Consider the following 55,569-nt stretch of genomic DNA (forward strand, 5'->3'; position numbering starts at 1 on the left):
CCAGACATCCCCTCGCGGGTTTGCCCTTGCCGTCGGCTAGTAGTTCTATTGGTCCAAGAGGACACTACAGGTACTCCTACAGGGGACTTTCACCCCATCAGTTCATGCCCATGCCGGGCGTACACGAGCGCATGCAGCCGACCACAAAAAGCGCCGCTCCTTTCGTCGCTCTGCTTTTTGCGTCGGCTGATGCTTGACGTTAGAGCCACGTAGATACATAACCTCGGTGAACGAATATGAAGCTCACAGAGATTGAGCGTGAAGCTCTGCACCTGTCCGAGGAAGAGAGAGCAGCACTTGCTCAAAAACTTCTGCTAAGTCTTGACTCTCCGTCTGAAAGTGAAGTTTCCGAGGACTGGCTAGCGGAAGCAAACCGGAGGGCACGCGAGTTGGATGAAGGTCTTGTAGAGCCGGTCTCTTCGGAAGAGGTCAGGCGAAAAGCGATGTCCCTCCTGAGATGAGCTATTTCTTTCATCCCGCTGCTGAAGCAGAGTATTTGGAATCTATCGCCTATTATGAGTCAAAACGCCCAGGGCTTGGGGCTACGTATCTGGGTGAGTTCGAAAGAGCAATGGAGGCGATCTGTGAATCTCCGCACAGAAACCCTGTCGAAAGACGCCCTGACGTAAGGCGCATGAGAATGAAACGATTTCCGTTTACAGTTCTGTACCGAGAGAAGGCGAATATCGTACAGGTACTGGCAGTAGCGCACAACCGGCGTCGCCCCCAGTACTGGTTAGGTCGGCTCTAACACACGGGTAAACCCCGAAGCCGGCCACACAGCGGCCGGCTCGGGTTACCCGAAACGTTAGCCAATAAGAAAAAAGCACGACACCACGCGGACCGCATATGAAAGTCGAACTAAAGCCTCAGGCAATAAAGGATCTACGTGGCCTTCAAAAACAAGAAGCCGCGAGAATTGCCAAGAAGCTCGGCGAACTGGAAAACGGGCTGAGCGCAAATATCAAGCGACTCACCGATTTCACACCTGAGTATCGGCTCCGCGTTGGTAACTACGGGGTGCTTTTTGAAGTTGAAGGAGCTACGGTTGTTGTGTATCGCGTGATGCATAGAAAGCACGTTTACGCCAAGAGGTGATCTATGAATCTGCATCCTCAGTTTATAGGGCAGGAAGGTTCTGAAGAGTACGTCGTTCTTCCCATTGAAGAGTTTCGTGCCATCGCCGAAGCTCTCGAAGACTATCAGGATTTGCAGGATCTCCGCAGCGCCAAGGAATCAGAGGGTACAGCGGCTTCGGCTTCGTTGACTGACGTCGTAAATCAACTGTAACTCGGTAAGGGCTAACAAGCGCATACAGCCGACCTCAAAGAGAGCCGCTCGTTCCTCGCTCAGCTTTTTGTGTCGGCTGATGCGTGACGTTGAACTGAATCAATAAACAGTGCCATCGCGCTGGGCATCGAAAGCCGGCACGCTCACCGCAGCACCCAAAAGCAACATCACCGACTAGACTGTCTGCATGGACAGCGACAGGCTCTGCGCCGAGATCCGGCGGGAATTCCCGCCCGACGACCCCGAACCGCAATTCGAGGTCGCCGACATCGTGCGCCTGTACGGTGACGCCTACCGCGCCGAGTACCACCCGAGCTTCGAGCAAGGCCGCGCGCTGCATGCCATCCGGATAAGGATACTGTCATAATGGACGTTTCGGAGATCAAGGATTTCATCGTAAGCGTCCAGCGAAGTGCATCGATGCGCACGGGAAGCCTCCCGGCACCCTATCGCCGTGTTCAATGCAAAGCGAGGGCATGGCATGGCGCGCACGAGCAGACGCACGCTTGAGCAATGGCGCGAGTTGATCCAAGGCTGGCCCGGCAGCGGCCTGACGCAAGCCGAATACTGTGATCGCCACGGCATCTCGGTCAGTAGCTTTCATCGCTGGCGCGAGCGCCTGCGCCAGGAGCCAAACGCGGTTGAGGCGCGGTTGGCGGGCGGCGGCTCGCAACCGCCGCGCCTGCTGCCGGTGCAACTGTCGCAGAGCACTGCGATCCCCCATCGCGAGCCGGCCGCCGCGCTCACGCTGGTCTTCCCCAATGGCCTGCGCCTGGAGATCGGCGCCGACGTCGCGGCACACACCCTGGGCGCCGTCATCGACCTGGTGCAGACGCGCGCCTCGGCATGATCAGCCTCGACGCCCACACCAAGGTCTACCTCGCCGCCGGCGCGACGGATCTGCGCAAGCAGATCGACGGACTCGCCGCGCTGGTGGTCGACGTCCTGCACGAGGACCCCTTCTCCAGCCAGGTGTTTTGCTTCTGCAACCGCGGGCGCGACAAACTCAAGATCCTGTTCGATCACACCAACGGCTTCTGGCTGTGGTACCGGCGCCTGGAACGGCAGCGCTTCGGGTGGCCGCCGGCGGGCACCCCCGGCCCGGTCGCGCTCTCGCTGCGTGAATTGCACTGGCTGCTCGACGGGCTCGATCCGCAGCGCGCGCAGGCCCACAAGCAGGCCCATTTCGACCTGATTTGAGCGTGATAAGTTGCCGTTTTATCAGCGGAATCTGGTACAATAGCGCGCATGCAAGCGGCCGCTGACAGCCTCCCGAATGACCCCGTCCAACTGCAGGGGATCATTCAGCAACTGCGCGATCAACTCGCCGAATCGGAGCAGCAGCGCAGCGACCAAGCCGCCCGCCTTGAGCAGCAGGCCAAGCGCATCGAGCAGCTGCTCGAAACCATCGAGCTGCTGCGGCGCAAGCGCTTCGGCCCCAGTGCCGATCGCGTCCCGGACAACCCGCTCGCGCTCTTCGATGAGACCGAACTCGAAGCGCTGATCGGTGAGCTCGAGGAGGCCCTCGAGCAGGAGACCAAACCGGTACCAAGCGCGGACGATCAGCCGGCCAAGCCCAAGCGCAAACCGGTGCGCCGCCCGCTGCCGAGCCATCTGCCCCGCGTGGAGCGCATCCTTGATCTGCCCGAGGCCGTTAAGGCGGCCATGGGCGAGGACTGGCGCTTCATCGGCTACGAGGTCTCCGAGCAGTTGGCGGTCATCCCACGCCAGTATTACGTCATCGAGTCCAAACGGGCCAAATACGTCCCGGTCCACGATGAGGTGCCCGGCGCCGAGATCGGCGTGAAGCTCGCCCCGCGCCCCGCGCCGCTCATCCCCAAGTCGCTCGCGCACAGCTCACTGCTGGCGCTGATCGTCACCAATAAGTTCGTCGATGCGCTGCCGCTGTATCGCCAGGAGCAGCTGTTCGCGCGCGAGGGCATCGATCTGAGCCGCCAGACCATGGCGGGACTGCTGATCCAGCTGAATGCCCCGCTCGCGCCGGTGGCCGCCGCGCTCAAGGCGCTGCTCACCCAAGGGCCGGTGGTGCAGATCGACGAGACCCCGGTGCAGGTCATGGGCGAGGCGGGGCGCGCGAAGACCCAACAGTCGTTCATGTGGGCCTTCTGCGGCGGGCCGCTCAACAAACCGGTGCGCTGGTTCGAGTACGCCCCGAGCCGCGCCGCCGAGGTGCCGCACCGGGTGTTGTTCCCGCCCGGCGCCGACGAGCCCGCGCCGTTCTACCTGCAATCCGATGGCGACGGTGCCTACCACGTGCTGGCCAACAGTGACGCGATCATCGATCACACCGGCTGTTGGGCGCACGTGCGCAGGAAGTTCGTCGAGGCGGCCAATGGGCGCCATGCCAGTGCCGCGCAGCAGATGGTCGCACTCATCGGCGAGCTCTATGCCGTGGAGCGGCGCCTGCGCACCGCCGAGGCCGAGACCCGCCAGCGCGAGCGGCATACGCACAGCCGTCCCATCCTGATGCGCATCCGCCGCTGGCTCGATCAGGCCGAGGGGCGTGCGGCGCCCAAGAGCCTGCTCGGGCAGGCGATCGCCTATGCGCTCGGGCAGTGGCCGATCCTGATCACCTTCCTCGAGGACGGCCATCTGGAGCTCGACAATAACCGCACCGAGAACGCGATCCGCCCGTTTGGCTTGGCGCGCAAGAACTTCTTGTTCGCCGGCAGCCCGAAGGGCGCCGAGACCAGTGCGCTGCTGTTCAGCTTGGTGGAGACGGCCAAGGCTTGCGGTCTTGAGCCCTGGGCCTACTTGAACCACCTCTTCGAGCACCTACCCGCGGCCAAGACCCCGGAGGCGGTGGCCGCGTTGCTGCCGCACAACCTCAAAATGGACGACCTGAAACAGGAAGGGTCAATCCGGTAGTTGCCCAGACGGTTACGATTTCATCGATTCGCTGCGTGATCAGGTGCAGGCGGCGGCGCTCCGCGTGGATGACCTGCGTGCTCAGCTGCAGGCGGTGCATTCCACCGAAGATGAGGTCGACCGAGCAGGCCGAGCGGCCCTGGGTGGAGGTTGAAGATGAAGATCATCATAACGCTTGCCTTTCTCGTTGCGTCTCTCGCTGGCGGTGCCCATGCGGCGAACGTCGTCGATAAATTCGGTCAGCGGATCCCGGAACAGTTGGACACGCCCGTGACGCAGGCAAGGAAGCAGCGGCTCCCGTACCTGGATGATCTCTACAACATCGATCAGTCAATTGCGACCTTAGAGCAGGTAGTTAACGAAAAAGACGAATACTTTCGAGCCTGGTTCAATCTGGGCCTCGCTTACTGGCAGGCATCGGCTGACAGTGGAAGTCGGTATAGCCAAGCGAAGGATGCCTTCGACAAGGCTATTGCGATACGTGACGCCGAAAAGATTCCCGATATCTCGGTCTTCAACTCGGCCGGTTGGGTGAGCATGCGTGCTGGCGATCATCGTTCGGCCGAGCACTATTTCTTGCGCGGTCTGGAAGACATCGAACAAGGCAGCGACTACACGAAGAAGGCCCTTTACTCCAACCTGGGACGCGTCTACTTTTACACGCAACGATTCGACGAGGCGATCGAGTTCTCTCGGATTGCTGTCGATCGGTTCGGGAACGACGACTCCGCCGCAGAAACGCTGACGTTGGTGCGAAAGACCAGGGATCTGGCGACCATACGCGAGGCATCCCTCCCGCCGTGGGGTGTCGTTTTTGGGGCTGACACGACGCAGAAACTGGCACTTTATGAGACCAATACCTTCTCTAAGAACCATGGCATCGAGGATGTGCGGATCTATCTTCGCGCTGGCAGCTATCGTAGCGTTGCCGAAGCAGACAGCGAGTCTCAAGCACAGGAACTGTTGAAGACCGCCAAGAAGCACCGCGCCGACGCCTACATGGTAAGGATGCTCGATTGGTGTTCGAAGGCGACTGAGAGGAGTGACATTCTGGTGGAGTGCATACAAGCCCATGAGAACTAGCGCTCACTCGGCGGTACGTCTTAGCGAGAAACCTTGGCCGGGTTCGTAGCGCATAGAAACGGAGCCAGGCCCGATTGATTTGCCAACAATCGGATGCAGCCGACCGGCCAAAGTGCTGCAGCGCTTTGACTGTTCCGCTGATCCACAGGTTATCGTGCGAGTGAGTTGGGACAAGGTGCCCCGGTGGCTGGAGTGAGTTTGTGCAATGACTATCGATTACGAGACCGACTTCTATGCCTGGTCGGATGAGCAGGCGAGGCTATTGCGTAGTGGGCGATATGGACAGCTCGACATCGACCATCTCGCGGAGGAGGTCGAGGATTTGGGGAAGCGAGAACGGCGCGCACTGCAGAGTCGGCTTGGCGTCCTGATCGGTCATCTGCTGAAATGGCGCTATCAGGCAGACTGTCCGCATCGCAAATCATGGCGAGCTACGATCAATACGCAGCGCCGTGCGATCCGCCGGCTCCTCGGAGAAAACCCGAGTCTTTCAGCCCAGCTCGATGCATTGATTGAGGAGGCCTACCCAGATGCTGTGGACTTGGCGGTTGGCGAGACGCCGCTGGATTATGATGCCTTTCCTGATGCCTGTCCCTGGGGCGCTGAGCGAATCCTGGGCGATCACTGGCCCGGCGAAGGCCCAGGCGGCTGAGCGTGGCTTGGCTGACGGGCATCAGCCCCCGGTCACTGGCGGAAAGAACGCGAGCTCGTCACCGTCTTTGACTGTCGTCTCCGGGCGGGCCGTGTCCTGGTTGACGGCGGCGAGGATGGGCCGGTCCTCGGCAAAGGCATCGGCCCAGGTGGAGCCACGTTGGGCGAGGTGGGTGCGCACCGCGGCGACGGTCGTGCCGGGGTTTGCGGAGTTCGCATTCGCGGGGAGCTCGCGGAGATCGAGCTCCTCCGCGTCGGAACCCACCGACTCGCGCAGGCTCGCGAAATAGCGCAGCTTGATCATCGGGGCGGTCTCCGCGTCATGGTCTCGATCTGCCCGATGTGATTCTCGCGAGCAGTCCGGCGTTGCGTCGGTATGCAGCCGCAACCCGCAACGCGGCAGCGGCCCGCGATTCTGAGCTCAACGGACTGTCCGCCGGAACTGCCATCGCCTCAACCGAGCAGCTCGCTGAGCGGGATGAAGTCGACCCGGTCGCCTTCCCGGATCGGCTCTCCCTCTGGGATGATCGCGAGGCCGTTGGCCCAGGTCAGCGAGCTGAGCGCGGCGGATGAGGTGCTGCGGAAGACCTCGACGAGCGTCTGACCGTCGGCATCGATGCTCAGCCGCGCGCGCTGATAGTCGCGGCGTTTGACCGGCTTGCTGAGGCTGAAGCCGGCGCGCGCCGGGAGCGCTTGCGGCAGGCCGGCATCGCGCATACCCTGCAGGCGCTGGATGAAGGGGCGGGCGAAGAGCCCGAAGGTCACGAACAGCGAGACTGGGTTGCCGGGGCTGCCGATGAACGGCGTCTCGCCGATGCGCCCGAACGCGAACGGCTTGCCCGGTCGCATCGCGACGCGCCAGAGGTCGAGGCTGCCGAGGCGCTCGACGGCCGGGCGGATATGATCCTCCTCGCCGACCGAGACGCCGCCGCTCGCGAGGACCAGGTCGGACTGTCCGGCGGCGTCGCGCAATGCCGCGACTGTGGCCTCGCGGTCGTCGGCGACGATGCCGAGGTCGATGACCTCGCAGCCGAGCGCCTGCAGCAGTGCGCGGAACAGGAAGCGGTTGGAGTTGTAGATCTGGCCTGGGCCGAGCGCCGTCCCCGGCATCACCAGCTCGTCGCCGGTCGCGAGGATCGCGACCTTGAGGCGCCGGTGGACGCGCAGCTCGGCGGCGCCGACACCGGCGGCCATCCCGAGATGCTGCGGCCCGAGCCGGGTGCCGGCGGCGAGGACCTCGGTGCCGGCCGTGAGCTCCTCGCCGCGCCGGCGGATGTTCGCGCCCGGTGTGATCTCGGCGCTGACGCGCACGGCGTCATCCTCCGGCTCGCAGACCTCCTGGACGACCACGGTATCGGCGCCCTCCGGCACCGGTGCGCCGGTGAAGATGCGCGCGGCGGTTCCGGGCGCGAGCGGCGTGCCGCACTGGCCGGCCGGGATGCGCTGGCTGACCGGCAAGCGGCCGCCGTGGGCGGCGAGATCGTCGGCGCGCAGCGCATAGCCGTCCATCGCGCTATTGTCCCAATACGGTAGGTCGACGCCGCTCACGACGGGCTCGGCGAGGACGCGCCCGAGGCAGTCGGCGGTCGGCAGCGCTTCGGTTTCGTCGACGGGTCGCGCGTATCCGAGCAAGCGCTCAAGCGCCTGCTCGACGGTCAACGGTTTGTCCTGAGCAGCGGGTGTGCTCCCGCCGGCCGGCTCGGGCTCGCAGGAATTCGACGGCTCTGCCATCGGTGCTTACTGCTCGTTGAAGCGCGCGATCAGCTGCGCGAAGTTGCAGGGGCGGGTGCGGCTGTCGAGCTGCGGCCCCAGGATCTGATCCCAGGCCGTGCGGCAGGCGCCGGTCGAGCCGGGGAGGCAGAAGAGCAGGGTGCCGTTGGCGATGCCGGCGATCGCGCGCGACTGCACCGTCGACGCGCCGATCTCCTGAAACGAGATCTGCCGGAACAGCTCGCCGAAGCCCTCGATGGTCTTGTCGAACAGCGGCGCGATGGCCTCCGGGGTGCTGTCGCGGCCGGTGATCCCGGTGCCGCCGGTGCTGAGCACGACGCGGACATCGGGGTCGGCGATCCAGCGCGAGAACAACGCGCGCAGCTGGTAGACGTCATCCTTGCAGATGACCTGCTCGACCAGCGTATGGCCGGCGGATTCGAGCTTGTCGCGCAGCAGGCTGCCTGAGGTGTCGTTGACCTCGGTGCGGCTGTCCGAGACCGTGGTCACCGCGATCGGCAGCGGCATGAATGGGGCGTCGTCAGGGGTTCGGCTCATCAGGTTCAGATCCGATTCAATCGTCGGTTCCCAATGATATGGTCAGTCTTGGACCTCGCTGCAACCCTTGAAGAGAGGGCGAGAGCAGTCTTTAGGCGATTTCTGTCAAGGCTCATACCGCCTTGCTGGTCTTTTCGCTCGCCTTCTTCGTCGCGCCGCCGGTCACATAGCCCGGCTATGCTCCCGGCGACGCTCCTCGAAGGCAAACGACAATCCTGCGCAATTCGGTACGAGCTTTTCCGGCAATCGCCTTAGCGGTCTGGTGAGGGTTCGGCGATCCAGTTTCGGCAGGCTGATTTTGGGCACACGGAATTGCCGATCCGTATCGACCCCGTCCAGTCGAGGTTGCGGAAGGGCATTCCTGAAGATCGGGTGTCGCAGCAGCGTTGTGTGGATCTACACCCAGCGCGGGATCAGGATCAAGCCCCAGATCACGGCGGCGAAGGTGATGCTCATGAAGACCGCGGCAGAGGCGATATCCTTGGCGCGAGCCGACAACTCATTGCGCTCGAGGCCGACGCGATCGACATTGGCCTCGATCGCCGAGTTGAGCAGCTCAACGACCGGGACCAGCAGCAGGCTGCCGACCAGCAGCGCCCGCTCGACCGGGGAGGTGCCCAACCAGAGGCCGAGGGGGATCAGCGGGATGAGCGCGAGAACCTCCTGGCGAAACGCCTCCTCGAGCTCATAACAGGCCTTGAAGCCCTTCATCGAGTAGCCGAACGCATAGATGATGCGGCGCCATCCCTTGACGTTGTAGTTGGCCATGACGGTCCTTGTTCCTCTGTGCTGAGTCGGTTGTGCGCGAATCCGGGCGGCCGGATGATCGGGGCGAGCGAATCCGGGCGAGCGAATCCGGGCGAGCGAATCCGGGCGAGCGAATCCGGGCGAGCGAATCCGGGCGAGCGAATCCGGGCGAGCTAATCTGGGCGAACTAATCGGGGCGGAGGGGGCTCGACAGACTCGCTCAGGCCCCCTGGCTTGTCGGTTGGCTTGCCGGTTGGCTTGCTGGTTTCCAGGCAACGTCGAGCTGGCGCGCTGCCCGGACGTCATCGAGCCGCCGCAACGGCAGCGTATAGGGCGCCCCTTTGACCTTCTCCGGCGTCTCCTCGGCCTCTTTGCGAATCTGCGTCATCGCCTCGACGAAGCCGTCGAGCGCCTCCTTGGGCTCGGTCTCGGTCGGCTCGATCAGCAGGCACTCGGGCACGAGCAGCGGGAAATAGGTGGTCGGCGCGTGGTAGCCGAAGTCGAGCAGACGCTTAGCGAAGTCCATCGCGTTGACGCCGTAGGTCTTCGCCTCCTGCTTCAGCGTGATGATGAACTCATGGCTGGCACGCCGCTCCGGATAGGCGGCTTGGAAGCCGGCCTCCTGCAGCCGCTTGAGCAGGTAGTTCGCGTTCAGGGTCGCGAACTCCGAGACCCGGCGCATCCCTTCGGCGCCGAGCATCCGGGCATAGATGTAGGCGCGCAGCAGGATGCCCATGTTGCCGCCGAACGCGGTCATCCGGCCGATGGTCTCGGGGCGGTCGTCCTCGTCCAGCCAGCGGTAGCTGTCGCCGTCCTGCTCGACCAACGGGATCGGCAGGTAGGGTTCGAGACGCTTCGAGACGCCGACCGGTCCGGCCCCGGGCCCGCCGCCGCCGTGTGGCGTCGAGAAGGTCTTGTGCAGGTTCATGTGGATGACGTCGAAGCCCATGTCACCCGGACGGACCTTGCCGAGGATCGCGTTCAGGTTGGCGCCGTCGTAGTAGAGCAGGCCGCCGGCCTCGTGTACGGTCTCAGCGATCGCCTGGATGTTGCGGTCGAAGACGCCCACCGTGCTCGGGTTGGTGAGCATGATGCCGGCGGTCTGCGGTCCGACCGCGTCGCGCAGCGCCGCGATATCGACGTCGCCATTGCTGCCGGTCGGGGCCTCGCGGACCTTGAACCCGGCCATGATCGCCGACGCCGGGTTGGTGCCGTGTGCAGCATCCGGGACCAGGATCTCGCGGCGCTCGTGGTCGCCGCGCGCATCGTGGTAGGCGCGGATCATCATCACGCCGGCCAGCTCGCCCTGGGCGCCAGCGGCCGGCGCCAGCGAGACCGCGTGCATCCCGGTGACGATCTTCAGCATGTCCTGAAGCTCGTACAGGCAGGCCATGATGCCTTGGCTGTGGCTCTCCGGTGCTGCCGGATGGCGCGCCAGGAAGCCCGGCAGCGAGGCCAGGCTGTTACAGGCGCGCGGGTTGTACTTCATCGTGCACGAGCCGAGCGGATAGAAGTTGGTGTCGATCGAGAAGTTCTGCTGCGACAGGCGGGTGTAGTGACGCACCGCCTGCAGCTCCGAGACCTCGGGCAGTGCGGCGCGCTGCTTGCGGCGCAGTGCTGTTGGGAGGTCGCTGCTGTCGGCGGTCGTGAGCGGCGCCTGCGCGGTCGCGCGGCGGCCGGGACGAGATTGTTCGTGGATCAGCATGGCGGGGTCCTGTGCGGCGGGGAGGGTGGCTGAGAGAGGGCTGTCTCAGGCGGCGTCTGCGATCGCCAGTGCGCGCGCCATCGCCTCGCGGTAGGCGGCGATATCGGCATCGGTGCGCAGCTCGGTCGCGCAGACCAGCAGTGCCGGATCGAGCTCGGGATACTCGCGGCCGAGGTCGAAGCCGCCGAGGATGTCGTTGGCGGCCAGATCGCTGAGGATATTCGCGGCGGGCGCCGGCAGTCGCAGCGCCCGCTCATGGAAGGCCGGGGCATCGAACAGGGGCTCGACGCCGTTGATCTCGCACAGCGAGTCGGCCAACCGGCTGGTATTAGCGTGACAGGCGGCGGCGACGCGCTCCAGCCCTTCGGCGCCGAGGATCGACATGTGGATGGTCGCGGCCGTGACCAACAGCCCCTGATTGGTGCAGATGTTCGATGTCGCCTTGGAACGCCGGATATGCTGCTCGCGCGCCTGCAGCGTCAGCGTGTAGCCGACCTTGCCGTCGGCGTCCAAGGTCTTGCCGGCGATACGTCCCGGCAGCTGACGGATCTGGGCCTGTGTACAGCACAGGAAGCCGAGATAGGGGCCGCCTGAGGCGAGCGGCATCCCGAGCGGCTGGCCTTCGCCACAGGCGATGTCTGCGCCTTCGCTACCCCAGTCGCCAGGCGGCGACAGCAACGCGAGCGCAACCGGATTGACCACGCCGATCACCAGCGCGTCTCGGGCATGCGCCCAGTCGGTCAAGGCGTCGACGTCCTCGAGCACGCCGAAGAAGTTGGGCTGCGGGATCACTAGGGCCGCGAACGGCTCATCGCCGGCGGCCTCGCAATCGGCGACTCGGGTCTGGCCGGTGCGGTGGTCGAAGTCGACCTCGACCAGCTCGATGCCCTGATGCCTGACGATGCTGCGCACGGTCCGCCGATAGAACGGGTGCACGCTGCGCGGCATCAGCACGCGCGCGTTCTTGACCTTGCGGTTCGCACGTACCGCCATCAGCACCGCCTCGGCCAGCGCCGAGGCGCCGTCGTAGAGCGATGCGTTGGAGACATCGAGCCCGGTCAGCGCGGTCATCATCGACTGAAACTCATAGAGCACCTGCAATGTGCCCTGACTGGCCTCGGCCTGGTAGGGCGTGTAGGCGCTATAGAATTCCCCGCGCGTGGTGATCTGCCACACGGCGGCCGGGATATGGTGATCATAGGCGCCGGCCCCGATGAAGCAGAGCGCTTGCCCGTCCTCCCGGGCGCGTGCTTGGAGGAGCTGCGCGACCTCCATCTCGCTGAGTCCGTCCGGGATGCCCTCGAGCCCTTTGGCCCGGAGCTCGGTTGGGATCTCGTCGAAGAGATCATCGATGCGCTCGACACCGATGGCGTCGAGCATGCCGGCGATGTCGTCGTCGGTGTGCGGGATGAAGGGCATGGTATTGGGTCCGTGCTGTTGCAGGTTGCCCGCAGCGACGGGCAGAAAAGCCTCAGGGCGGCGCGATCGGCGCCGCTTGAGCTGAGATTGATTGGCGCGGCGGCTTAGTGGCTGTCCATTTTCTACTTCCCGATGATCGCCCAGCGCTGGCCCGTAAATCGGGAAGAAGTTGATGGACAGCTTCTTAGCCTTCGTCGGCGAGCACCTGCTCGTAGGCGCCGGCATCGAGTAGGTTGTCGAGCTCGGAGGGGTCGGACAGCTTGAGCTGGTAGATCCAACCCTCGCCGTAGGCGTCCTCGTTGATGGTCTCAGGCGCACCGTCGAGCGCCTCGTTGGCGGCGGTCACCTCGCCCCCGACAGGGCTGTAGATGTCGGAGGCGGCCTTGACCGATTCCACCACCGCGCAGGCATCCTTGGCCGCGAGCTGCTTGCCGACCTCCGGGAGCTCGACGAACACCAGGTCTCCTAGCGCGTCCTGGGCATGGTCGGTGATGCCGACGGTGACGGTTCCGTCGCCGTTGTCCTTCACCCATTCGTGCGATTCGGTGTATTTGAGCTCGGTTGGGATGGTCATCGAAGGCCTCCTGAGTTGACGCGTTCAGTCGACGCACTGGTCGTTTGCGATGCGGCTCGGAGCCATCGCAGCTCGAGCCAGTTGGGTGTGGGTTGTGACAGCGATGCCGTGAAAGGGTGCTGACGAGCGGTGCGGGGTGCCGGCGCGGTGGGCGCGTCAAAGCGTGATCTGCGCTGCCCCATTGCGCACGAAAGGTGGCTTGACCACGCGCGCCGGCACCGCCTTGCCGCGGATCTCGACCGCGCAGTCATCGCCGACCGCGGGCTCGATGCGCGCGAGCGCGATGCTGCGCTGCAGCGTCGGCGAGAATCCACCGGAGGTCACCTCGCCCATGGCTCGTCCCTCGACGACGACCGGCTGGTGGCTCCTGAGGACGCCGCGGCCGGTCAGCAACAGGCCGACGAAACGCTGCAGGTCGCCGCGCTCGCGCTGGGCCTCGAGCGCGGCGCGACCGATGAAATCGCGCTCCTTCGGATCGAACGCGACCGTCCAGCCGAGACCGGACTCGAGTGGCCCGATCTCCTCTGTCATGTCTTGGCCGTAGAGGTTCATTCCGGCCTCCAGACGCAGGGTGTCGCGCGCGCCAAGCCCGCAGGGGGTGACGCCGGCGTCAAGCAGGGCAGTCCAGAAGGTGGCAGCCTGCCCGGCCGGCAGCATGATCTCGAAGCCGTCCTCGCCGGTGTAGCCGGTCCGACCGACGAACCAATGATCGTCCTCGGCGGCGAAGAACGGCTTCAGCGCCATCGCAGGCTCGCGCAGCGCGGGCGGAAGCAACGGCTCGGCCTTCGTCCGCGCATCGGGGCCCTGTACGGCGAGCATCGCCAGGTCCTGCCGGGGGGGCAGTGAGACCTCGAAGCCCTGCGCCTGCTCCTGCATCCAGGCGATGTCCTTCTCGGCGGTGGCGGCATTGACGACGGCGCGATACCGCTCCGGACCGCGGTAGTAGCAGATGAGGTCGTCGATGACCCCGCCCTCGGGGTTCAGCATGCAGCTGTAGAGGGCCTTGCCGGGTTGTTTGAGCTTGGCGACGTCGTTGGCGAGCAGTCGGCGCAGAAAGGGGAGAGCATCGGCGCCCTCGATATCGACCGGACGCATGTGGGAGACATCGAAGACACCGCTGTGCTCGCGCACGGCATGGTGCTCGTCGATCTGCGATCCATAATGCAGCGGCATGTCCCAGCCGCCGAAGGGGACGATCCGAGCGCCTAAACGCTCATGCTCGGCAAAGAGGGGTGTTCTGGAACCCATGCGGCACTCCGGTTGGCGGCCGCTGTAATGCTTTGACGGCGCGCGTTAAGACAAACAGGCAAGCGCGTCAGCCGTTGCTGATCGCGCCGCCCCTCTGTCCTGAACCTGAGAGTTTGCGTCGAGGGCCAAGCTGCTCCGCGGCTCGCGGAGGGGATTGGTCTTACGAGCGCTGCCCCGTCGGTGGACCGCTGTTGCGGCCGCTCTCCAGAGTCGGTGTCGGTCCCGCAGTCCTTTTGCCTGAGCGATTCCGGGCGGTGTTGCGCCTTCGGCGCTGGTCCTGAAGACCAGTCTCTCCCACGGGACTCTAACCTGAAGACATTACTATAACTGCACTAAGGCCCAGTTCCAAGGTCGTTTCGTCAAACGTCTCTTCCATTCGCGAGCACTGAAATCCACTCGGAAGCCTCCTGTTGCGCACAACGCATCTGTGGAAGGCGGAGATCTACCTTCCAGGCAATGAAGGTGGCGTTGAAGGCCCTGTCGCTGCCTTCGGGGCCATAATATCGCCACCCGCCCTGGTTCCCGGACAGACTGAGCCCATCGGTGCTGACTGTTCCGGCGCTTTCTGTCCGGCGATCAGGCGGAATGGCTATACTCAACGCCCCGAAACGGCGTCTTGTTTGCGTTCCTTGGGCTACGCTTGGGCTACGCTTGGGTTACGCTTAGTTTACTCTTGGGCTGTCTTGCTGGCCGGTATCCGGCGAAAGCTGAGACCGCCGCATTCGGCACAGGCCGGAATCCGCCCGGCGCGGGTGAAGCGGGTCTCGGCCCCGCAGCGATCGCAGACGAGTGTGCCGGGACCGGTGATCTGGCCGGCCTGATAGAGTGACGCCTGGCGGGCTCGCTCCGACCACTGCTCCAACTGCAGGCGGGTCTGATCGGCGACGCTGGTGAAGGCATCGAGGATGCGCTGCTCGATCAATTCCAGGTCGAATCGCCACCAGGCGCGTAGGTCCTCGCCGGTCTCGGCGAGATAGTGGGCAGCGTCTTCGATGTCGCGCTCGACGTAGTCGGCGATCTTATGGGCTTCCTCGCGGGTCAATTCACCGAGCTCGACCATGTGGTCGCGGGCCTTATCGATCATCGCGCGCAGTTTGGGGGTCGCCTCCTCGGCATCGTTCACCGCATCGCGTGCGTGCTCGAGCATCTGTTCGTAGGCTTGGACCAGTCGGTCCTCGGACGCGGGTTTCTGTTCTCTCTTCATGCTCGGTCTTCCTGGCTGTTGGGTCTCGGTAGCAACCCGAGGCCCCTCGATCTGGCCCGCTGACCCGTATCGGGCGGTTCAGCACTGAGGCGGCGGCCGCGAGCCTGTCTCCACTCTAGATTCTGGCCCATGCGCCCAAAAGCGCAAGCGCGCGCCGCGGTGCGGTTCGCGGCCAGATACGGGCTTGCGTTATCCTGAGCGCCTGTCGCTCCAGCCCCTTTATCGCTTCACCCACCTGAGCAGCCCGTTCACCATGCAGACCGAGTACGAGCCGCACGCCATCGAGACCGCGGCGCAGCGCCACTGGGACGAGACCCAGGCCTTCAAGGCCGTCGAGGACCCGTCCCGCGAGAAGTTCTATTGCCTGTCGATGTTCCCGTACCCGTCCGGGCGCTTGCACATGGGCCATGTGCGCAACTACACGATCGGCGATGTGATCGCGCGTCACCAGCGCATGCTCGGCAAGAACGTGCTGCAGCCGATGGGCTGGGATGCGTTCGGGCTGCCGGCCGAGAACGCCGCGATCAAGCATGGGATTCCGCCGTCGCGCTGGACGCGCGAGAACATCGCGGCGATGAAGGGGCAGCTGAAGCGCCTCGGCTTCGGCTACGACTGGGAGCGCGAGCTGGCGACCTGCGATCCGGACTACTACCGCTGGGAGCAGTGGCTGTTCACCCGGCTGATGGAGAAGGGGCTGGCCTATCAGGCCACCGCGACGGTGAACTGGGACCCGGTCGATCAGACCGTGCTCGCCAACGAGCAGGTGATCGACGGCCGCGGCTGGCGCTCCGGGGCCTTGGTCGAGAAGCGCGAGATCGAGCAGTGGTCGATCCGGATCACCGATTATGCGCAGGAGCTGCTCGATGCGATCGACCAGCTCGACGGCTGGCCGGAGCGGGTGCGGGCGATGCAGCGCAACTGGATCGGCCGCTCCGAGGGTGTGCTGATGCGCTTCGGCCTCGTCGGCGCCGAGGAATCGCTCGAGGTCTTCACCACCCGGCCCGACACCCTGATGGGGGTGACCTATGTCGCCGTCGCCGCCGAGCATCCGCTGGCGCAGCGGGCCGCAGCCGATGATCCCGAGCTCGCCGCCTTCATCGACGACTGCCGGCAAGGCGGTACCTCCGAGGCCGAGCTCGAGACCATGGAGAAGAAGGGCTATGCGCTCGGCATCGATGCCGCGCACCCGGTCACCGGCGAGCCGGTGCCGATCTATGCGGCCAACTTCGTGCTCATGGGCTATGGCACCGGAGCGGTGATGGCGGTGCCGGCGCACGATCAGCGCGACTGGGAATTCGCCGAGCGCCACGGCATCCCGAAGCGGCAGGTGATCGTCAGCGCCGATGACAGCCCCTGCGGGATCGACGAGCAGGCGTTCACCGAGAAGGGCGTGCTGCGCGACTCCGGCCCCTTCGATGGGCTGACCTCGGAGCAGGCGTTCGAGGCGATCGCCGACTGGCTGGCCGAGCGCGGGGTTGGCGAGCGCCAGGTCAACTTCCGATTGCGCGACTGGGGCGTCTCGCGCCAGCGCTACTGGGGCTGCCCGATCCCGGTCGTGCGCGCGGCCGATGGCACCGTGCGCCCAGAGACCGAGCTGCCGGTGCGCCTGCCCGAGGAGGTGGTCGTCGACGGCTCCGGCTCGCCATTGAAGCAGATGCCGGAGTTCTCCGCGCTGGCGAACGGCGAGACCCGCGAGACCGACACCTTCGATACCTTCGTCGAGTCGAGCTGGTACTACGCCCGCTACTGCTCGCCGGACTGCGAGACGGCGATGCTCGATGAGCGCGCCAAGTACTGGCTGCCGGTCGATCAGTACGTCGGCGGCATCGAGCACGCGGTCCTGCATCTACTCTACGCGCGCTTCTTCCACAAATTGCTGCGCGACGAAGGGTTGGTCGACTGCGATGAGCCGTTCGCGAGCCTGCTGACCCAGGGCATGGTGGTCGCCGAGACCTGGTACCGCGAGGACACCGAGGGCCGCCGCGAGTGGTTCAATCCGGCCGACGTCGAGGTCAGCCGCGACGACAAGGGCAAGGTCGTCGGCGCGGTGCTGCGCGGCGACGGCGAGCCGGTGCGCTTCGGCGGCATCGAGAAGATGTCGAAGTCGAAGAACAACGGCGTCGACCCGGAGGCGATGATCGCGCGCTACGGGGCCGACACCGTGCGCCTCTACATGATGTTCACCGCGCCGCCGGATCAATCGCTCGAGTGGAACGATGAGGGCGTCGAGGGTGCCTATCGGTTCCTCAAACGGCTCTGGAACCTGGCCGTCACGCATGCCGAGGCGCTGCGCGCGTCCGGGGCGTCTGCGGGTTCTGGTGAGGGGCTCGGCGAGGGTCAGGCCGAGGGGCCGAGTGAAGGGCTGGGCGAAGGTCTGGGCGAAGCCGAGGCCGAGGCCGAGGCTCGGCGCGAGGTCCATGCCGCGTTGAAGAAGGCGCTGTTCGATTATGAGCGGCAGCAGTTCAATACCGTGGTCTCGGCCTGCATGACCATCGTCAACACGGTCTCGCGCCTTGGCGATGAGCCGCCGGCGCAGACGGTGCGCCGCGAGGGCCTGAGCATCGCATTGCGGCTGCTGGCGCCGATCGCACCCCATGTGACCCATCACCTGTGGCGCGCGCTCGGGCTCGGCGAGGATATCCTGGCCGCGCCTTGGCCGGCCGTCGATGAGTCGGCGCTGACGCAGGAGCAGATCACCTACGTCGTCCAGGTGAACGGCAAGGTGCGCGGCAAGATCGCCGTTCCGGCCGACGCCGAGCGTGATGCGGTCGAGGCCGCGGCGCTCGCCAACGAGAACGCACAGCGCTTCATCGGCGAGGCGAGCGTGCGCAAGGTGATCGTGGTGGCGAACAAACTGGTGAACATCGTCGCAAAATGAGCGCTTGCGGCGAGACCTCATCGGGACAGTGCTGGCAGCCGCTGATGCATCGGGTACTGATCGGCCTGTTGCTGGGCACACTCGCTGGCTGCGGATTCCAGTTGCGCGGGGCGGTTTCGGTCCCAGAGGGACTGGAACCGATCCATCTGCAGGCGGGTGGCCTGATCAGGCAGGCGCTCGATGACCGGCTCGAGGCGAGCGGGGTGCAGCTCACGGCCAGCCCACAGGATGCCGGATTGGTCCTGCGCATCCTCGATCAGTCGCGCAGCTCGCGTGTCGTCGCGGTCGATCGTGCCGGTAAGGCGCTCGCTTTCGCGCTGGAATACCGAATCCGCTTCGATGCGGTCGACGCGACCGGCGAGCGCCTGATTGCCCCGCGCGCGCTGAAGCTCGAGCGAACCTTCGACGACAATCCTAACGTGGCCGTGCTCGGTAAGCAGCTGGAGTCCGAGATCATCTATCGAGACCTGGCGGCCGATGCCGCTGATCAGGTGCTGCTGAGTCTCCGCGCCGGCCTTGCCGCATTGGGTTCCTAGCAGTGCCGCTCCCGCCGCAGCAGCTTCCGCAGCGACTGACGCGCGAGCTGGCTCCGGTCTATTTGATCGCCGGCAGCGAGCCGCTTCAGCTCAATGAGGCCGCCGATGCCGTGCGTTCGGCCGCTCGGAAGCGGGGGTTCAATGAGCGCGAGGTGCTCGAGACGGGCCCCGACTTCGATTGGGGCTCGCTCGCTGGTGCGATGGGGTCACTGTCGTTGTTCGCCGAGCGTCGGCTGATCGAGCTGCGTGTCGGGACTCCGAAATCCGGTACCAAAGGGGACGGCGTTGGTCGCGAAGGCGCGGATGCGATCCGCCGGTGTTGCGAGCAGCCGAGCGATGACGTGCTGTTGCTCATCCTTGGGCCCAATCTCGATTGGAAGGGCCTGAAGGCGAAGTGGGTGCAACGGATCGAGCAGATTGGCGTGGTCGTGCAGGTGCGTGAGCTGCAGGGGCGCCAGCTGAGCCAATGGCTTGCCGAACGTTTGCGGCGGGCAGGTTTTACACCGACGGCCGAGGCCGTTGCGCTCTTGAGCGAGCGGGTCGAAGGCAATCTCCTGGCCGCTGACCAAGAGATCAGCAAGCTCCGGCTGGCCCTCGAGCCTGGACCGCTGGATGCGGATGGCCTGATGGCGGCCGTCTCCGACAGTGCGCGCTATGGGGTGTTCGACCTCGCTGACGCAGCTGTTGCCGGCGACCGGGCGCGCGTGGCCCGGGTGCTCGCCGGGCTGCGGGCAGAGGGCACGGCTGAGCCGCTGGTGTTGTGGGCCTTGGCGCGGGAGGTCCGCAAGCTCGCCGCGGTCGCCTTTGCCCGCGCCAGGCAGCAACCCCTGGGGCCAATACTGAAGGCACACCAGGTCTGGGAGTCGCGACGACAAACGACGCTCGCCGCAGCCGATCGGATTGGTCTTGCAGCCCTTTGGGATCTGGTGATGCGCTGCGCTGACGCCGATGAGGCGATCAAAGGGCGCGTCGACGCCAACCCATGGCAGTTGCTCGAGGGGATTGCCGAGGGGCTGGCCGCGCCCGGGTCGGCGCGCCCGCGCATCGATCGGATCGCCTGAAATGGGCACAGAATTGGCGCTGATCAGCGCAATGAAGATTGCTAGACTACTGGGTTTTGCGCGTCGCTGCGCACCTCATTCGTCTCTTGAAGAACCATGAAAACCGAGACCAAGATCACAAACGTGGCCGCGTACGTCGCAGAGGTTGGGCGCCGGGCGCGTTTTGCCTCCCGAGCCATGGCGCGGGCTGAGACGCGTGCGAAGAATCGTGCTTTGGCCGAGATCGCGGCCGATCTCGACGCTCAACGCGAAACGCTGGCGGCGGCGAACGCCGCCGACCTCGAGGCCGGGGCGGCGAAGGGGCTCGATGCCGCGCTGCTCGATCGGCTCGAGCTGACACCGGCGCGTATCGACGCGATGATCGCCGGGTTGGAACAGATTGCCGCCCTATCGGACCCAGTCGGTGCGACCAGCCAGCTCGATTATCGCCCGTCCGGGATTCAGGTTGGGCGCATGCGGGTGCCGCTCGGGGTGGTCGGCATCATCTACGAGTCGCGCCCGAACGTGACCGCCGACGCGGCGGCCCTCTGCCTCAAGGCCGGTAACGCGACCGTGCTCCGCGGCGGCTCCGAGGCGTTCCAGTCCAATCAGACGATCGCGGCGAGCATCCATCGCGGGCTGCAGGCGGCGGGCCTTCCGGCCGATGGCGTCCAGGTGTTGGCGACCACGGACCGGGCTGCGGTCGGCGCAATGATCAGCCATCCTGAACATCTCGACGTGATCATCCCCCGGGGCGGTAAGGGGTTGATCGAGCGCATCAGCCGCGACGCCCGGGTGCCGGTGATCAAGCATCTGGACGGTGTCTGCCACGTCTATATCGACGATAAGGCCGATCCAGACAAGGCGGTAGCGATTGCGGTCAATGCCAAGACGCAGCGCTACGGGACCTGCAACACGATGGAGACCCTATTGGTGGCGGAGTCCGTTGCCCGGCCGCTGTTGTCACGGATCGGTGCCGCCTTGGGCGCTAAGGGCGTCGAGATCCGCGGCTGCGAGCGCACGCGCGAGATCCTGGCCGATGCGCGTCCGGCAACTGATGCCGATTGGGGGACCGAATACCTGGCTCCGATCCTGTCGGTTCGGGTCGTCTCCGGGATGGATACTGCGATCGATCATATCGAGGCGCACGGCTCGCGCCATACCGACAGCATCGTCACCGAGGATTACAGCCGCGCGCGGCGGTTCCTGCGCGAGGTCGATTCGAGCTCAGTGATGGTCAATGCGTCGACTCGGTTCGCCGATGGCTTCGAGTACGGCCTCGGTGCCGAGATCGGGATCAGCACCGACAAGTTTCATGCGCGGGGTCCGGTTGGACTCGAGGGCTTGACATCGCAGAAGTTCATCGTGCTCGGTGAGGGTCAGATTCGGGAATAGGGCGCTCGCGGAAACAGACCTAGACGGGGGCCATCTCGGGAGGAAGCCATGATCGGCCTATTCGGCGGTACCTTCGATCCGGTCCACTCGGGACATCTGCGGGCTGCGCTCGATGTCGTGCAGCAGCTGCGCCTGACCGAGTTGCGTCTGCTGCCCCTGGCCGCGGCGGTGCATCGGCGTCAGCCAATCGCCTCAGCGAGCCAGCGCATGGCGATGCTGGAGGCGGCGATTCGCGACGAGCCCTGCCTGATCGCCGATGATCGTGAGCTCAAGCGCGGCGGCCCCTCGTATACGGTCGATACCCTGGAGTCGTTCCGCGACGAGCTGGGCGCGGAGCCGCCCATCTGTCTGCTCGTCGGCGCCGATGCGTTTGCCGCCTTCGGTGATTGGCATCGCCCGCTCGATATCCTCGCTCTGGCACACCTGGTCGTGATGCAGCGCCCGGGTGCGGTGACCGCTCGCGACCCCTGGACTCGAGACCAGGTGAGCCAGCGCCGCGTCCGCGAGCCCGACGGCTTGCGTTCCGAGCCCTCTGGCCGGATCTATTTCGCAACGGTCACGCAGCTCGATATCTCGGCGACGCGGATTCGCCGGTTGATTATCAACGGCGAGAGTCCCCGCTATCTGCTGCCGGACTCGGTGTTGCAGCTTGCGTTACAGGGCGGCTGCTACACTCAAAGCAACGCGGACGGCGCTTGACCGCGGGAACGCCGTCACTGGCCCTCTTGTCGTTGGCAGACGTTGCCGGCGCGCGGTGCCCGCTTCCCGCCCGAACAGGAGTGCTGATGCAGCTCGAGCAATTGAAAGACCTCGTGGTCGAGGTCCTAGAGGATATGAAGGCGCGCGAGATTACTGTTATGGATGTGCGCGGCAAGACCTCGGTGACCGACTACATGATCGTCGCCTCAGGGACCTCGGACCGTCACGTCAAGGCGATCGCTGAGACCGTCGCCTACAAGGCCAAGGAAGCCGGCGAACCGCCGTTGGGCGTGGAAGGCGTCGAGGTCGGCGAGTGGGCATTGGTCGATCTCAACGGGGTGGTCGTGCATCTGATGCTGCCGAAGGTTCGCGACTTCTATAGTCTCGAGCGCCTCTGGAACGCGCCGTCGCTGGTGGCACGCTCGGCGGCCGGCGCGCCGGCCTGATCCGCTCAGTCGCGGCTGCAATCCGCGGGTATCGAGCCAAATTCCGAGCACGGCATGGGGACAGGCGCGCAGATCGTTTTGATCGCGGCGATGGCGCATGACCGAGTGATCGGCCGGGCGAATACCCTGCCGTGGCGTCTGCCCGCCGATCTGGCGCATTTCAAACGCCATACCCTGGACAAGCCCATCATCATGGGGCGGCGCACCTGGGAATCGCTGCCCGGCCTGCTGCCGCGCCGGCGCCATATCGTGGTCTCCACCGATCCCGGCTTCGCGCCGCCGCAGGCCGAGGTCGCACGCTCGCCGCAGGCCGCCGTGGACCTCGCCGCGCCGGCCGCGGAGATCATGATCGTAGGGGGCGCCAGCATCTATCAGGCCCTGCTGCCGCGGGCCGATCGCATGCTCTTGACCCTGATCGACGCAGAGATCGATGGTGATGCTTGCTTCCCGGCCTGGGCGCCCTCGCAGTGGCGGGAGATCGCGCGGGAGCGCCGTCCGCGGGATGCCGCGAATCCTTACGACCTCGAGTTCGTGACCCTGGAACGCCGTGCGGGCGATAAGGTGGATGACGGCAGTGAAGACACCATCGAGGCGGTCGAGGACTGGCTCTATTGGACGAGTCGAGGTTACGAGTTCTGAGATTCGCCTCAGCCGGGTAACTGATAACCGGCGCAATCGAGCTCGATCAGCTCCATCGACTTCTTCCGGCGCACCCGCAGCGCCGTGAGCCGGCCACCCCAGACGCAGCCGCTGTCCAACGCCCAGGTGTTCTCGCGATTGAGGAAGCCGATCGTGGACCAGTGGCCGAACAGGATGCGCGCGTTCGCGGTGCGCCGACCCGGCACCTCGAACCAGGGCAGGGCGCCGGGTGAGGGCTGATCGAGCCCGCCCTTCTCGTGCAATAGCAGACGACCCTCGGCATCACACCAGCGCAGCCGGGTGAAGCAGTTGGTGATGAAGCGCAGCCGGTCGATGCCAGAGAGGTCGTCGCGCCATTGATCCGGCTCATCGCCGTACATCTCACTGAGGAAACCGGCGGCGTCCGGGCCTTGCAAGACGGCCTCGACCTCGCGGGCGCAGGCGCGGGCCTGATCCAGATCCCATTGCGGCGGCAGCCCGGCGTGGATCAGCGTGAAGCCTTTCTTCTCGCTGTGGTGCAACAGCGGGCGGTGGCGGAGCCAATCGATCAGCTCATCGCGATCCGGGGCCTCCAGGATCGGGTCGAGCGTGTCCTTCTTGCCGCGCCGCTCGCCGATCAGCGCGGACGCCATCAGATGCAGGTCGTGGTTGCCGAGCACGACGACCGCACGGTCGTCCAGGGCCTTGACCCAGCGCAGCGCGGCGAGCGAGTCGGGGCCGCGGTTGACGAGGTCGCCGACGCACCAGAGGCGGTCGCTGACGGGGTCGAAGCCGGCCTTGTCGAGCAGTCGCCGCAGCTCGTCGTAGCAGCCCTGGATATCGCCAACAGCGTAGGTCGCCATGGTCGCAAGCTCGATCAGTGGTGACCAGGGGTCAGTGCAGACCGCTGCGGTCGCCGAGCGAGAACGGCTGGATCACCGCATCGAAGCGGGTGCCGTCGTCGGCGATCATGTCGTAGCTTCCATGCATGCTCCCGAGCGGTGTCTCGATCTGGGTGCCGCTGGTGTACTCGAAACTCTCGCCCGGTTGCAGGTGCGGCTGCTCGCCGACGACGCCGGCGCCGCGCACCTCCTGGGTCTTGCCGTTCGCGTCGGTCACGATCCAATGCCGGTTGAGGAGCTTCGCCGATTCGCTGCCGGCGTTGCGGATGGTGATGGTGTAGGCAAAGGTGAAGCGCTTGGCATCCGGGTCGGATTGCTCCGGCAGATAGCGGGTTTGGGCGCTGACGTGGATCTGGTAGCGAGGGTCGTTCTCGGCGTGTTCCATGGTTCTCGATCTTGAAGGTCGTTGAGCCGAAGGAAAAGGGTGATGCGGTTGCCGGCGAGTGCTTGCAGCGACGAGCGCACTTGTCGACCAGGCCTGCATCGTCGTGGGGCAGCTAGGCAAAACCGGTGACGCCGCGCTCGGAGGCGCGAATGAAGGCGGTGATCTGGTCGGTTTCCTCTCCCGGATATTGATGGCTCGCCGCGGCGAGACCCTCTGCAAGGCGGCGGCCCGAGCGGAAGATCAGCCGATAGACGGCCTTGATCCGAGCTCGCTGCTCGGCCGAAAAGCCATTGCGCTTGAGCCCGACGAGATTCAGGCCGATGATGACCGCCCGCTGGCCGTTGGCGATCACATAGGGCGGCACATCCTTGGAGACGCCGGTCAGGCCGCCGATCATCGTGTAGGCCCCGATGCGGGCGAACTGATGCACGGCAACCTGGCCGGAGATGAAGCAGCGATGGGCGACCTCGACATGGCCGGCGAGGGTGGCGGTGTTGGCGAGGATGTTGTCGTCGCCGACAACGCTGTCATGACCGGCGTGACTGTAGGCCATGAAGTAGTTGCGGCTGCCGATGCGCGTGCCGGCCTCGCTCTTGATGCCGCGGCTGATGTTGACATACTCGCGGAAGCAGTTGTCGCTGCCGATGGTCAATGGCTTGGCGCGCTCGGGCGTGAAACCGAGGTCCTGGGGCGCGCTGCCGAGGGTCGCTCCATGGCAGACCCGGTTGCGCGGCCCGAGCCGGGTGCCGCTGTAGAGGCGCACGCCGCTCTCGATCACGCAGTCGGGACCGACGATCGCGCCGGCCTCGATCAGCGTCCAGGGACCGACACTGGCGCTGGGGTCGACCTGGGCGCCGTCCTCGATGATCGCGCTTGGATGAACGGACATCGCTTCAGCCGAAATCCTGTGAGACCCGCTCCCGATGCCGTCGCAATCAGTGGCGGAAATGGCGCATCCCGGTGAAGACCATCGCGATGTCGTGCTCGTCGGCGGCGGCGATGACCTCGTCGTCGCGCATCGAGCCGCCGGGCTGGATCACGGCCCGAATGCCGGCCGCGGCGGCCTGATCGAGCCCGTCTCGGAACGGGAAGAAGGCATCCGAGGCGAGCACCGCGCCGGCGACCTCGAGTCCGGCCTGCTCGGCCTTGATGCCGGCGATCCGAGCTGAGTTGACCCGGCTCATCTGACCGGCCCCGACGCCGATGGTCATCCGCTCGCGGGCATAGACGATCGCGTTGGACTTGACGAACTTGGCCACGCGCCAGCCGAACAGCAGGTCCTCGAGCTCGGCATCGCTCGGGCTACGCTTGGAGACGGTCTTCAGCTCGGCGAAGAGGTCGCCATCGGCCTGCTGGACCAGCAGGCCACCGCGTACCCGCTTGAAGTCGAGGTAGCCATGGCGCTCGTCGCTCCAGCTGCCGCTCTGTAGCAGGCGGACGTTCTTCTTGGCCGCGACGGCCTCGCGCGCCTCGGCGCTGACCTCGGGGGCGATGATGACCTCGACGAATTGACGCGCGACGATGGCCGCCGCGGTGGCGCCGTCCAAGGGCCGGTTGAAGGCGATGATGCCGCCGAACGCGGATTCCGGATCGGTTGCGAAGGCGCGCTCGTAGGCCGCGAGCAGGCTCTCGCCGACAGCGACGCCGCAGGGGTTGGCGTGCTTGACGATCACGCAGGCCGGCGCATCGGCGAACTGCTTGACGCACTCGAGCGCGGCGTCGGTGTCGGCGATGTTGTTGTAGCTGAGCGCCTTGCCCTGCAGCTGCTCGGCGCGGGCGACGCTGGCCTCGCAGCGTCCGCGGCCGACATAGAAGGCGGCCTCCTGGTGCGGGTTCTCGCCGTAACGCATCGCCTGGCGCTTGCTGAACTGCATGTTGTACGTGCGCGGCAGGCCCTCGGCCTTGCCCTCGGGGTGCTCGACGATGGCACCGAGATGGTTGGCGATGGCGCCGTCATAGCGGGCCGTGTGCTCGAAGGCGCGTACCGCGAGATCGAAGCGCGTGCGGTCATCGACGGCGCCGTCGTTTGCCCCTATGGCCTCGCGCACGCGCGCGTAATCGGCCGGATCGCAGACCACGGTGACGTCGCGATGGTTCTTGGCCGCGGCGCGCAGCAGGGTCGGGCCGCCGATGTCGATGTGCTCGATCGCGGTCGGCAGGTCGCAGTCGGGCTGGGCGACGGTCTCCTCGAACGGATAGAGATTGACGACGACGAGATCGATCGGATGGATCTCGTTCTCGCGCATCACCTGATCGTCCTCGCCGCGGCGGCCGAGGATGCCGCCGTGGATGCGCGGATGCAGCGTCTTGACGCGCCCGTCCATCATCTCCGGGAAGCCGGTGTACTCGGCGACCTCGGTCACCGGGATATCCTGCTCGACGAGCAGGCGCGCGGTGCCGCCGGTGGAGAGGATCTCGATGCCGCGCTTGCTCAGGGCCTGGGCGAAGCCAGCGAGGCCGGTCTTGTCGGAGACGCTGATCAGCGCCCGTCGGATTGGTTTCATCTCTGTTCTCCTCGCGCGCTTCACTACCGGCCCGCTGCTTGTCGCGGCGGGGACAGGGCGCCGCGAATACTATGAGTCGGCTTTGAGTTTCTTGCGCAGGGTGCCGCGGCTGATCCCCAAGATCGCGGCCGCGGCCGACTGATTGCCATTGGTGTGCTCGAGCACGGCCTCGATCATCGGCCGCTCGACCTCGCTCATGACCAGTCGGTAGAGGCCGGTGATCTCGTGGTCGCCCATGCTGCTCAGATAGAAGCGAAGCGCATTGCGCACGCATTCGCGCAGTGGCTCGGTGCGGTGTGACTCCGGCACCGCAAAGCCTTTCCCATCATCCATTACCTGTGTCCTCGCGCGTTCTTGTTTAGGCTGCGAGCATGCGGTCTGATGCCGCTTCGGCCAGTCGTTGGAGGTGCTCGCGCAGCAGCGCCAGTTGCTCATCGGCGGTTGTGGCCGCCATCAGGCGTTGACGCTGGGGTGCGGCCCCCACCTTTCCGCCGAGGCCCTGGAGGTACCACCCGATGTGCTTCCGCGCGATGCGCACTCCGCGCGGCTCGCCGTAGAAGGCGTAGAGCCGGTCGAGATGGTCCTCGATGATCGCGCCAACTGTCTCCGGCGCGGGCGTCCGTGCGGAGGCCTTTGCTCTGTGCGAGGCGCCTTCGGCCTGCTCGCCCGTCAGGTGAGCCTCTGCACGTACGGCGGTGGCGATGGCATTGAAGATCCAGGGTCGCCCCAAGGCGGCACGTCCAACCATAATAGCATCGGCTCCGGTGTGCTTCAGCACGCGAAAGGCTGCGGCCGGTCCATCGATGTCGCCGTTGGCGACCAGGGGGATGCGCATTTGCGCCCGGATGGCCGTGAGGCTCTGATGCTCGGCCTCGCCGCGGTAGCCGCAGGCACGCGTGCGCCCATGGACCGTCAGCAGCGCGACGCCGCTCTCCTGCGCGATGCGGGCGATCCGTGCGAGATTTCGGGTCTCGGGTGACCAGCCGGTGCGGGTCTTGAGCGTGACCGGCACCGGGACGGCTTGGACCACCGCCTCGAGGATACGGCCGACCAGGGCCTCGTCGCGCAGCAACGCTGAGCCCGCTGTGACCTGGCAGACCTTCTTGGCCGGGCAGCCGAGATTGATGTCGATGAGTTCAGCCCCGCAGTCGACGTTATATTGGGCTGCGTCGGCCATCTGGGCTGGATCGGCGCCTGCGATCTGGACCGCGATCGGCCCCGGCTCGCCGGCATGGTCACGACGCTCGCGACTCTTGCGCGTCTCGCGCAGCGCCGGATTGGCCGAGACCATCTCGGAGACGGTCAGACCGGCGCCGAGCTCACGGCATAGCGTCCGGAATGGACGATCGGTGGCGCCTGCCATCGGCGCCAGGATCAGGCGGTTAGGAAGGGTCACCGGGCCGAGCTGAAGGGGCTCGAGCAGATGGGAAGCTGGGTGGTCAGCGGTATCCTGAACGGACATCATGGAGTGATCTGGGCTAGGCGTTCGATCGGAGAATTATGAATGGCCCAGAGTGTACGCGGATCGGGGCTCGGCGGTTGCCCTTCCGCTCTTCGGTTCGCTTGCTTGGTCCGGCTCCGCTGCCGTGCCCGCCGGCGGGGCTGAAGGGGGGCGTCGCTTGGGCTGCTGGGGCTCGCGCACTGCAGCGGAAATCCCGAGGCCGATTGTCGCTGGCCGCAATGGTCGTGAGGTAGGAGCCCGCTTGCGGGCGATCTTCGTCGCCGCGAGCGCGGCCTGGTCGCCCGCAAGCGGGCTCCTACAGCGCTAAGGCGATTGCCGGAAAAGCTCGTACCGAATTGCGCAGGATTTTCGTTTGCCTTCGAGGAGCGTCGCCGGGAGCATAGCCGGGCTATGTGACCGGCGGCGCGACGAAGAAGGCGAGCGAAAAGACCAGCAAGGCGGTATGAGCTTTGACAGAAATCGCCTAAGAGCCTGGTGGCAGGAAAAGGGTCTCGGTATTCCTGACGCGATGCACTAGTCGCTTGGGCGGCGCCGCCCGGTCAGCAGCACCCAGTCTTCGCGCTCGACCGGCGGGTCCATCATGAAATCCGGCCAGTAGGCGGCGCTGACCGCCTCGCTCTGGCGGGTCAGGATGCCCGAGAGCGCGAGTAGGCCGTCCGGCTTGCACAGCCGTGCGAGCGTCGGCGCCAGCGTCATCAGCGGCTCGGCCAGGATATTGGCGAGCACCAGATCGCTCGCCTCGCGGGGCAGCTCCTCAGGCCGACCAACACAGAGCCGCTCGCCGACGGCGTTGACCTCGGCGTTCTCGCGCGTCGCCTCCAGCGCCTGCGGGTCATGGTCGATCGCGATCGCGCGCGCGGCGCCGAGCTTCAGGGCCGTGATCGCGAGGATACCCGAGCCGCAGCCGAAATCGAGCAGCGTCTTGCCGCGCAGCGGGGTCCGATCGAGCCACTCGAGGCAGAGCGCTGTCGTGGCATGGTGGCCGGTGCCGAAGGCCAGCCCAGGGTCCAGGTCGATGACCACCGCATCCGGCTCCGGGACGGCCTGCCCGCGTGGGCAGATCCAGAGCCGCTGTCCAAACCGTTGGGGATGCAGGTCCTCGAGCCAGACCCGTTCCCAGGGGCGGTCGTCGAGTCGGTGCAGACTTGGCGTTGCAAGGCATTGGGGCGCCAGGGTCTCGGCCGCGTGCTCCGCCTGCATCGTGCCCGCGGGGTCGTCTTCAAACAGGGCCTTGATGCGCAGCTGCCGCCACAGCGGGGTTGCCCCGGGCGCTGGCTCGAGCACCGCCTCGAGGCCGGCCCTGCTGTCGATCTCACCTGCGAGGCTGTCCCCGCCGTCATCCATCGTCACGGCCAGCGCGCCGGCATTCTCGAGCGCTGCCTCGAGCAGAGGCGCAGCGTCACGGTCGGTCAGTAGCTCGAGCTCGATCCAGGCCATGGGCGTCCGTTCGATGCGGGTCAGAGACCCAGCTTCTTCTCCAGGTAGTGGATATTGATTCCGCCCTGTTGGAAGGCCGTATCGTTCAGCAGCGTCCGATGGAGCGGGATATTGGTGTTGATGCCCTCGATGATCGTCTCGCGCAGTGCGTTGTTCATCCGCGCCAGGGCAGCTGAGCGATCCTCGCCATGGGCGACCAGCTTGCCGATCATCGAGTCGTAATAGGGCGGCACCACGTAGCCGGCATAGATATGGGTATCGAGCCGCACCCCCGGTCCGCCCGGCGCATGAAACTCCTCGATGCGCCCAGGGCTGGGCATGAAGGTCTCCGGGTGCTCGGCATTGAGGCGGCATTCGATCGCATGGCCGCGCGGAACGATCTGGTCCTGACTGAAGCGCAGCCGCTCGCCGCCCGCGACCAGGATCTGCTCCTTGATCACATCGATGCCGGTGATCATCTCGGTGACCGGATGCTCGACCTGCACCCGGGTGTTCATCTCGATGAAATAGAACTCGCCATCCTGGTACAGGAATTCGAAGGTGCCGAGCCCGCGATAGCCAAGCGTGCTGCAGGCCTGGGCGCAGCGCTCGCCGATACGCTGGCGCTGCTCCTCCGTGATGCCGGGTGCCGGCGCCTCCTCGATCACCTTTTGGTGGCGGCGCTGCATCGAGCAGTCGCGCTCGCACAGGTGAATCGCGTTGCCGTAGTTGTCGGCCAGCACCTGGAACTCGACGTGGCGCGGGTTCTCCAGGTATTTCTCCATGTAGACGACGTCGTTGCCGAACGCGGCGCCGGCCTCAGCCTTGGTCAGCGAGATCGCGTTCAGCAGCGTCGCGTCCGAATGCACGACCCGCATGCCGCGTCCGCCGCCGCCGCCGGCGGCCTTGATGATGACCGGATAGCCGATCTCGCGCGCGAGCTCCAGGGTGTGCTTGGCGTCCTCGTCGAGCGGACCGTCGGACCCGGGCACGCAGGGGACCCCGGCCTGCTTCATCGCGCGGATGGCCGAGACCTTGTCGCCCATCAGCCGGATGGTCTCCGGCTTGGGGCCGATGAAGACGAAGCCCGAGCGCTCGACCCGCTCGGCGAAATCGGCGTTCTCGGACAGGAAGCCGTAGCCCGGGTGGATCGCGACCGTGTCGGTGACCTCGGCGGCGCTGATGATCGCCGGGATGTGCAGATAGCTGTCGCGCGACGGGGCCGGGCCGATGCAGACCGATTCATCGGCGAGCAGCACATGCTTGAGATCACGGTCGGCGTCCGAATGGACGGCAACCGTCTTGATGCCGAGCTCGCGGCACGCGCGCTGGATGCGCAACGCGATCTCGCCGCGGTTGGCGATGAGGATCTTCTCGATCATTCGATCACGAACAACGGTTGGTTGTATTCCACGGGCTGGCCGTTCTCGACCAGGATCTTCTTGACGACGCCGGCGCGTTCCGACTCGATCTGATTGAGGATCTTCATCGCCTCGATGATGCAGAGGATATCGCCCACCTTGACCTCCTGACCCTCCTCGACGAAGGACTTGGCACCCGGGGAAGGTGAGCGGTAGAAGGTGCCGACCATCGGTGAGCGGGCGACGGAGGCATCATCGACCTCGGTTGCGCCTGCGCTGCTAGCGCTACCGGCCGGCGCTGCGGCTGGGGCCGACGGGGCTGCAGCCGGCGCTGAAGCCGGCATCATGAACTGGGGTGCACCGCTTCCGTGACGGCTGATCCGGACCGATTCCTCACCTTCGTGGATCTCGATCTCGGCGACGTTCGACTCATCGAGCAATTCGATCAGCTTTTTGACCTTGCGGATGTCCATGACTGTTGATCTTCTCGCCGTATCTGAATGCTTATGTGCGTTGGTGCGAGGCCGTGCGCGAGCGCCGGAGGCGTTTGGCCCTCAGCGCGGTCCCGGCAGACGCTCGAGCGCAGCGGCCAGTGCCAGCGCGTAGCCCTGTGCACCGAGGCCGCTGATCACGCCAACTGCGATATCGGAAAAGTACGAATGCGCCCGGAACGGCTCGCGCGCGTGGACGTTCGAGAGGTGAATCTCGATGAACGGGATCTCGACCGCGAGCAAGGCGTCGCGCAGTGCAATGCTGGTGTGGGTGAAGGCGGCAGGATTGAACAGGATGAAGGCCACGCCGTCATCACCGGCGCGATGGATGGCCTCGATCAGCTCGTGCTCGGCGTTGCTCTGCAGCATCTGCAGCCGATGACCGGCGGCAACCGTGGCCTCTGAGAGCTGCGCTTCGATCGTTGCGAGCGTTTCGACGCCATAGGTCTGGGGCTCGCGGGTACCGAGCCGGTTCAGATTGGGGCCGTTGAGACAGAGGATCGTTGCCATGCTGATGCGGCCACCACTGCGGCTGTATGGAGCTCCGACTGCTCGAACTTCAGAATACTGATCGAATTCGCAGCCAATGTCTGCGAACGCTCTTCAATCGGGCGCCTCCCGCCTGGATCAGCCCTGGGCATACAGGTTACGGCATCAGGCGCTGTTTTACAAAGACGAGAATGCAAGAAGCAGTGCGGTATGCGGCCAATTGCCGGCTGTTGGGCGCGTATTCCCGAGCGTTTGGCCTGAGCGTTTGGCCTGAGCGTCTGGGATGAGCGCTCAAGGCCATCGGGCGATTCCGGGCGTCATCTCCGCTGTGCCAAGCGCGGTGCGATCTCGGCGTCGAATACGGCCCTGTCGAGCTCACCGGTCCGGCTGAAGACGCGTCGGCCGAGCGCGTCGAATATCACCGTGAACGGCAATCCGCCAGTACGATTACCGAGCTGTTTCGAGAGCCTGACGGTCTCGATGTTACCGAGCAGGATCGGATAGTCGACCGGATGGGCTTCGAGAAAACGGGCAACCGCATCGGCGCGGTCGATGCTGATACCGACGACCTGGAGCCCTTGGTTTGCATAACGCTGCTGCCAACTGTCGAGTATCGCCATCTCGCGCTGGCAGGGCAGACACCAGCTGGCCCAGAGATGGAGCACGAGCAGCTTGCCGGCCCAGCTGCTGCTTCTCACCTCGCGCCCGTCGAGGCGCGGCAGGCGCAGATCGGGCAGGGTCTCGATGAGCCCGTCCGGCGACCCGACTGCGAGCCGCCGGGCCTCGGCGCTGTCGTCAGGGTCCAGCCAGCGTTCACCGAACAGCGCCAAGCCGATGCTGACCGAGCCGGCCAGCACCGTTACCGCGAAGACCTTGGCGACATTCACCGCCCGAACTCGTTCAGGTGCTCGGCGAACTCCTCAGCTGGAACGAATCCCACCAGCCGCCAGCCGCGCCGCTCTTCACCGTCCTGATCGAAGAACAGCATCGCCGGCGGGCCGGGGATACCGAAGCGCTCCTGCATCAACGCCTTGTCCTCGGCATCGTTCGCCGTGACGTCGGCCTGCAGCAGTACGAAGCGCTGCATCGCCTGCTGAACCGCCGGATCGGGGAAGGTATAGCGCTCCATCTCTTTGCAGGACACACACCAGTCGGCGTAGAAGTCGAGCATCACCGGCTTGTCCTGGGCCGCGGCCTTGGCGACGGCCTGATCGAGATCCTCGACGGTCTTGATACGCTCGAACTCTGGATGTGCTGCGGCCGTGCCGTGACCACCGCCGGCGGGCGCGAGCCCGCGCAGCGGTTGGATGGTGTCCTTACCGCCCGCAGCGGCCCCGACCAGCATCAGCACCCCATAGACCAGCAGCGCGACGCCGAGTGATTTCCAGAGCTTGGACCAGCCGCTGGCCTCGGCACCGTGCTGGGTCAGGGCGCCGAGGTAGACGCCCGAGCTGATCAGCAGCAGGCCCCAGAGCAGCATCGCGACCGCGGCCGGCAGTACACGCTCGACGAGCAGGACGGCGACGGCCAGCAGCAGTACGCCGAACACGGCCTTGACCGCATCCATCCAGGCGCCGGCGCGGGGCAGCAGCTTACCGGCCGAGGTGCCGATCGCGAGCAGTGGCGCCCCCATGCCGAGGCCGAGGCCGAGCAGCGCGAAGAAGCCGAGCAGCGCGTCGCCGGTCTTGCCGATGAAGATCAAGGCGCCCATCAGCGGCGGCGCAACACAGGGGCCGACGATCACGGCCGAGAGCGCGCCCATGATCGCGGCGCCGGTGAGGGTGCCGCCCTGCTGCTTGTTGCTGAGCTGGGTGAGCTTGGTCTGCCAGCTGCTGGGCAGCTGTAGATCGTAGAAGCCGAACATCGACAGGGCCAGCGCAACGAACACCGCGGCAAAGGTGCCCAGCACCCAGGCGTTCTGGAAGGTTGCCTGCAGGTTGGCGCCGAACAGCCCGGCAATCACGCCGATCACGGCATAGGTCAGCGCCATCGCGAGGACATAGGCGAGCGATAGGAAGAAGGCCTTGCGGGTCGTGATCGTGTCGCCCTGACCGGCGATGATGCCCGAGAGGATCGGAATCATCGGGAAGACGCAGGGCGTGAAGGCCAGCAGCAGACCGAGCACGAAGAAGATCGCGACCGCGCCGAAGATGCCGGTCTGCGCCAGGCGAGCCGCGATCTGGTCTTGCTCTGAGACACGCTCAGGCGGTTCGCTGGCCGCGTCGGCGCCTTGGGCCGCTGCGGCTTGCTCCGTTCCGCCCGAGTCCGCGGTTTCCGTGGTGATCTCCGAGAAGGAAACGGTCGTCGTCGCCGGCGGCAGCTCGAGCGGGATGCGGTCGGTGACCGGCGGATAACAGATGCCGCGCTCCGCACAGCCTTGATAACGCGCGACCAGCGTGGCGGTCGTGGCGGCGTCGCGAGCACGCAGTAAGGGCACCGTCAGCGCGACATCGCCGTGGTAGATCGCGACGTCTCCGATGGTGCCATCCGGGCGCACCGTGTCCGGCTTGATCTCCGCCGGCGGCAGTTCGTACTCGCCGATTCGAACACCGTCGGCGTCCTCGATCGAGAGAGCGATCTTCTCCTGGTAAAGGTAGGTCTCGGGCGCGATCTGCCAGCGCAGGGCGAGCGTCTGGGGACCCTCGACGCGGGTGTCGAGCTGGAACGCCTCTTCTGCCGGGAGGATGTCGTCCTCAAGGCCGAGGCCGAGCGACTGCGCCTTGGGTGGGCGACTCGAGGATTGCTCAGCGGGCTCGTCCGCGAGGGCCGTCAGCGATTGGGTCGGCAATGCGGCGTCGCCGGTCATCAGCCCGTCGGCGTCCGCCGCGTCCGCGCTCGATGCCGGTTCACTCGCGGCCGTCTCGACGGCGGCGAGCTGAGGCAGCTCGAGTAAGATGCTCTGGCGCTGCGGCGGATAACAGAGTCCGGCGTCGGCGCAGCCTTGTGATTGCGCCTGGACCCGCACCACTCGACCCTCGTCGCCGCGCCGCTCGACTGGAAGCTGGGCCTCGACACGATCGCGATAGACCTCGACCTCGCCGAAGAAGGGGTCGTTCTTGGTTTCGGTGGGCGGCAGCTCCGGGCTACCGAGCTCGAACCCCGGTGTTTGGCTTTCGAAGCGGAACTTCGAGCCGTAGAGATAGTAACCAGGCTCGATCTCCCAGCTGACCACGACCTGATCCGGGCTCGTGGCCGCGCCGCCGATGCGAAATGCCTGATCCGGCGGTAGGAACTCGTCCTCGGCGACAGCGCCGGTCGCCAGGCCCATCCCGACGATGAGCAGCAGGAGGCCAACGCTCCAATGGTGCAGACGGCGCTGCGGCCTGATGCGGCGGCACACCGCGGCTGCGTCCGCAATGGCGGCGCGGAGTAAGCCTGATCCGATGTTTATCAGTGGTTTGTCGCAGTACATTGACGGACCCAATCTAGGTAGTTCTCGTGGCCGGTGGTGATCGGATGGCTGATCACCTCGGGAACATCGTAAGGGTGGAGCGAGGCGATGCGCGCCGTCATCGGCGTGATGCAGGGCTCGGTGGTCTTGATGATCAGCAAGACCTCAGTGTCGGTCTCCACTTGCGACTCCCAACGGTAGACCGAGGTGACGCCAGGTAACGCGTTGACGCAGGCGGCGAGCCGTTCGCTGACAAGGGCCTCGGCGAGCGATTGCGCTGTCTCGGCGTTTGGGCAGGTGCAATAGGCCACATAGACCTGTTGGGAGTCAGATTGGTTGCTCATGGCGTTCTGTTTGGCTAGGGGTCGAGCTGGAGACTGGGGTGGACATTGAGGCGGACACTGGGGCGGACACTGGGGTGGACACTGGGGCCGCTGAGCCAGCGGCGCGCATAGCGTAACGAAATCCAAGGGTGCGGGCTGCACCGGTTTGAATCATGCAAATCCGGACAGATGTGCGGGAAATTCAGCCATCCCCCAACAGGGGCCGGCACATGGGCCGGCGCCACCAGTGAGACCAGCGTCATGTGGATCTTCCTTCTCATCTTCGTCTTTGCACCACTGATCGAGCTCTACTTCCTGATTCAGGTCGGATCGGTGATCGGGGCCCTGCCGACGATCCTTCTGTCGATTCTGACCGCGGTGATCGGTGGTTATCTCGTTCGGATGCAGGGGTTGGCGGTGCTGATGCGGGTGCGTTCGATGCTCGAGCGCGGCGAAACGCCAGCACTGGAGCTCCTCGACGGGGCAGTGCTCCTGCTATGCGGCTTTGCCCTGCTGCTGCCAGGCTTCATCACTGATGCGATCGGCTTTGCGCTGCTGGTGCCACCGTTGCGCCGGGCGCTGGTGCGGCGCTACGTCCAGGTCATGCCGGCTCAGGGGGAGGTGATCGTACGACGAGAGACCTCGTCACGCCGGACCATCGAGGGCGACTGGCGGCGTGACGACTGAGCGCGCTGGCCTCGCTCGTCCGCGCCGATAGCGGGATTCCGAACGAAAGAGCGCAATGGCCCCTTGACAGCGCGCAGACGCTGCCTATTATTAGCACTCGCTCGGCATGAGTGCTAACACCCGACCGCAACAGTCGGTTGCGAACGGTACCAGCAGTTCGATACCGGTGCCGGACACAATCCGGCCCGGCCCACGCTTCACAACACTGAACTCAACTAACCCTGAGGGCTACCGCAAATGAAGATTCGTCCTTTGCATGACCGCATCGTGGTCCGCCGCATGGAAGAGGAGCGCACCTCCGCCGGAGGCATCGTGATCCCGGATTCCGCCGCTGAGAAGCCGATCCAGGGCGAGGTTCTCGCGGTCGGCAACGGCAAGATCATGGACAGCGGTGACACCCGCAACCTCGACGTCAAGGTCGGCGACAAGGTGCTGTTCGGCAAGTACTCCGGCACCGAGGTCAAGCTCGACGGCGAAGAATTCCTCGTGATGCGCGAGGACGACATCATGGGCGTCATCGAGGGCTGAGCCTTGCTCGAGCCCTGTTCCAGTATTCCTAGACATCAAACAGATTTGACCGAGGTAACAACGCGATGAGCGCAAAAGAAGTCAAGTTCGGCCTTGATGCCCGCAACCGGATGGTCGAGGGCGTCAACATCCTGGCCAACGCCGTCAAGGTCACCCTGGGGCCGAAGGGCCGCAACGTGGTGCTCGAGAAGTCGTTCGGCGCCCCGACCGTCACCAAGGACGGCGTCAGCGTCGCCAAGGAGATCGAGCTTGCCGACAAGTTCGAGAACATGGGTGCGCAGATGGTCAAGGAGGTTGCCTCCCAGACCAGCGATATCGCCGGTGACGGCACCACCACCGCGACCGTGCTCGCCCAGGCCATGGTGCGCGAGGGCATGAAGGCGGTCGCTGCCGGCATGAACCCGATGGACCTCAAGCGCGGTATTGATAAGGCCGTCGAGGCGGCTGTCGCCGAGCTGAAAGACATCTCGAAGCCGTGCTCGAACAACAAGGAGATCGCCCAGGTCGGCACCATCTCGGCCAACGCCGATGAATCGATCGGCGAGATCATCGCCGAGGCGATGGAGAAGGTCGGCAAGGAAGGCGTCATCACCGTCGAAGAAGGCAAGTCGCTGCACAACGAGCTCGATGTCGTCGAGGGCATGCAGTTCGACCGCGGCTACCTGTCGCCGTACTTCGTCAACAACCAGCAGAGCCAGACCGCCGAGCTGGAAGAGCCCTTCATCCTGCTGCACGACAAGAAGATCTCCAACATCCGCGATCTGCTTCCGGTGCTCGAGGCCGTCGCCAAGGCCGGTCGTCCGCTGATGATCGTCGCCGAGGACATCGAGGGTGAGGCCCTGGCGACCCTGGTGGTCAACAGCATCCGCGGCATCATCAAGGTCTGCGCGGTCAAGGCGCCCGGCTTCGGCGATCGCCGCAAGGCCATGCTGCAAGACCTGGCCATCCTCACCGGCGGCACCGTGATCTCCGAAGAGGTCGGCCTGTCGCTCGAGAAGGCGACCCTCAACGAGCTCGGCTCGGCCAAGCGCGTGCAGATCAGCAAGGATGAGACCACCGTCATCGACGGCGCCGGCTCCGATGCCGAGATCAAGGGCCGTTGCGACCAGATCCGCGCCCAGATCGAGGAGACCACCTCGGACTACGACCGTGAGAAGCTGCAGGAGCGCCTCGCTAAGCTCGCCGGCGGTGTCGCCGTGATCAAGGTCGGCGCCGCGACCGAGGTCGAGATGAAGGAGAAGAAGGCGCGCGTCGAAGACGCCTTGCACGCGACCCGTGCCGCGGTCGAGGAAGGCATCGTCGCCGGTGGGGGTGTCGCGCTGGTGCGCGCCCTGAACCGGATGTCCGCTCTGACCGCTGCCAACCACGATCAGGACGTCGGCATCAAGATCGCGCTGCGCGCGATGGAGGAACCGCTGCGTCAGATCGTGATGAACGCTGGCGACGAGGCATCGGTCGTGCTGCACAAGGTCGCCGATGGCGAGGGCAACTACGGCTACAACGCCGCCACCGGCGAGTACGGCGACCTGGTCGACATGGGTATCCTCGATCCGACCAAGGTCACCCGCACCGCGCTGCAGAACGCCGCCTCGATCGCGGCGCTGATGATCACCACCGAGGCCATGGTGGCCGAGGAGCCGAAGGACGAGCCGGCGATGCCGGCCGGCGGTGGCGGCATGGGCGACATGGGCGGCATGGGCATGATGTAAGCCCTCGCCCTGCCCACAGCGCCGACGCAGTCCCTGGCTGCAGTCGGCGCTGCCGCGCATTGACAGCCCCGCAATTGCGGGGCTTTTTTATGGGCCTGTCTCATGTTGATGGGCCTGTCTCATGCCAGCGCGCGCGATTGCTGACGAAGCCCATGTGTGCTCGAGCGATTTTGCGGTACCGTATCGTCACCCGCCCTGGTTTCCGGACAGGCTGAGCCCATCGGTGCTGACTGTTCCGGGGCCTTCTGTCCGGCGATCAGGCGGAATGGCCATATCAACGTTTCCGTCTTGATCGAATCTGATCTGCCAACCAACCATCTCGGATGTCTTCGCGTTATTGCCTCTTGTTCACCATTGCGCTGATCGCGTTGGCTAGCCTCGGCGTGCCGCCAGCGTCGGCCGCGAGTCTCGAGATCCGCTCCGGTGTTGCGTTGATCATCGATCATGAGGGCAATCGGCTGTTCGAGCGCAACCCCAAACAGGTCCGGCCGATCGCATCGATCACGAAGCTGATGATGGCGATGGTGGTGATCGATGCCGATGTGCCATTGGATGACCGTATCACCATCACCGAGGCCGATCGCGATCGGCTGCGCTGGAGCCGTTCTCGGCTGCGCATTGGTGAAGCGCGCCTTTCCAGGCTGGATCTACTGCGAACGGCGTTGATCTCCTCCGATAATCGCGCGGCGGCGGCCTTGGGTCGGACGACCTTCGCGGGCGGTACCGAGGCGTTCGTCGAGGCGATGAATGAGAAGGCGAGGGCGCTCGGTATGCACGACACCAATTTCGCCGACGCGAGCGGGTTGAATGCCGCGAACCAGTCGACCGCTGAGGACCTGGTGCGCCTCGTGAACGCGGCTGCCCAATACCCGTTGATCCGCGAGATCACCTCGACAGGGGAGACCGAGGTCGAGCCGCATGCCCATCGGGGGCCTTTGCCCTATCGCAACACCAATCCGCTGACCCGCGATGAGCGGTGGAAGGTGGAGCTCTCCAAGACCGGCTACCTGAATGAGGCGGGGCGTTGCCTCGTCATGCAAGCCGTGGTCGAGAACCGGCGTATCTACGCCATCTTTCTCAATGCCCAGGGGCAGCTGACGCCGATCGGCGACGCCAACCGATTTCGGCGCTGGCTCCAGGAGACCGACGAGCTGAAGCCGATGAGCTTGAGCGCGCGCGGGGGCTGATCATGGCAGGGCCTGACCCATGAAACTGCTGATCGATATCGGCAATACCAGCCTCAAGTGGGCGCTCTATCAGGATGGCGAGATCGGTCCGATGCGTTCGGCACGCCATTTCGAGGCGCTGCCAATCGATGTCATTGCGAGCTGGGAGCAGATCGCCAGGGTCAGCAAGGTGCTCGTCGCCAGCGTCGGGCCCCAAGGCGTCTTCGAAGCGGTCATCGCCGCCGCGCGCGCCTGCTGGAATTGTCCAGTCGTCCGAATCGAGACCGGCGTCCAGGCGCATGGGGTCCGCATCGCCTATGCCGAGCCATCCCGTCTCGGTGTCGATCGATTCTTGGCCTTGGTTGCAGCGCACTCATTGCCAACGCCAGCGGCCGCCGCGAATGGATCAGGTCATCGTGCGGACACGGCCGCTGCCATCCTCATTGTCGACGTCGGCACCGCGATCACCTTCGACGGGCTGCTGGCCGATGGCACCCACTTGGGCGGTCAGATCCTGCCCGGCATTGCGACGCTCCGCTCCAGCCTGCTGCAACGTACCCAGCTGCCGTCGCACCAGACCCAGGATCACCCCGGCATCTGGGGCCAAGACACCGGCCCGGCCATCGCCGGCGCTAGCCTGCAAGCGCCGGTCGCCGTCGCGGAACGCCTAGTACACCGGCTCGAGCAGCAGACCGGCGTGCCCCCGCGTCTCATCCTGACCGGTGGCGATGCCGAGCGGATCGCCACGCTCTTCGACACCCCACTCGAGCAGCATCCGGACCTTGTGCTGAGGGGGCTGGCTCGCTTCGACTGAGCCGGAGTCGGTCGAGCGCCTGTTCAAACCGGGCAGGCGCTGCAGAACACCCCTCAATGCCGACCTAGATCAATAGAGTCGGCTCGTTGCATGGTCTAGACTTTTGTGAACTCGTTCACAGCGTTCTGATGAGGCCTTCGATGGACAGCCAGACAAGCCCCCTTGATTCAGGCGAGACGTTGCAGGCCTACCTGGCCTCGTTGCGGGACGATTTGCGGCACTCGCTGGTTGAGTCGTTGCGACGTTTCGTTGAACCCGACCGGCCTGAGCACGCCGACGTAGCGGATATCAGTGCGACGTTCGAGTTCGTGGTGGATGGATCGCGGCAACGGCGTTGCTGAGCGTCTATCCCAAGGACGCATTGCTCCCGTAGCCTCTTGCGACGCGGCTTCTGCGCCAGGCCGCGTTATCCTTCAGCCGCTGTTTGTTGATCGCTTGAGTCTCCAACCTGAGGAGACGTGGCGGCAACTGTGGGTGTGTGCTGCGCTCGCAGAGAAGATCGGTGTTGGTTTGTCGTACCTGCGCTGCGGGTCCGTCGACAACGGCTGACGCCTGTGGCAGGGTCACGCCCTGATGATCTGCCAGGTAGTTTGGAGTTGTTGATGGCCCGGGAACCCTTTGCATCCATGTCCCCCTGGTACGGCGGCTACGCCTTCCAGGGAGTGGTGGTGCTCGGCACCGCACCCATCCTGTTGCCGCTCATCGTCGGCGACGCAACTGGCCCGGCTCAGGCGGGGCTTGTCGTCGCGGCGCTCTACATCGGCCAGTTGACAGCGCCCATGTTCGGTGCGCTCGCAGACGGCAGTGGGCGACATCGGCTCATCTACGCCGCCGGCTACTTGCTACTGGCCGTGGGCCTCGGGCTCTTCCCGCTCGCGCAGACGGTGCTGGAGTGGTTCATCCTGGCGCTGATGCAGGGCCTCGGTGTGGCTGCCACCAACACGGTGGCATCCATGTTCATCGTGGAATTCCGCCCCAAGGCCGAATGGGACCGGCGTATCGGCTGGATGCAAACCTGTTATGGCATCGGTCAGGCGGCCGGGCTGGGACTTGCCGCATTGCTTCAGCAGGCGCCGGCTTGGGGGATGTTGGCGTCGGCGGCGCTGATGCTGCCGGGGCTGCTGATCGGTCTGCTCGGGACACCCCGTGGACGGCGTGCTGGCCTTGGCGCGGCCGCTGCGGCAGCGCAGACCCTGAAGCGCGGGGCGTCGATCAGCGACGATGCCACCTCCCGCCGCCATGCCCCGCCGCGGCAGATCCTGCCGCATGGTCACATCGGGCCTGCCACCGGCGCGCTGCTGGGACGCTTCCTTGCGGATCTGCGCAGCCCCTATGCGCTGTTCATGCTGTGCTGGCTGCTCGTGATGCTCGGCACCTGGCTGATCTACAATCTCTATCCGCTGCTGATGCAAGAGGTCTATGGCGTCGGCGCCGGGGTCTCGTCCGTCTACTACGCCGTTGGCGCCGGCATCGGCGTCTTCGCCTACGCCCCCTCCGGCATCCTCGGCCAGCGCATCGGCGACGGTGCGGTGGTGCTCATCGGCAGTCTCATGAGCCTGCTTTCGGTCGGCGCCATGGCGGCGCTGGCGTTCTGGCAGCCGGTGGGGCTAGCGTTGCTGGGCCCGCTCGCCTTCTTGCTGCTGCCGGTGGCCTGGTCGCCGCTGATCGTCGCCGGCACGGCCTGGGCGGCGCAGCTCTCCACGATGAACGAGGGCGAGGCGGTGGGCATCCTGAATTCCACCACGGCGCTCGCCAGCGTCGCCGCCGCCTTCGGCGCCGGTGTGCTGGCGAGTCGTTTTGGCTTCGATGCCGTCCTCTATCTGGCTGCCGCGGCCATGCTCCTGGGCCTGCTGCTACTGTTGCCTTTGCGGCGTGCTGGGAGCGCGGGAGCAAGCTCTCCGGGATAGGCTGCAAGCCAAGCATTGGGCTCCGTCACCCGACCCTCCGCTCTGCCGTGCCGAAAATTGACGAAGTCACTCGCCCTGGTTTCCGGACAGGCTGAACCCATCGGTGCTGACTGTTCCGGCGCTTTCTGTCCGGCGATCAGGCGAATGGCTGTCACGACGCGGACGAGTCATTAGCCGGGCGCCTTGGTCAGCGTGATTTCCTTGCGAAGCGGCGACAGCAATTCTTACCGGCTAGTTTGGCCTGGTACATCGCTTGATCGGCCTGCCGCAGCAGTTCGACGCCGTCGACCGCGTCCGGTTGCGGGAAGAAGGTGACGCCGAGGCTCAGGGTGACGCGCAGATTGGTCTCGGCAATCCGCACGGGCTCGGCCGCTGCTGCGAGCAAGCGGTCCAGGAAGGGCGCGCTCGCCTCGTTGTCGCGGAGATCCACGAGCACGACGGCGAATTCATCGCCGCCGAGCCGGGCCAAGGTGTCGCCCTCGCGCAATATCTGCTTCAGGCGTTGTGCCATGACGATCAGGCACTGATCCCCCGCGGCGTGGCCGTACGTATCGTTAATGGGCTTGAAGCCATCGAGGTCGAGATACCCGACCGCAATGGTGCGCTCCGCGCGCTGAGCCTGCGCCATCGCCTGGCGCAGGCGGTCTTCGAACAGCAAGCGGTTGGGCAGGCCCGTCAACGCATCGGTGTAGGCCATCTGCACGAGCCGGCGCTCACTTGCGCGCAGCGCTTCCTCGGCCTGCTTGCGGGTGGTGATGTCCATCGAGGTGCCGATGACGCGTACCGGCTCGCCATGTTCGTCGCAGATAACCTCCCCTTGATCCAAGATCCAACGGCCCGCCGTCGTCCCGATCCGATATTCCATCACGTAGCGTGAACGTGCTGCGATCGCCGCGTCCATGCGTGCCTTGACGGCCGGCGCATCCTCTGGATGCACGATCTGAGTCAGGAAAACCGCTTCAGTCGGTTCCTGTGCGCCGACATTGAAATAGCGGTTGATCTCGGGGGACCAGTACAGGAGCTTGGTGCGAATATCGAATTCCCACACCCCCATCCGCGCGGAGCTCAGGGCCAGTCTCAGCCTGAGATCATTCAGGCGGTTGTTCTGCTCGCGCTGTTTGCGCTCAGTGATGTCTTGGAGCGACCCGATCAGATGTGTGCTGCCTCCGTCGTGGGCGCGAGCGAGCGCGCCTCGCGCTAGGCACACCCGCCTCTCACCATCCCGGCGGATGACCCTTAGCTCCAATGCATAGGCGGTTCCGGACCGGAGGGTCTCTTCCGCAGCCGAGCGCAGCCGGTGCCAGTCCCCCGCTGCGAAGAGGCGCGCCTGATCAGCGGCGGAGGGTGTGCCGGCAGCTGGGTCGAGCTGAAAGAGACGGAACATCCCTTGAGACCAGGTCATGGTGTCGGTCGCGACCTCCCATTCCCAGCTTCCAACAGCAGCGATCCGCTCGGTGTGGGCCAACAGCGCGAACTGCCTCTGCAGCAAGGCCTCATCGCTCGTGCGTGAGCCGACCTCCACCGCGGTGTCGTCAGTGGCGATCGAGCGCCCGCGCGCACCCTCTTGAGCATCTGCCGAGCGATGCAATCCATCGACCTCCGACGCCGCGGACGGGCTCGGCGCTGCTGATGCGCCCTCGTCCTGAGCCGCCAGTGCGCCGCGTGGGTCTTCCGAGAGCGGCTCGGTTGAGAGGGAGCGATCCTCCAGCCAGGTGTAGACGCCCTCGAGCGCACCATTGCTCGGGTTGCGAATCGGGATCGCACCAACGTTGAGCCAGACATGCGCCCGGCGTTCGGGATTGAGCACGCCGAGAACGATGTTGGCGACCGTCTCGCCAGTGCGCAGCGCCACCATAATGGGGTGCCGATCGCCGCAGAGTGGCGTTCCGTCCTCTTGGCGGGTACGCCAGTCTGCGCTGATCAGCGTCTTGCCGCGCAGCTGCTCCAGTGAGACCCCGAGCATCCGCTCGGCTGCGGTGTTGGCGGTTCTGATCTCACCCTGGGCGTTCTGAAAGACGATCCCAACGGGTAGGCCATCCAAGACCTGCTGGCACTGTGGAAAGCCATCAGGTCCTCGCTGCCGGTCGGAGACTGACATGACCAAGGTGTCCTAAGACTTGCTCGTGGATCGGTTTGTCAGATTGGGCAATGCTATCAATGGGTAGTCAGCATCAGCATTCGGCCGGGTACTTGAAATATTTTTTCAAGGCAGGAATGATTCGCACGAAACATCTTATACCAGCAAACGCCCATCACGTGTATGAGGAGCGAATTGATGAAGAACTATGAAGAATTGAGCGCCGAAGAGCTGGAGGCTGAGCTTGAGGAACTGGCCGCAAAAGAGCAGACACTCGCTCGCGCACTCGAGGCGCGCCGCGAAGAAGAAAAGCGCGAGCTGGGCAACGAGATCAAGGCAATGATCAAGGAGCGCGGCCACGACATCGAGGAGATCGTCAGTCTCGTGTTCGGCCGTAAATCCCGCAGCGACAAGTCAGGCGCTTCCAACGCCAGCTATGCCCGCTATGCGGACCCGGACAATCCTAACAACACCTATCTCCGCGGGCGGCTACCGAATTGGCTAGTCAAGAAGATGAGCGCCAACGGCTATGACCCGGGCTCGGCTGAGCAGCGGGCCCAGTTCAAAGAGGAACACCTCGTCAAACTCGCAGGCTAGCCGGGTCCGAGCATCGCGCCATTCCGCCTGCGGGAACATCAAGATGAATTAGTGTGAAGGCACTGGGTCGGTTGAGAAATGCTCACCGGCGAATATGAAGTTCTATGAAAGAGGAGGGTCTTCTCTACATAATTCTTTAAGATTTTCACACGATCTGCTGCACCTAAAGCCTGTCGATCCGGTGCATAATGCACTCAGGGTCCTACTCCAAAATTCTGGTTTGTGCAGCAGATTCTCCATTCTGCAACGTCCATTGGAAGGCAGTAGTACCGCCCGCAACAGTCACCGTTTTGTAAGGATGTGACAACGATGCAGAGTCTAAGCGTTGCGCTGGGGGCATGCGTTGCCGCCGGCACGAGTCTAATCGCGATCTTTGCGTTGCACCCGTTGGCCCCGCGCCTCGGACTGATCGATCACCCTGACGACCGGCGCAAGCTCCACCAGCGCGCTATTCCCCCCATCGGCGGTCTGAGTATCGCCGCCGGTCTGCTCGCCGCCTACCTGGCCACCTTACCCTCATCGGAGCAGACCGGCATCGCACTCTTGGGTGCCGCGCTGTTGGTCGTCGTCGGCGGCCTCGACGACCGCTTCAACCTCGATTACCAGCTCAGATTCCTTGCCCAGACCGGCGCTGCCCTGATCCTGGTCCTGGGCGCCGGCATCGAGGTCACCGGCCTCGGCAACCTGCTCGGCTTCGGTACCATCGACCTCGGCGCATTCTCGGTGCCGTTCTCGGTCATCGCCGTCGTCGGCCTCATCAACGCCTTCAACATGATCGACGGCATCGATGGCCTCTCCGGCGGACTCGCCTTGATCGCGCTCATCAGCCTCTGCATCGTCGGCGCCGCTGGTGCAACGGGCAGTGTCTTCCCGCTGCCCATCGTCTGCGCAGCATTGCTGCCATACCTGGCATGCAATCTCGGCATCGGGAGGCTACGCCAGAAGAAGATCTTCCTGGGCGACGCGGGCAGCATGCTCCTCGGCTATCTCGTTGGTTGGGCGTTGATCAGCGCTACTCAGCCGGCCGCGGCCGCAGCAGGGCAGACCGCTGCCGCATCCAATCTGGCACCGGTCATCGTCCTCTGGCTGGTCGCCATCCCGCTGCTCGATGTCTTCAACGTCATGAGCTGGCGCATGCTGCGCAAGCGCTCCCCGTTCAAGGCGGATCGCAGTCATCTGCATCACATGCTCACCCGCGTCCTTGGTCACCCCCGTATCGCCCTGGTCGTCATCCTGACGCTGGCCAGCCTATTTGCTGCCGGCGCCCTCATGGCCTGGCAGCTCGGCGCACCAGAGCCGGTGCTGTTCTATGCCGCGCTGCTCGTCTTTGCCGGCTATGTGCTCATGCAGAGCCATGTCCCGCGCGTCTACAGCGGGCGCTATCGCCGCCGTCTGCAGCGGCGCCTTGCCCTGCAAACAGTGCTGTGATCGGCAAAGTCAAGACGAGCCCCCCAACCCATGAAAACCTTTCCCCATCATCAACCGCGCTGGTACGTCGTCCAGAGCAAGCCCCGCCAGGCCGAGCGTGCCCAGAACTGCCTCGAGCAACAGGGCTACCAGGTCTTCCTGCCGCGCATCACCGTCGAGCGCGTCCAGCGTAAGCAGCGCTGCTTCGTCGAGGAGCCATTGTTCCCGAACTACCTCTTCATCCGCCTCCAGCGCTGGGTGGACAACTGGTCTCCGGTGCGCTCCACCCGCGGCGTCGCGCGGCTGGTGGCTTTTGGGAGTGAACCGGTCCCGATCGCCGACCACCTGATCGACGCCATCGCGCAGCGCTGCGCCGAGACTGCCGATCCCCGCGAACTGCACGCTGGCCAAGAGGTCCGCATCCTCGACGGCCCTTTCGCCGGCCTCAACGCCATCTTCCAGGCACCGCACGGGGAGCAGCGCGCCCACCTGCTCATTGAGCTGCTGCATCGCAAGGTCACCGTCAGCATCCCGCAGCGCCAGATCAGCGCCTGCTGCGCCTAGTGAGCCCTGATTGACCATCATGGTCCACGCGGCAAGCGCCGATCGATCAGCGCCTCGCTCGTGCATCGCGTCGGAGGTAGCGAGCCCCTTTTCCTGCCACCTGGCTTTCAGCGCTGTAGGAATCGTCCACTCTCAGCCCTGTAGGAGCCCGCTTGCCGGCGACCAGGTCTTTCAGGCTGTAGGCCCGCTTGCGGGCAGCCAGACGCTCAGCCCCGTAGGAGCCCGCTTGCGGGCGACCAGACCGCATTCGCGTCGGTGAAGATCGCCCGCAAGCGGGCTCCTACCTCACGGCCATGGCGGACGCCAGCCTCATGGCCACGGCAGGCAGCGATAATCGGTCTTGGGATCTCCGCTGTCTTGCCCTAACGGGCATGGCCTGAGCGCTGCGGCGCGCTCCCGAAGGCCGCGCCGGCCAGGAACAGATAGGCCAGCACCACCGCCGGCATCTGCATACTGAAATCCACCAGCGCGTGCAGGCCCACCTGCACCGTCGCGGCCACGAAGAGCAGCGCCAGCTCCAGCTCCTGGCGTTGCGCACTCATCACCAACGCCGTGCCCAACAGCAGCGCAAACGCGCCCATCAGCGCAATGGTCGCCGGCCAGCCGAGCTCCATCACCAGCTCCAGGTAGTCGTTATGGCCGCGCCGAAGGATCGCCGGAATGGTCTCATCGCGCACCAGCCGGAACGCCGACTCGAAACTCCCCAACCCATAGCCGAGCAAAGGCCGCTCATCGATCGCCTCCTGCATCAGCGCATACCCCTCGAAGCGCAGGTCGCCGTTCTCGAACAGGTGCGCAAAGCGCGCCGCGGTCTGATCCCCGCTCAGGAACAGGTTCAGCGCCAGCAACACCAGCGGCAGGCTCACCAGTGCCAGCCCGAGCGTCCGTGTGCGTCCGGTCGGCAAGCGCAAGCTCCACCCCGACAACAGCAACGTCAGGCCGGCCAGGAAGGCCACCAGCCCCATGCGCGACTCGCTCAGCAGCAGCGCCAGGAAGCACACCACGGCCGCGATCACCAGCGGCCAACCGGTGGTGCTCACATCCTCGATGAAACTGCGCAACCGCGCGCGCCGATCGGTCTCGCGGCTGGCCAATTGCCGCAGATAGCGCAGGATCAGCGCCAGCGCCGTCAAGGTCCCAAGGCCGACATAGGTCGCATAGTTATTCCGATTGATGAAGGTTGAACGCACCAGATCGGCGCCGACGATATCATCGAACCACAGAAACGACTCGAACCCGGCGAAATAGACCACCAGCCCGTAGACCGCATAGCTGGTCTGCGCCGCAATGAACAGACGCAGCAGCAATTCCCGGTTGCGGCCGCGCCGGCACAGCCAGAACGCCAGCCAGGCGAACACCAGGAAGGTGAGGAAGTGGGTCGCCACCTGCAGCGAGCGCTCCGGCACCAGCGACAACGCCCCGGCCAGCTCCGGGCGCTCCAGCAGACTGCGCGTCTGCGCCCAGGCCGGATGCTCGAGCCCTGGGAACAGCCCCGGCAGACCCTGCGTGTAGCCCCACAGGATCACCCCCAGCGCCAGCGCGCTGGCCGCCACCACCGGCGGCTGCGGCAGGGTGATACCGCGCCCGCGGTGCCGGCGCTGCAGCACGAACGACACCACCGCCAGCGCCACCACCACCCCATAGAGCGCCGGCCACACCGCATAGACGCTGCCAAAGGGCAGGGGGCTGAGCACCAGCAACGCCGCGAATAGCCAGAACGACAAACCGCGCGTCGGCGCCTGCCGACGGCGTAAGGCGGAGTGGGACAAGACAGCGGAACTGAGCATTAAGCGACTCCTTGAATGAACCTCTAATCGGGCAACGGCCGCGGCCCGCCTTCGCGCGTATCCAAAAGCCAACGCCCGGTTCCCTCGAGCACCAGGCAGCTGAGCCGACCGGTGGCATAGGCACCGGTGTCCACGCCGATCCGATTCGCGCGGACATCAACAGCAACGCTCACGTGATGGCCATGCACCACCATCAGTGGATGCGGCTTGCGAGCGCTCAGAAAGGGCTCGCGAATCCAGAGCAGGTCCTGCGGCGCCTGCGCCTCCAACGGCACGCCCGGGCGAATCCCCGCATGCACGAAGAGATAATCACCAAACCGGCGTGAGAGCTCGAGCTGCTCCAGAAACGCGAGATGATGCGCCGGCAGCGCCGCCCGCAATGCCGCCGCGGCCTCCAGCAGCCCGTCGGCATCCGGGGTCGGCGGCGCCACCTGGTACGAGCTGAGCGTCGCCAACCCGCCGAACTCCAGCCAGTGCGCTCCGGCCAGCGGATCAGCCAAGAAGCCCAGCATCGCCTGCTCGTGATTCCCCATCAGGCAGCAGCGGTTCAGTGCTGCCGCCGGTGGCCGGCTCAAGCACTCCAAGACCTCCCGGCTCTGCGGGCCGCGGTCCACATAGTCGCCCAAGTAGATCAGCCACCGATCCCGATCCGGATACCGAGCCGCATCGGCTTCGATCCGCGCCTGTAACGGCTCCAACAGATCCGCACGCCCATGGATATCGCCGACCACATACAGGCGCATCTCCTCGGGCGCGCGCGCCGGCTCCGGGCGCGCGGTACGCCGACCATCCGTCATCCATCCCCACATCGCCACGCTCCATCGAACTGCTGAACCAAGCGCCAAGCTGCCCAACAAGCCGCCCAACAAGCTGCCCAAACTGTGCACTCCGTCACAATCTACGCACACTCATTCGCCTGATCACTCAAGCGGAACTCGCTTCGGCCGAATCGTTTGATTAGAGCCGAAGACCGAGAACCTGCCCGTGATTCATTTTGCGCCAATCAGGCGTATGCGCGCGTTCAGTCGCGCGTTCAGTACTGCTGATTCCAGGCGGAAGCAGCGGCCATCTCAATGGCGATTCTTTGCGTTGATCTGCATCGGCCAAATGTTGATCACGAGTCCGGCCATTGCCAATAGCTTTGAGCGCGATGGCATCTTCACGCAGACCGGCAAAAAGTACGTGGATTTTCGGCCCATTCCGAAATGGTCCAATCTCCTGGAGCGTTTCGAGGCGGAGGAGCGTCGCGACCAAGACTGCCGTCGCCACGGCGCCGGCCGCTGCCCCTACGATCGCTGGAAGCGCACCATCGATACGCTCAGGTTCAAGAGCAAGGCCGCCCAGGTCAGCGGTGTGAATGAATTTGCCAATCAATGGCGATACGTTGCAGACGCCGCGAATTGGGGCCAAGAGGATTATTGGGCAATACCTGGTGAGTTCTTCCGCAAAGCCGGTGACTGTGAAGACTATGCATTCGTCAAGTTCATGAGCCTGCGCGCCCTCGGCTTCAGCAATGATGAGCTCCGCTTGGTCGTGGTGGAAGACCTTAAACATAACAGCCAGCACACCGTGGTCCTGGTCGAGCTTCATGGCCGTGTACTGCAATTGGACAACCAAATCGATCAGGTGATTCCAGCTGAATCGGTACACCACTATAAACCCATCTATGCGGCCAATGAACAGGCCTGGTGGCTCTACCGCTAGGATGCCGCATTCCGCGCACGACGAAAATACCGAACCCCTCCTGATCGGAGATATCTACATACTTCTTCATTTTTCTTAAACACCCTGCCTGTCGATAATTTAGGCACTTTGACAATCTCGGTCACTGCCGGAGCCAAGGTGCCTCAATGAAGAACCCACGCATCGCTGTAACGGTCCTGAGCTTGCTGATCGCGCTTGGCGTGCACACCAGCGGCCAAGCCCAACCCACGCTCGCAACAGAAGCGCCCGCCGCTGCGCCGGTCGGTGCCCAGGCCGAGGTTGCCGGAACAGAGCAAACCCCGATCACCCCCGTCACACCCGAGACCCTGCGCCAGGCCATCGCGGACGGCACCTTGGACGACGTCATCACCGAGGCCTTGGGTGAGAGCCCTGGGCCGGAGCAGATCGCCGCCCTGCAGCAAGCGCTCGATAACCTGGCGGTGAACGCGCCAGCCGATGCCGCCGTTGCCGCGCAAGCCGTGGTCGCCCATGCGCGGCTGCTGGCTGTCGACAACCCGCAGGGCGCGGTCGACGTCGCCCGGTCAGCGGTCCGTGCACTGACCTATCCTGCGGTTGCCGACGCCGTACCTGATGTCGTCGGCCAGAGCCTGGCGGAGGTGGTTGGCGTGGTCACGCTGGCGGAACGCTCAGGCGAGAGCCAAGGCCTGACCCTGACGGGGACTGAGGTCGCCCAGCAGGTGGTCGACTTCGCCCAGACCAACGATGCCGTCAGCGCCGCGGTGCCGGACTTCGACCAGCGCGTCGCCGAGGCCGAGGAGTTGGCCGATGTCCAAGCCGATCTGGCCGGTGTCGCCCCTGCCGCCGAGGGCGAGCAGGCCGCCGAGGGCGAGCAGGCCGCCGATGAGGTCGGCGACGACCCGGGCCTCGGAGAGGCCGCTGAGCTGGTCAGCACGCTGACGACCGCCGTCGACGAGGGCGGTGGCGGCGGCGGCTCGATCATCAGCCCGGCCGCACCCTGACGCCATCGCGCAGGCCGCTCATTGAGCGCGATGCCGGCACAGCGTCGGCGTGCCTGCTTCAGCCTGTCTGATCAATGATAAGGAGGTGACCCGTGCGAGTCCTCGTCTCGACCTGGATCATCATCACTGTTGCGGCTCAAGGCCTAGGCATCGCTGCCGCGCGGGCACAGGACACAGCCGGCGACATCGCCTATGACGTCAGCGACGCGCTGCGCCCGCTGCAGGCCCGGGGCATCGGCTCCCTGCGCCTGGGCGCCTGGTTGCTGACGCCGGTCGTCAACATCGGCCAGACCTACGACGACAACATCTTCGCCCGGCCCGATGACGAGGTCGACGACTTCATCACCGATATCGACCCGGTCATCACCCTGGCCTCGGACTGGAACCGCCACCAGACCGCCTTCGAGCTCAGCGGCAGCTTCGGTTTCTACCAAGCGAACCCGGACGAGAACCGCCGCGACTACTCCATCGCCAACACCACCGTGCTCGACGTCTGGGCCGGGACCCAGCTCACCAGCGATCTGCTGTACCGCCATGCGCAGACCCCGCGGACCTCGCCTGACAACATTGGCGCCTCCGCCGAGCCACTGAGGTTCGACGAACGCCGCGCCAGCCTCGAGTTCTCGCGCGACCTCAGTATCTTCACCCTCAGCCTCAGCGGCACGGTGAAGCGTCTGACCTACTCGAATAGCGAGGCTGTCGGCGGCGGCACCATCAACAATTCCGATCGCGACCGCACCGACAGCGGCTATGCGATCACCCTCGGCTACGAGCCGTTCCCGCAGACCAGCGCCTCGCTCAGCGTCGGCTATGAGAACGTCGACTACGACGACTCCGCCCAATTCGGCGGGCCGGACCGCGACAACAACGGTTTGGCCATCGACCTCAACGCCAGCAAGACCATCAGCGAGCTCTGGAGCATCGATCTCAACCTGGGCTACCGCCCGCGCGACTTTGCCGACCCCAGCCTGGACGACCTCAGCGGCAGCAAGGCCATCGTGCTGGGCGCCGACGTCCAATGGGCACCGACGCGCCTGACCTCGCTCACAGGCACTCTCGCGCGGCGCTCCTACGAGACCACTCAGGCCGGCGCCTCGGCCATCGTTGGCACCTTCGCCACGCTCGGCGTCGAGCACCAACTGCTGCGCCACCTCGAGGTCAGCGCCGGGCTCGATTACAACCTGAGCGACTACGAAGGCGCCACCCGGGAGGACCGCGATTACGGCCTCAGCCTCGGGCTCGAATACACGCTGATGCGGTTCTTGGCCATCGAGGCCGAATACAGCTACCGCGAGCGTGACAGCACCGATGACAGCGCCGACTACGACAAGAACACCGCCTACCTCGGCCTACGGCTGAGCTTCTGATCACCGCACATCATGGAGAGACCGAATATATGACCCTCCCAGCATGCCCCACGCACCGGATGCCGCGGCCCAGCCTGTTGCTGTGGATCGGGTTGCTGCTGCTCACAATGCCCCAGCTGCTGCCGGCCCAAGGCGCCGACTACCAGCTCGGCCCCGGCGACAAGCTGCGCATCACCGTCTTCGCTGAGCCCTATCTCTCCGGCGAATACATCGTCAGCGCCAACGGCTCGGTCTCGATGCCGCTCATCGAACCAGTGGAGGTCGGCGGCCGCACGGTTCAAGAGGCCGAGGACTTGGTGGAGCAGGGCCTGCGCGCCGGCTTCATCGGCGATCCCGACGTCGCCATCGAGGTCCTCGACTACCGCCCCTTCTTCATCATCGGCGAGGTCAAGAACCCGGGCAGTTATCCCTACGTCGCCGATATGTCGGTGTTGCATGCAGTGGCCATCGCCGGCGGCTTCACCGCGCGCGCAGCGAAGCAAAAGATCGAGATCCAGCGCGACGGCGACGTGCTGCGCTCGGTTGCGAACACCACCCCGGTCCTGCCGGACGACATCATCACCGTCAAGCAGCGCTTCTTCTAGATCACGTATGGACAACGGACGCAACGCGCTGCCTCCAGGGAGTCAGCCCTATCCCGCCTACCAGATCCCGGCGGACCCGCACGCCCACCTGGGCCCGACCTCCATGGGCCCGACCGAAGAGCGCGACGGGCCCGACCTACGCGCACTGCTGAGTGTCCTCTGGCGCCGCCGCTACGTCATCCTCGGCACGGCCCTGTTCATCTACCTGCTGGCGTTCATCTATCAGATCCAGCTCACGCCCCGGTACACCGCCTCGACCCTGCTGACGCTCCAGTTCCGCAGCGAGGCCGTCGTCGACATCCAGGCGGTCATCTCCGGCCTCTCGGCCAACGAGAGCGTCATCCAGACCGAGATGGAGGTCATCTCGTCGCGGCGCTTGATCAGCCAGCTCGTCGACCGGCTGAATCTGACGCGCGACCCCGAGTTCAACCCGGCCCTGCGCGATGACAGCTCGCTGCTGCAGCTGCTCGACCCGCGCACCTACCTCTCCTCGGACTGGTTGATTGCGCTGGGTCTGGAGGAACCGCCCGAGCCGCTGAGCGAGGCCGAGCGCGAACAGCGCCAACGCGCTGCCGTCATCGGCCGCGTCAGCAGTGCGCTCAGCGTCAGCAGCCCGCGCATGGCGTACACCATCAAGATCGCGTTCGAGTCCGAGAACCCGCACACCGCCGCCCGGCTCGCCAACACCCTGGCGCAGGTCTATCTGGACGACCAGCTCGAGGCCAAGTTCGAGGCCACCCAGCGCGCCACCGACTGGCTCAGCACCCGCATCGCCGAGCTGCGCCAGCGCGTCGTCGCCGCCGAGCGCGCGGTCCAGGCCTACCGCGAAGAGCATTCGCTGATCGAGTCCGGCAACCAAGGCACGATCAGCGAGCAGCAGCTCGCGCAGCTCAACGCCGACCTGGTCGCCGCCAAGACCCAGCTCGCCGAGGCCAAGGCCCGCTACCGCCAGATCCAGGACAGCGGCCCGGCCAACGCCGCAGCCCTGGGCGAGGTCATGAAATCGCCCATGATCCAGCGTCTGAGCCAACAGGAGGCCGACATCCAGCGCGAGGCCGCCGAGCTCTCCGAGCGCTACGGCCGCAAGCACCCGGAGGTGATCAATGTCCGCTCCGAGCTGCGCGACATCCGCCGCAGCATCAGCGCCGAGATCGCCAAGATCGCCAAGAGCGTCGAGAACGAGGTCGAGCTGGCCCAGGCCCGGGTCGACGACCTGAGCGCCACCCTGGAAGACCTGCAGGCCAAGAAGGCGCAGCTGGAAGGCTCGCGCATCGAGCTGCGCGAACTCGAGCGCGAGGCCGAATCCAGCCGCCTCCTGCTCGAGACCTTCATGAACCGCTTCAAGGAGGTCAGCACCCAGGAGGGCCTGCAGAAGCCCGATGCGCGCATCCTCTCCGCGGCGCAGCCCGGCACCCAGACCTTCCCCAACCGGCAGCGGTCACTGATCATCGCCTTGATCCTCGCGCTGGGCGCCGGCGTTGGCCTTGCCTTCCTGCTGGAGAAGCTCGACAACGGCTACCGCACCCCGGAGCAGCTGGAGCAGGCCCTGCGCATGCGCGGCCTCGGCATGGTGCCCAAGCTCAGCGCGCTGAAGCTGCGCGGGCGCACGCCCGCACAATACGTGCTGCAGAAGCCCGCCTCCTCCTACGGCGAGGCCCTGCGCACCGTCTACACCGCCATCACCCACGCCCGCGCCGGCGGCGCCAGGCCCAAGCGGCTGCTGGTGACCTCCTCGCTCGCCGGTGAGGGCAAGACCACCTTCTGCCTCAGCATGGCGCGCCTGCTGGCCCTGGCCGGCAACAACCGCATCCTGTTGCTGGAGGCCGACCTGCGCCGCGGGCGCGTGGGCAAGGCGCTCGCCAACACCGGCGCCGCGGCCGAGGCCCCGCCCGTCTCGGACTACCTCACAGGCGAGGTCGCCGACTGGCGCCACTGCGTGCACACCGAGCCCGACAGCGGTCTGGACCTGATCGCCGCCGGCGCCAAGGTCCAGCACCCGCAGACCCTGCTGCAATCGGCGGCCATGCAACGCCTGCTCGACGAGGCCGCCGACAGCTACGACCTCGTCCTCATCGACACCCCACCGCTGCTCGCGGTAGCCGATGCGCTGGTGCTCACCGACCATGTCGATGCCACCGTGCTCCTCGTGCAATGGGAATCGACGCCGCGCGACGCCGTCAAGAGCACCCTGGCGATGCTGCGCAAGGCGCACGCACCGGAGGGCGGGGTACTGCTGACCCAGGTGGACGTCAAGAAGCACGCCTACTACGGCTATGG

General features: G+C 65.4%; 57 protein-coding genes and 1 riboswitch (1 of these 58 only partly in view). Of the genes, 32 read left to right on the forward strand and 25 right to left on the reverse strand.

Features of this window, described 5'->3' with window-relative positions:
- Positions 1 to 236 precede the first annotated feature (236 nt).
- The 10 genes from CKO40_RS15325 (at position 237) to CKO40_RS15370 (ending at position 5,914) form a co-directional block, all read left to right on the forward strand.
- Positions 237 to 461: an addiction module protein gene (locus CKO40_RS15325; protein ID WP_200347160.1), complete on the forward strand. Its 225-nt coding sequence runs from the start codon at positions 237 to 239 to the stop codon at positions 459 to 461.
- Complete coding sequence (locus tag CKO40_RS25410; protein ID WP_200347161.1) at positions 458 to 751, forward strand: type II toxin-antitoxin system RelE/ParE family toxin; 294 nt, start codon at positions 458 to 460, stop codon at positions 749 to 751. Before CKO40_RS15325 ends, CKO40_RS25410 begins: the two co-directional genes overlap by 4 nt.
- Positions 752 to 849: 98 nt before the next feature.
- Positions 850 to 1,098, forward strand: a complete 249-nt coding sequence (locus CKO40_RS15335; protein ID WP_200347162.1) for a type II toxin-antitoxin system RelE family toxin — start codon at positions 850 to 852, stop codon at positions 1,096 to 1,098.
- 3 nt (positions 1,099 to 1,101) lie between these two features.
- Positions 1,102 to 1,290, forward strand: a complete 189-nt coding sequence (locus CKO40_RS15340) for a type II toxin-antitoxin system Phd/YefM family antitoxin (protein ID WP_200347163.1) — start codon at positions 1,102 to 1,104, stop codon at positions 1,288 to 1,290.
- 187 nt (positions 1,291 to 1,477) lie between these two features.
- Entirely contained in the window at positions 1,478 to 1,657 is a 180-nt protein-coding gene (locus CKO40_RS15345; RefSeq protein WP_200347164.1) for a hypothetical protein, read from the forward strand.
- 114 nt (positions 1,658 to 1,771) lie between these two features.
- The gene (gene tnpA, locus CKO40_RS15350) at positions 1,772 to 2,140 is read left to right on the forward strand and encodes an IS66 family insertion sequence element accessory protein TnpA (RefSeq protein ID WP_200347165.1); all 369 of its coding nucleotides are present in this window, start codon (positions 1,772 to 1,774) and stop codon (positions 2,138 to 2,140) included.
- Positions 2,137 to 2,490, forward strand: a complete 354-nt coding sequence (tnpB, locus tag CKO40_RS15355) for an IS66 family insertion sequence element accessory protein TnpB (RefSeq protein ID WP_200347167.1) — start codon at positions 2,137 to 2,139, stop codon at positions 2,488 to 2,490. Before tnpA ends, tnpB begins: the two co-directional genes overlap by 4 nt.
- A 48-nt stretch (positions 2,491 to 2,538) precedes the next feature.
- Positions 2,539 to 4,179, forward strand: a complete 1,641-nt coding sequence (gene tnpC, locus CKO40_RS15360) for an IS66 family transposase (RefSeq protein ID WP_200347169.1) — start codon at positions 2,539 to 2,541, stop codon at positions 4,177 to 4,179.
- Positions 4,180 to 4,335: 156 nt separating this feature from the next.
- Positions 4,336 to 5,262 (forward strand): tetratricopeptide repeat protein, encoded by a 927-nt coding sequence (locus tag CKO40_RS15365; RefSeq protein WP_200347171.1) that lies wholly within the window; start codon positions 4,336 to 4,338, stop codon positions 5,260 to 5,262.
- Between the two features lie 205 nt (positions 5,263 to 5,467).
- Positions 5,468 to 5,914, forward strand: coding sequence for a DUF29 domain-containing protein (locus CKO40_RS15370; RefSeq protein ID WP_200347173.1), 447 nt, complete (start codon positions 5,468 to 5,470; stop codon positions 5,912 to 5,914).
- A 21-nt stretch (positions 5,915 to 5,935) separates the two neighbouring features.
- Here the strand turns inward: CKO40_RS15370 and CKO40_RS15375 are convergent, their stop codons facing one another.
- From CKO40_RS15375 to CKO40_RS15415, 9 genes are all read right to left on the reverse strand, one after another.
- Positions 5,936 to 6,217 (reverse strand): MoaD/ThiS family protein, encoded by a 282-nt coding sequence (locus tag CKO40_RS15375; protein WP_200347175.1) that lies wholly within the window; start codon positions 6,215 to 6,217, stop codon positions 5,936 to 5,938.
- 149 nt (positions 6,218 to 6,366) lie between these two features.
- Positions 6,367 to 7,644, reverse strand: coding sequence for a molybdopterin molybdotransferase MoeA (locus CKO40_RS15380; RefSeq protein ID WP_200347177.1), 1,278 nt, complete (start codon positions 7,642 to 7,644; stop codon positions 6,367 to 6,369).
- Positions 7,645 to 7,650: 6 nt separating this feature from the next.
- Positions 7,651 to 8,181, reverse strand: coding sequence for a molybdenum cofactor biosynthesis protein B (moaB, locus tag CKO40_RS15385; protein ID WP_200347179.1), 531 nt, complete (start codon positions 8,179 to 8,181; stop codon positions 7,651 to 7,653).
- Between the two features lie 396 nt (positions 8,182 to 8,577).
- Positions 8,578 to 8,949 (reverse strand): diacylglycerol kinase, encoded by a 372-nt coding sequence (locus CKO40_RS15390; RefSeq protein WP_200347181.1) that lies wholly within the window; start codon positions 8,947 to 8,949, stop codon positions 8,578 to 8,580.
- A 199-nt stretch (positions 8,950 to 9,148) separates the two neighbouring features.
- On the reverse strand, positions 9,149 to 10,633 hold the full coding sequence (gene gcvPB, locus CKO40_RS15395) for an aminomethyl-transferring glycine dehydrogenase subunit GcvPB (RefSeq protein WP_200347183.1): 1,485 nt from the start codon (positions 10,631 to 10,633) through the stop codon (positions 9,149 to 9,151).
- 45 nt (positions 10,634 to 10,678) lie between these two features.
- Positions 10,679 to 12,052, reverse strand: coding sequence for an aminomethyl-transferring glycine dehydrogenase subunit GcvPA (gcvPA, locus tag CKO40_RS15400; protein WP_200347185.1), 1,374 nt, complete (start codon positions 12,050 to 12,052; stop codon positions 10,679 to 10,681).
- A gap of 184 nt (positions 12,053 to 12,236) precedes the next feature.
- Positions 12,237 to 12,626: a glycine cleavage system protein GcvH gene (gene gcvH, locus CKO40_RS15405; RefSeq protein WP_200347187.1), complete on the reverse strand. Its 390-nt coding sequence runs from the start codon at positions 12,624 to 12,626 to the stop codon at positions 12,237 to 12,239.
- Positions 12,627 to 12,782: 156 nt separating this feature from the next.
- Positions 12,783 to 13,874: a glycine cleavage system aminomethyltransferase GcvT gene (gene gcvT / locus CKO40_RS15410; RefSeq protein WP_200347188.1), complete on the reverse strand. Its 1,092-nt coding sequence runs from the start codon at positions 13,872 to 13,874 to the stop codon at positions 12,783 to 12,785.
- A 215-nt stretch (positions 13,875 to 14,089) separates the two neighbouring features.
- Positions 14,090 to 14,181: riboswitch (glycine riboswitch) on the reverse strand.
- A 360-nt stretch (positions 14,182 to 14,541) separates the two neighbouring features.
- Positions 14,542 to 15,078 (reverse strand): zinc ribbon-containing protein, encoded by a 537-nt coding sequence (locus CKO40_RS15415; RefSeq protein WP_200347189.1) that lies wholly within the window; start codon positions 15,076 to 15,078, stop codon positions 14,542 to 14,544.
- 253 nt (positions 15,079 to 15,331) lie between these two features.
- On the opposite strand from CKO40_RS15415, the gene leuS reads away from it, so the two are divergent.
- The 7 genes from leuS to CKO40_RS15450 all read left to right on the forward strand — a co-directional run bounded on the left by leuS (position 15,332) and on the right by CKO40_RS15450 (position 22,711).
- Positions 15,332 to 17,956, forward strand: a complete 2,625-nt coding sequence (leuS, locus tag CKO40_RS15420) for a leucine--tRNA ligase (protein WP_200347250.1) — start codon at positions 15,332 to 15,334, stop codon at positions 17,954 to 17,956.
- Positions 17,953 to 18,492, forward strand: a complete 540-nt coding sequence (locus CKO40_RS15425; RefSeq protein WP_242477084.1) for an LPS-assembly lipoprotein LptE — start codon at positions 17,953 to 17,955, stop codon at positions 18,490 to 18,492. The genes leuS and CKO40_RS15425 overlap by 4 nt, the downstream gene beginning before the upstream one ends.
- Positions 18,493 to 18,494: 2 nt before the next feature.
- A complete protein-coding gene (holA, locus tag CKO40_RS15430; protein WP_200347190.1) occupies positions 18,495 to 19,553 on the forward strand; it encodes a DNA polymerase III subunit delta in 1,059 nt (352 codons plus the stop codon).
- Positions 19,554 to 19,649: 96 nt separating this feature from the next.
- Complete coding sequence (locus CKO40_RS15435; RefSeq protein ID WP_200347191.1) at positions 19,650 to 20,927, forward strand: glutamate-5-semialdehyde dehydrogenase; 1,278 nt, start codon at positions 19,650 to 19,652, stop codon at positions 20,925 to 20,927.
- Positions 20,928 to 20,975: 48 nt separating this feature from the next.
- On the forward strand, positions 20,976 to 21,626 hold the full coding sequence (gene nadD / locus CKO40_RS15440; protein WP_200347193.1) for a nicotinate-nucleotide adenylyltransferase: 651 nt from the start codon (positions 20,976 to 20,978) through the stop codon (positions 21,624 to 21,626).
- 86 nt (positions 21,627 to 21,712) lie between these two features.
- The gene (gene rsfS / locus CKO40_RS15445; RefSeq protein WP_200347195.1) at positions 21,713 to 22,072 is read left to right on the forward strand and encodes a ribosome silencing factor; all 360 of its coding nucleotides are present in this window, start codon (positions 21,713 to 21,715) and stop codon (positions 22,070 to 22,072) included.
- A 54-nt stretch (positions 22,073 to 22,126) separates the two neighbouring features.
- Positions 22,127 to 22,711, forward strand: coding sequence for a dihydrofolate reductase (locus tag CKO40_RS15450; protein ID WP_200347197.1), 585 nt, complete (start codon positions 22,127 to 22,129; stop codon positions 22,709 to 22,711).
- An 8-nt stretch (positions 22,712 to 22,719) separates the two neighbouring features.
- On the opposite strand, the gene CKO40_RS15455 is transcribed toward CKO40_RS15450, so the two are convergent.
- The 13 genes from CKO40_RS15455 to cutA form a co-directional block, all read right to left on the reverse strand.
- Positions 22,720 to 23,553, reverse strand: coding sequence for a symmetrical bis(5'-nucleosyl)-tetraphosphatase (locus CKO40_RS15455; RefSeq protein WP_200347199.1), 834 nt, complete (start codon positions 23,551 to 23,553; stop codon positions 22,720 to 22,722).
- 31 nt (positions 23,554 to 23,584) lie between these two features.
- On the reverse strand, positions 23,585 to 23,977 hold the full coding sequence (gene apaG / locus CKO40_RS15460) for a Co2+/Mg2+ efflux protein ApaG (protein WP_200347201.1): 393 nt from the start codon (positions 23,975 to 23,977) through the stop codon (positions 23,585 to 23,587).
- A gap of 112 nt (positions 23,978 to 24,089) precedes the next feature.
- Positions 24,090 to 24,866, reverse strand: coding sequence for an acyl-ACP--UDP-N-acetylglucosamine O-acyltransferase (gene lpxA / locus CKO40_RS15465; protein ID WP_200347202.1), 777 nt, complete (start codon positions 24,864 to 24,866; stop codon positions 24,090 to 24,092).
- 46 nt (positions 24,867 to 24,912) lie between these two features.
- Positions 24,913 to 26,481, reverse strand: coding sequence for a bifunctional phosphoribosylaminoimidazolecarboxamide formyltransferase/IMP cyclohydrolase (gene purH, locus CKO40_RS15470; RefSeq protein WP_200347204.1), 1,569 nt, complete (start codon positions 26,479 to 26,481; stop codon positions 24,913 to 24,915).
- A gap of 69 nt (positions 26,482 to 26,550) precedes the next feature.
- The gene (locus CKO40_RS15475; RefSeq protein WP_200347206.1) at positions 26,551 to 26,814 is read right to left on the reverse strand and encodes a helix-turn-helix domain-containing protein; all 264 of its coding nucleotides are present in this window, start codon (positions 26,812 to 26,814) and stop codon (positions 26,551 to 26,553) included.
- Between the two features lie 25 nt (positions 26,815 to 26,839).
- Positions 26,840 to 27,943 (reverse strand): tRNA dihydrouridine synthase DusB, encoded by a 1,104-nt coding sequence (gene dusB / locus CKO40_RS15480; protein WP_200347208.1) that lies wholly within the window; start codon positions 27,941 to 27,943, stop codon positions 26,840 to 26,842.
- Positions 27,944 to 28,456: 513 nt separating this feature from the next.
- Positions 28,457 to 29,380 (reverse strand): 50S ribosomal protein L11 methyltransferase, encoded by a 924-nt coding sequence (gene prmA, locus CKO40_RS15485; protein ID WP_200347210.1) that lies wholly within the window; start codon positions 29,378 to 29,380, stop codon positions 28,457 to 28,459.
- A 20-nt stretch (positions 29,381 to 29,400) separates the two neighbouring features.
- Positions 29,401 to 30,741, reverse strand: coding sequence for an acetyl-CoA carboxylase biotin carboxylase subunit (gene accC / locus CKO40_RS15490; protein ID WP_200347211.1), 1,341 nt, complete (start codon positions 30,739 to 30,741; stop codon positions 29,401 to 29,403).
- The gene (gene accB / locus CKO40_RS15495) at positions 30,738 to 31,193 is read right to left on the reverse strand and encodes an acetyl-CoA carboxylase biotin carboxyl carrier protein (protein ID WP_200347212.1); all 456 of its coding nucleotides are present in this window, start codon (positions 31,191 to 31,193) and stop codon (positions 30,738 to 30,740) included. Before accB ends, accC begins: the two co-directional genes overlap by 4 nt.
- A gap of 81 nt (positions 31,194 to 31,274) precedes the next feature.
- Positions 31,275 to 31,721, reverse strand: coding sequence for a type II 3-dehydroquinate dehydratase (gene aroQ, locus CKO40_RS15500; protein WP_200347213.1), 447 nt, complete (start codon positions 31,719 to 31,721; stop codon positions 31,275 to 31,277).
- A 296-nt stretch (positions 31,722 to 32,017) separates the two neighbouring features.
- Positions 32,018 to 32,587: a redoxin domain-containing protein gene (locus CKO40_RS15505; RefSeq protein WP_200347215.1), complete on the reverse strand. Its 570-nt coding sequence runs from the start codon at positions 32,585 to 32,587 to the stop codon at positions 32,018 to 32,020.
- A complete protein-coding gene (locus tag CKO40_RS15510; RefSeq protein WP_420827386.1) occupies positions 32,584 to 35,040 on the reverse strand; it encodes a protein-disulfide reductase DsbD in 2,457 nt (818 codons plus the stop codon). The genes CKO40_RS15505 and CKO40_RS15510 overlap by 4 nt, the downstream gene beginning before the upstream one ends.
- Before the next feature lie 50 nt (positions 35,041 to 35,090).
- Positions 35,091 to 35,435, reverse strand: a complete 345-nt coding sequence (cutA, locus tag CKO40_RS15515; RefSeq protein WP_200347217.1) for a divalent-cation tolerance protein CutA — start codon at positions 35,433 to 35,435, stop codon at positions 35,091 to 35,093.
- 240 nt (positions 35,436 to 35,675) lie between these two features.
- Between cutA and CKO40_RS15520 the strand changes: the two genes are divergently transcribed.
- The 7 genes from CKO40_RS15520 (at position 35,676) to CKO40_RS15550 (ending at position 42,225) form a co-directional block, all read left to right on the forward strand.
- A complete protein-coding gene (locus CKO40_RS15520; protein ID WP_200347218.1) occupies positions 35,676 to 36,101 on the forward strand; it encodes an FxsA family protein in 426 nt (141 codons plus the stop codon).
- A 237-nt stretch (positions 36,102 to 36,338) separates the two neighbouring features.
- Entirely contained in the window at positions 36,339 to 36,629 is a 291-nt protein-coding gene (gene groES, locus CKO40_RS15525; RefSeq protein WP_200347219.1) for a co-chaperone GroES, read from the forward strand.
- Positions 36,630 to 36,694: 65 nt separating this feature from the next.
- Positions 36,695 to 38,338 carry a chaperonin GroEL gene (groL, locus tag CKO40_RS15530; RefSeq protein ID WP_200347220.1) on the forward strand — a complete coding sequence of 548 codons (1,644 nt, stop codon included), beginning with the start codon at positions 36,695 to 36,697 and terminating at the stop codon, positions 38,336 to 38,338.
- 323 nt (positions 38,339 to 38,661) lie between these two features.
- Positions 38,662 to 39,525, forward strand: coding sequence for a serine hydrolase (locus CKO40_RS15535; RefSeq protein WP_200347221.1), 864 nt, complete (start codon positions 38,662 to 38,664; stop codon positions 39,523 to 39,525).
- 19 nt (positions 39,526 to 39,544) lie between these two features.
- The gene (locus tag CKO40_RS15540) at positions 39,545 to 40,318 is read left to right on the forward strand and encodes a type III pantothenate kinase (protein ID WP_200347222.1); all 774 of its coding nucleotides are present in this window, start codon (positions 39,545 to 39,547) and stop codon (positions 40,316 to 40,318) included.
- A 140-nt stretch (positions 40,319 to 40,458) separates the two neighbouring features.
- The gene (locus tag CKO40_RS15545) at positions 40,459 to 40,659 is read left to right on the forward strand and encodes a hypothetical protein (protein WP_200347223.1); all 201 of its coding nucleotides are present in this window, start codon (positions 40,459 to 40,461) and stop codon (positions 40,657 to 40,659) included.
- Between the two features lie 261 nt (positions 40,660 to 40,920).
- Entirely contained in the window at positions 40,921 to 42,225 is a 1,305-nt protein-coding gene (locus CKO40_RS15550; protein ID WP_200347224.1) for an MFS transporter, read from the forward strand.
- 187 nt (positions 42,226 to 42,412) lie between these two features.
- On the opposite strand, the gene CKO40_RS15555 is transcribed toward CKO40_RS15550, so the two are convergent.
- Positions 42,413 to 44,323, reverse strand: a complete 1,911-nt coding sequence (locus CKO40_RS15555) for a diguanylate cyclase domain-containing protein (protein WP_200347226.1) — start codon at positions 44,321 to 44,323, stop codon at positions 42,413 to 42,415.
- Positions 44,324 to 44,500: 177 nt separating this feature from the next.
- Here CKO40_RS15555 and CKO40_RS15560 point away from each other — a divergent pair, with 177 nt between their 5' ends.
- From CKO40_RS15560 to rfaH, 3 genes are all read left to right on the forward strand, one after another.
- Positions 44,501 to 44,899: an H-NS histone family protein gene (locus tag CKO40_RS15560; RefSeq protein ID WP_200347227.1), complete on the forward strand. Its 399-nt coding sequence runs from the start codon at positions 44,501 to 44,503 to the stop codon at positions 44,897 to 44,899.
- 309 nt (positions 44,900 to 45,208) lie between these two features.
- Positions 45,209 to 46,327 (forward strand): undecaprenyl-phosphate alpha-N-acetylglucosaminyl 1-phosphate transferase, encoded by a 1,119-nt coding sequence (locus tag CKO40_RS15565; RefSeq protein ID WP_200347228.1) that lies wholly within the window; start codon positions 45,209 to 45,211, stop codon positions 46,325 to 46,327.
- Between the two features lie 30 nt (positions 46,328 to 46,357).
- Positions 46,358 to 46,870 (forward strand): transcription/translation regulatory transformer protein RfaH, encoded by a 513-nt coding sequence (rfaH, locus tag CKO40_RS15570; RefSeq protein WP_200347230.1) that lies wholly within the window; start codon positions 46,358 to 46,360, stop codon positions 46,868 to 46,870.
- Positions 46,871 to 47,232: 362 nt separating this feature from the next.
- Here the strand turns inward: rfaH and CKO40_RS15575 are convergent, their stop codons facing one another.
- Positions 47,233 to 48,657, reverse strand: coding sequence for an O-antigen ligase family protein (locus CKO40_RS15575; RefSeq protein WP_200347232.1), 1,425 nt, complete (start codon positions 48,655 to 48,657; stop codon positions 47,233 to 47,235).
- Positions 48,658 to 48,680: 23 nt separating this feature from the next.
- Positions 48,681 to 49,466, reverse strand: coding sequence for a metallophosphoesterase family protein (locus CKO40_RS15580; protein ID WP_200347234.1), 786 nt, complete (start codon positions 49,464 to 49,466; stop codon positions 48,681 to 48,683).
- A gap of 175 nt (positions 49,467 to 49,641) precedes the next feature.
- Between CKO40_RS15580 and CKO40_RS15585 the strand changes: the two genes are divergently transcribed.
- The 5 genes from CKO40_RS15585 to CKO40_RS15605 form a co-directional block, all read left to right on the forward strand.
- Positions 49,642 to 50,361, forward strand: coding sequence for a transglutaminase-like cysteine peptidase (locus tag CKO40_RS15585; protein ID WP_200347236.1), 720 nt, complete (start codon positions 49,642 to 49,644; stop codon positions 50,359 to 50,361).
- Between the two features lie 146 nt (positions 50,362 to 50,507).
- The gene (locus CKO40_RS15590; RefSeq protein WP_200347238.1) at positions 50,508 to 51,341 is read left to right on the forward strand and encodes a hypothetical protein; all 834 of its coding nucleotides are present in this window, start codon (positions 50,508 to 50,510) and stop codon (positions 51,339 to 51,341) included.
- A 92-nt stretch (positions 51,342 to 51,433) separates the two neighbouring features.
- A complete protein-coding gene (locus CKO40_RS15595; protein ID WP_200347239.1) occupies positions 51,434 to 52,708 on the forward strand; it encodes an outer membrane beta-barrel protein in 1,275 nt (424 codons plus the stop codon).
- A gap of 29 nt (positions 52,709 to 52,737) precedes the next feature.
- Complete coding sequence (locus CKO40_RS15600) at positions 52,738 to 53,292, forward strand: polysaccharide biosynthesis/export family protein (RefSeq protein WP_200347240.1); 555 nt, start codon at positions 52,738 to 52,740, stop codon at positions 53,290 to 53,292.
- Positions 53,293 to 53,299: 7 nt separating this feature from the next.
- On the forward strand, positions 53,300 to 55,569 hold the 5' portion of the coding sequence (locus CKO40_RS15605) for a GumC family protein (RefSeq protein WP_200347241.1). 49 nt of this gene lie beyond the right edge of the window; 2,270 of the gene's 2,319 nt are visible here — the first part of the coding sequence; the start codon lies at positions 53,300 to 53,302; the stop codon falls past the right edge of the window.

Source organism: Halochromatium glycolicum (genome assembly GCF_016584085.1).
Classification (GTDB): Bacteria; Pseudomonadota; Gammaproteobacteria; order Chromatiales; family Chromatiaceae; genus Lamprobacter; species Lamprobacter glycolicus.

Bases quoted from the DNA above. Each gene is read 5' to 3' on its own strand.
- purH (WP_200347204.1), bottom strand. From the start codon at position 26,481: ATGAAACCAATCCGACGGGCGCTGATCAGCGTCTCCGACAAGACCGGC.
- CKO40_RS15520 (WP_200347218.1), top strand. From the start codon at position 35,676: ATGTGGATCTTCCTTCTCATCTTCGTCTTTGCACCACTGATCGAGCTC.
- CKO40_RS15325 (WP_200347160.1), top strand. From the start codon at position 237: ATGAAGCTCACAGAGATTGAGCGTGAAGCTCTGCACCTGTCCGAGGAA.
- nadD (WP_200347193.1), top strand. From the start codon at position 20,976: ATGATCGGCCTATTCGGCGGTACCTTCGATCCGGTCCACTCGGGACAT.
- gcvH (WP_200347187.1), bottom strand. From the start codon at position 12,626: ATGACCATCCCAACCGAGCTCAAATACACCGAATCGCACGAATGGGTG.
- CKO40_RS15550 (WP_200347224.1), top strand. From the start codon at position 40,921: ATGGCCCGGGAACCCTTTGCATCCATGTCCCCCTGGTACGGCGGCTAC.
- CKO40_RS15380 (WP_200347177.1), bottom strand. From the start codon at position 7,644: ATGGCAGAGCCGTCGAATTCCTGCGAGCCCGAGCCGGCCGGCGGGAGC.
- CKO40_RS15455 (WP_200347199.1), bottom strand. From the start codon at position 23,553: ATGGCGACCTACGCTGTTGGCGATATCCAGGGCTGCTACGACGAGCTG.
- CKO40_RS15555 (WP_200347226.1), bottom strand. From the start codon at position 44,323: ATGTCAGTCTCCGACCGGCAGCGAGGACCTGATGGCTTTCCACAGTGC.
- lpxA (WP_200347202.1), bottom strand. From the start codon at position 24,866: ATGTCCGTTCATCCAAGCGCGATCATCGAGGACGGCGCCCAGGTCGAC.
- moaB (WP_200347179.1), bottom strand. From the start codon at position 8,181: ATGAGCCGAACCCCTGACGACGCCCCATTCATGCCGCTGCCGATCGCG.
- CKO40_RS15335 (WP_200347162.1), top strand. From the start codon at position 850: ATGAAAGTCGAACTAAAGCCTCAGGCAATAAAGGATCTACGTGGCCTT.
- CKO40_RS15375 (WP_200347175.1), bottom strand. From the start codon at position 6,217: ATGATCAAGCTGCGCTATTTCGCGAGCCTGCGCGAGTCGGTGGGTTCC.
- CKO40_RS15340 (WP_200347163.1), top strand. From the start codon at position 1,102: ATGAATCTGCATCCTCAGTTTATAGGGCAGGAAGGTTCTGAAGAGTAC.
- CKO40_RS15415 (WP_200347189.1), bottom strand. From the start codon at position 15,078: ATGAAGAGAGAACAGAAACCCGCGTCCGAGGACCGACTGGTCCAAGCC.
- CKO40_RS15590 (WP_200347238.1), top strand. From the start codon at position 50,508: ATGAAGAACCCACGCATCGCTGTAACGGTCCTGAGCTTGCTGATCGCG.
- accC (WP_200347211.1), bottom strand. From the start codon at position 30,741: ATGATCGAGAAGATCCTCATCGCCAACCGCGGCGAGATCGCGTTGCGC.
- CKO40_RS15435 (WP_200347191.1), top strand. From the start codon at position 19,650: ATGAAAACCGAGACCAAGATCACAAACGTGGCCGCGTACGTCGCAGAG.
- groL (WP_200347220.1), top strand. From the start codon at position 36,695: ATGAGCGCAAAAGAAGTCAAGTTCGGCCTTGATGCCCGCAACCGGATG.
- CKO40_RS15580 (WP_200347234.1), bottom strand. From the start codon at position 49,466: ATGTGGGGATGGATGACGGATGGTCGGCGTACCGCGCGCCCGGAGCCG.
- CKO40_RS15600 (WP_200347240.1), top strand. From the start codon at position 52,738: ATGACCCTCCCAGCATGCCCCACGCACCGGATGCCGCGGCCCAGCCTG.
- rsfS (WP_200347195.1), top strand. From the start codon at position 21,713: ATGCAGCTCGAGCAATTGAAAGACCTCGTGGTCGAGGTCCTAGAGGAT.
- CKO40_RS25410 (WP_200347161.1), top strand. From the start codon at position 458: ATGAGCTATTTCTTTCATCCCGCTGCTGAAGCAGAGTATTTGGAATCT.
- accB (WP_200347212.1), bottom strand. From the start codon at position 31,193: ATGGACATCCGCAAGGTCAAAAAGCTGATCGAATTGCTCGATGAGTCG.
- gcvPA (WP_200347185.1), bottom strand. From the start codon at position 12,052: ATGCCCTTCATCCCGCACACCGACGACGACATCGCCGGCATGCTCGAC.
- CKO40_RS15345 (WP_200347164.1), top strand. From the start codon at position 1,478: ATGGACAGCGACAGGCTCTGCGCCGAGATCCGGCGGGAATTCCCGCCC.
- dusB (WP_200347208.1), bottom strand. From the start codon at position 27,943: ATGTCCGTTCAGGATACCGCTGACCACCCAGCTTCCCATCTGCTCGAG.
- tnpB (WP_200347167.1), top strand. From the start codon at position 2,137: ATGATCAGCCTCGACGCCCACACCAAGGTCTACCTCGCCGCCGGCGCG.
- CKO40_RS15535 (WP_200347221.1), top strand. From the start codon at position 38,662: ATGTCTTCGCGTTATTGCCTCTTGTTCACCATTGCGCTGATCGCGTTG.
- CKO40_RS15560 (WP_200347227.1), top strand. From the start codon at position 44,501: ATGAAGAACTATGAAGAATTGAGCGCCGAAGAGCTGGAGGCTGAGCTT.
- CKO40_RS15365 (WP_200347171.1), top strand. From the start codon at position 4,336: ATGAAGATCATCATAACGCTTGCCTTTCTCGTTGCGTCTCTCGCTGGC.
- rfaH (WP_200347230.1), top strand. From the start codon at position 46,358: ATGAAAACCTTTCCCCATCATCAACCGCGCTGGTACGTCGTCCAGAGC.
- tnpA (WP_200347165.1), top strand. From the start codon at position 1,772: ATGGCGCGCACGAGCAGACGCACGCTTGAGCAATGGCGCGAGTTGATC.
- gcvT (WP_200347188.1), bottom strand. From the start codon at position 13,874: ATGGGTTCCAGAACACCCCTCTTTGCCGAGCATGAGCGTTTAGGCGCT.
- cutA (WP_200347217.1), bottom strand. From the start codon at position 35,435: ATGAGCAACCAATCTGACTCCCAACAGGTCTATGTGGCCTATTGCACC.
- CKO40_RS15450 (WP_200347197.1), top strand. From the start codon at position 22,127: ATGGGGACAGGCGCGCAGATCGTTTTGATCGCGGCGATGGCGCATGAC.
- prmA (WP_200347210.1), bottom strand. From the start codon at position 29,380: ATGGCCTGGATCGAGCTCGAGCTACTGACCGACCGTGACGCTGCGCCT.
- gcvPB (WP_200347183.1), bottom strand. From the start codon at position 10,633: ATGCTGATCCACGAACAATCTCGTCCCGGCCGCCGCGCGACCGCGCAG.
- CKO40_RS15425 (WP_242477084.1), top strand. From the start codon at position 17,953: ATGAGCGCTTGCGGCGAGACCTCATCGGGACAGTGCTGGCAGCCGCTG.
- CKO40_RS15390 (WP_200347181.1), bottom strand. From the start codon at position 8,949: ATGGCCAACTACAACGTCAAGGGATGGCGCCGCATCATCTATGCGTTC.
- CKO40_RS15370 (WP_200347173.1), top strand. From the start codon at position 5,468: ATGACTATCGATTACGAGACCGACTTCTATGCCTGGTCGGATGAGCAG.
- CKO40_RS15575 (WP_200347232.1), bottom strand. From the start codon at position 48,657: ATGCTCAGTTCCGCTGTCTTGTCCCACTCCGCCTTACGCCGTCGGCAG.
- tnpC (WP_200347169.1), top strand. From the start codon at position 2,539: ATGCAAGCGGCCGCTGACAGCCTCCCGAATGACCCCGTCCAACTGCAG.
- CKO40_RS15565 (WP_200347228.1), top strand. From the start codon at position 45,209: ATGCAGAGTCTAAGCGTTGCGCTGGGGGCATGCGTTGCCGCCGGCACG.
- CKO40_RS15545 (WP_200347223.1), top strand. From the start codon at position 40,459: ATGGACAGCCAGACAAGCCCCCTTGATTCAGGCGAGACGTTGCAGGCC.
- aroQ (WP_200347213.1), bottom strand. From the start codon at position 31,721: ATGGCAACGATCCTCTGTCTCAACGGCCCCAATCTGAACCGGCTCGGT.
- CKO40_RS15540 (WP_200347222.1), top strand. From the start codon at position 39,545: ATGAAACTGCTGATCGATATCGGCAATACCAGCCTCAAGTGGGCGCTC.
- apaG (WP_200347201.1), bottom strand. From the start codon at position 23,977: ATGGAACACGCCGAGAACGACCCTCGCTACCAGATCCACGTCAGCGCC.
- groES (WP_200347219.1), top strand. From the start codon at position 36,339: ATGAAGATTCGTCCTTTGCATGACCGCATCGTGGTCCGCCGCATGGAA.
- CKO40_RS15475 (WP_200347206.1), bottom strand. From the start codon at position 26,814: ATGGATGATGGGAAAGGCTTTGCGGTGCCGGAGTCACACCGCACCGAG.
- leuS (WP_200347250.1), top strand. From the start codon at position 15,332: ATGCAGACCGAGTACGAGCCGCACGCCATCGAGACCGCGGCGCAGCGC.